Annotated in this window: 37 protein-coding genes and 1 riboswitch; of the genes, 22 read left to right on the top strand and 15 right to left on the bottom strand. The window is 73.3% G+C overall.

Translation table 11 applies throughout. The features are described from left to right. Positions 1-509: 509 nt before the first annotated feature. Complete coding sequence (locus tag ACJOT3_RS12210) at positions 510-2201, top strand: serine/threonine-protein kinase (RefSeq protein ID WP_406972017.1); 1692 nt, start codon at positions 510-512, stop codon at positions 2199-2201. A gap of 68 nt (positions 2202-2269) precedes the next feature. Here ACJOT3_RS12210 and ACJOT3_RS12205 read toward each other — a convergent pair whose 3' ends face one another. Genes ACJOT3_RS12205 through ACJOT3_RS12195 form a run of 3 tightly spaced genes read right to left on the bottom strand, consistent with a single transcriptional unit; the run spans position 2270 to position 5117 of the window. Next, positions 2270-3229, bottom strand: coding sequence for a glutaminase (locus ACJOT3_RS12205; RefSeq protein WP_406972015.1), 960 nt, complete (start codon positions 3227-3229; stop codon positions 2270-2272). 23 nt (positions 3230-3252) lie between these two features. Continuing rightward, the gene (locus tag ACJOT3_RS12200; protein WP_406972013.1) at positions 3253-3939 is read right to left on the bottom strand and encodes a response regulator transcription factor; all 687 of its coding nucleotides are present in this window, start codon (positions 3937-3939) and stop codon (positions 3253-3255) included. Next, positions 3936-5117: a sensor histidine kinase gene (locus ACJOT3_RS12195; RefSeq protein WP_406972011.1), complete on the bottom strand. Its 1182-nt coding sequence runs from the start codon at positions 5115-5117 to the stop codon at positions 3936-3938. The genes ACJOT3_RS12200 and ACJOT3_RS12195 overlap by 4 nt, the downstream gene beginning before the upstream one ends. A gap of 144 nt (positions 5118-5261) precedes the next feature. Between ACJOT3_RS12195 and ACJOT3_RS12190 the strand changes: the two genes are divergently transcribed. Beyond that, entirely contained in the window at positions 5262-6074 is an 813-nt protein-coding gene (locus ACJOT3_RS12190; RefSeq protein WP_406972009.1) for an NAD(P)H-binding protein, read from the top strand. A gap of 81 nt (positions 6075-6155) precedes the next feature. On the opposite strand, the gene ACJOT3_RS12185 is transcribed toward ACJOT3_RS12190, so the two are convergent. Then, the gene (locus ACJOT3_RS12185; RefSeq protein WP_406972007.1) at positions 6156-7313 is read right to left on the bottom strand and encodes an acyl-CoA dehydrogenase family protein; all 1158 of its coding nucleotides are present in this window, start codon (positions 7311-7313) and stop codon (positions 6156-6158) included. A gap of 161 nt (positions 7314-7474) precedes the next feature. On the opposite strand from ACJOT3_RS12185, the gene ACJOT3_RS12180 reads away from it, so the two are divergent. From ACJOT3_RS12180 to ACJOT3_RS12165, 4 genes are all read left to right on the top strand, one after another. Continuing rightward, positions 7475-8206, top strand: a complete 732-nt coding sequence (locus ACJOT3_RS12180; protein WP_406972005.1) for a TetR/AcrR family transcriptional regulator — start codon at positions 7475-7477, stop codon at positions 8204-8206. A 76-nt stretch (positions 8207-8282) separates the two neighbouring features. Then, entirely contained in the window at positions 8283-9908 is a 1626-nt protein-coding gene (locus ACJOT3_RS12175; protein ID WP_406972003.1) for a peptide chain release factor 3, read from the top strand. Between the two features lie 703 nt (positions 9909-10611). Then, a complete protein-coding gene (locus tag ACJOT3_RS12170; protein ID WP_406972001.1) occupies positions 10612-11901 on the top strand; it encodes a citrate synthase in 1290 nt (429 codons plus the stop codon). A 207-nt stretch (positions 11902-12108) separates the two neighbouring features. Continuing rightward, on the top strand, positions 12109-12903 hold the full coding sequence (locus ACJOT3_RS12165) for an HdeD family acid-resistance protein (RefSeq protein WP_406971999.1): 795 nt from the start codon (positions 12109-12111) through the stop codon (positions 12901-12903). A 14-nt stretch (positions 12904-12917) separates the two neighbouring features. Here ACJOT3_RS12165 and ACJOT3_RS12160 read toward each other — a convergent pair whose 3' ends face one another. Next, entirely contained in the window at positions 12918-13232 is a 315-nt protein-coding gene (locus ACJOT3_RS12160) for a putative quinol monooxygenase (RefSeq protein ID WP_406971997.1), read from the bottom strand. Between the two features lie 243 nt (positions 13233-13475). Between ACJOT3_RS12160 and ACJOT3_RS12155 the strand changes: the two genes are divergently transcribed. From ACJOT3_RS12155 to ACJOT3_RS12110, 10 genes are all read left to right on the top strand, one after another. Further along, on the top strand, positions 13476-14618 hold the full coding sequence (locus tag ACJOT3_RS12155) for a macrolide family glycosyltransferase (RefSeq protein WP_406972021.1): 1143 nt from the start codon (positions 13476-13478) through the stop codon (positions 14616-14618). 116 nt (positions 14619-14734) lie between these two features. Continuing rightward, positions 14735-15298, top strand: coding sequence for an AAA family ATPase (locus tag ACJOT3_RS12150; protein ID WP_406971995.1), 564 nt, complete (start codon positions 14735-14737; stop codon positions 15296-15298). A 262-nt stretch (positions 15299-15560) separates the two neighbouring features. Beyond that, on the top strand, positions 15561-16853 hold the full coding sequence (locus tag ACJOT3_RS12145; RefSeq protein WP_406971993.1) for a coiled-coil domain-containing protein: 1293 nt from the start codon (positions 15561-15563) through the stop codon (positions 16851-16853). Then, positions 16850-19546: a serine/threonine-protein kinase gene (locus tag ACJOT3_RS12140; RefSeq protein WP_406971991.1), complete on the top strand. Its 2697-nt coding sequence runs from the start codon at positions 16850-16852 to the stop codon at positions 19544-19546. The genes ACJOT3_RS12145 and ACJOT3_RS12140 overlap by 4 nt, the downstream gene beginning before the upstream one ends. A gap of 17 nt (positions 19547-19563) precedes the next feature. After that, positions 19564-21330, top strand: coding sequence for a PP2C family protein-serine/threonine phosphatase (locus tag ACJOT3_RS12135; RefSeq protein ID WP_406971989.1), 1767 nt, complete (start codon positions 19564-19566; stop codon positions 21328-21330). After that, positions 21314-22660 (top strand): vWA domain-containing protein, encoded by a 1347-nt coding sequence (locus ACJOT3_RS12130; protein WP_406971987.1) that lies wholly within the window; start codon positions 21314-21316, stop codon positions 22658-22660. The genes ACJOT3_RS12135 and ACJOT3_RS12130 overlap by 17 nt, the downstream gene beginning before the upstream one ends. A 9-nt stretch (positions 22661-22669) precedes the next feature. After that, positions 22670-23407 (top strand): FHA domain-containing protein, encoded by a 738-nt coding sequence (locus ACJOT3_RS12125; RefSeq protein WP_406971985.1) that lies wholly within the window; start codon positions 22670-22672, stop codon positions 23405-23407. Continuing rightward, positions 23367-24950 carry a GlnX family signal transduction membrane protein gene (locus tag ACJOT3_RS12120; protein WP_406971983.1) on the top strand — a complete coding sequence of 528 codons (1584 nt, stop codon included), beginning with the start codon at positions 23367-23369 and terminating at the stop codon, positions 24948-24950. Before ACJOT3_RS12125 ends, ACJOT3_RS12120 begins: the two co-directional genes overlap by 41 nt. A 75-nt stretch (positions 24951-25025) precedes the next feature. Beyond that, on the top strand, positions 25026-25871 hold the full coding sequence (locus ACJOT3_RS12115; RefSeq protein ID WP_406971981.1) for a glutamate ABC transporter substrate-binding protein: 846 nt from the start codon (positions 25026-25028) through the stop codon (positions 25869-25871). Positions 25872-26071: 200 nt separating this feature from the next. Further along, a complete protein-coding gene (locus ACJOT3_RS12110) occupies positions 26072-26386 on the top strand; it encodes a DUF6221 family protein (protein WP_406971979.1) in 315 nt (104 codons plus the stop codon). Between the two features lie 151 nt (positions 26387-26537). Here ACJOT3_RS12110 and ACJOT3_RS12105 read toward each other — a convergent pair whose 3' ends face one another. Next, complete coding sequence (locus ACJOT3_RS12105) at positions 26538-27233, bottom strand: HAD family hydrolase (protein ID WP_406971977.1); 696 nt, start codon at positions 27231-27233, stop codon at positions 26538-26540. Between the two features lie 510 nt (positions 27234-27743). Beyond that, the gene (gene idi / locus ACJOT3_RS12100) at positions 27744-28268 is read right to left on the bottom strand and encodes an isopentenyl-diphosphate Delta-isomerase (RefSeq protein ID WP_406972019.1); all 525 of its coding nucleotides are present in this window, start codon (positions 28266-28268) and stop codon (positions 27744-27746) included. Between the two features lie 148 nt (positions 28269-28416). Between idi and ACJOT3_RS12095 the strand changes: the two genes are divergently transcribed. Next, positions 28417-29874 (top strand): SDR family NAD(P)-dependent oxidoreductase, encoded by a 1458-nt coding sequence (locus ACJOT3_RS12095; protein WP_406971975.1) that lies wholly within the window; start codon positions 28417-28419, stop codon positions 29872-29874. Positions 29875-30122: 248 nt separating this feature from the next. On the opposite strand, the gene ACJOT3_RS12090 is transcribed toward ACJOT3_RS12095, so the two are convergent. The 3 genes from ACJOT3_RS12090 to ACJOT3_RS12080 all read right to left on the bottom strand — a co-directional run bounded on the left by ACJOT3_RS12090 (position 30123) and on the right by ACJOT3_RS12080 (position 33147). Beyond that, positions 30123-31136: a zinc-binding dehydrogenase gene (locus tag ACJOT3_RS12090; RefSeq protein ID WP_406971973.1), complete on the bottom strand. Its 1014-nt coding sequence runs from the start codon at positions 31134-31136 to the stop codon at positions 30123-30125. Between the two features lie 141 nt (positions 31137-31277). Next, on the bottom strand, positions 31278-31916 hold the full coding sequence (locus ACJOT3_RS12085; protein WP_406971971.1) for a response regulator transcription factor: 639 nt from the start codon (positions 31914-31916) through the stop codon (positions 31278-31280). Positions 31917-31968: 52 nt separating this feature from the next. Beyond that, positions 31969-33147, bottom strand: coding sequence for a sensor histidine kinase (locus ACJOT3_RS12080; RefSeq protein ID WP_406971969.1), 1179 nt, complete (start codon positions 33145-33147; stop codon positions 31969-31971). Positions 33148-33599: 452 nt separating this feature from the next. Between ACJOT3_RS12080 and ACJOT3_RS12075 the strand changes: the two genes are divergently transcribed. After that, a complete protein-coding gene (locus ACJOT3_RS12075; RefSeq protein WP_406971967.1) occupies positions 33600-34790 on the top strand; it encodes a DUF418 domain-containing protein in 1191 nt (396 codons plus the stop codon). Between the two features lie 292 nt (positions 34791-35082). Here ACJOT3_RS12075 and ACJOT3_RS12070 read toward each other — a convergent pair whose 3' ends face one another. Beyond that, positions 35083-35367: a ubiquitin-like small modifier protein 1 gene (locus ACJOT3_RS12070; RefSeq protein ID WP_406971965.1), complete on the bottom strand. Its 285-nt coding sequence runs from the start codon at positions 35365-35367 to the stop codon at positions 35083-35085. Between the two features lies 1 nt (position 35368). After that, positions 35369-36469, bottom strand: a complete 1101-nt coding sequence (locus ACJOT3_RS12065; RefSeq protein ID WP_406971963.1) for a WD40/YVTN/BNR-like repeat-containing protein — start codon at positions 36467-36469, stop codon at positions 35369-35371. 454 nt (positions 36470-36923) lie between these two features. Here ACJOT3_RS12065 and ACJOT3_RS12060 point away from each other — a divergent pair, with 454 nt between their 5' ends. After that, positions 36924-37526: a TetR/AcrR family transcriptional regulator gene (locus ACJOT3_RS12060; protein ID WP_406971961.1), complete on the top strand. Its 603-nt coding sequence runs from the start codon at positions 36924-36926 to the stop codon at positions 37524-37526. A gap of 12 nt (positions 37527-37538) precedes the next feature. Here the strand turns inward: ACJOT3_RS12060 and ACJOT3_RS12055 are convergent, their stop codons facing one another. Next, positions 37539-38906, bottom strand: coding sequence for an MFS transporter (locus ACJOT3_RS12055; protein ID WP_406971959.1), 1368 nt, complete (start codon positions 38904-38906; stop codon positions 37539-37541). A gap of 279 nt (positions 38907-39185) precedes the next feature. Here ACJOT3_RS12055 and ACJOT3_RS12050 point away from each other — a divergent pair, with 279 nt between their 5' ends. Next, the gene (locus ACJOT3_RS12050; protein WP_406971957.1) at positions 39186-41315 is read left to right on the top strand and encodes an AAA family ATPase; all 2130 of its coding nucleotides are present in this window, start codon (positions 39186-39188) and stop codon (positions 41313-41315) included. Here ACJOT3_RS12050 and ACJOT3_RS12045 read toward each other — a convergent pair. Continuing rightward, positions 41312-41686: a nuclear transport factor 2 family protein gene (locus ACJOT3_RS12045; protein ID WP_406971955.1), complete on the bottom strand. Its 375-nt coding sequence runs from the start codon at positions 41684-41686 to the stop codon at positions 41312-41314. The genes ACJOT3_RS12050 and ACJOT3_RS12045 overlap by 4 nt on opposite strands. 45 nt (positions 41687-41731) lie before the next feature. Here ACJOT3_RS12045 and ACJOT3_RS12040 point away from each other — a divergent pair, with 45 nt between their 5' ends. Further along, positions 41732-42208, top strand: coding sequence for a MarR family winged helix-turn-helix transcriptional regulator (locus tag ACJOT3_RS12040; RefSeq protein ID WP_406971953.1), 477 nt, complete (start codon positions 41732-41734; stop codon positions 42206-42208). On the opposite strand, the gene ACJOT3_RS12035 is transcribed toward ACJOT3_RS12040, so the two are convergent. Beyond that, positions 42165-43949, bottom strand: a complete 1785-nt coding sequence (locus tag ACJOT3_RS12035) for a hypothetical protein (RefSeq protein WP_406971951.1) — start codon at positions 43947-43949, stop codon at positions 42165-42167. The two genes, ACJOT3_RS12040 and ACJOT3_RS12035, sit on opposite strands and share 44 nt — an antisense overlap. A 117-nt stretch (positions 43950-44066) precedes the next feature. Next, positions 44067-44251: riboswitch (cobalamin riboswitch) on the top strand. A gap of 216 nt (positions 44252-44467) precedes the next feature. Here ACJOT3_RS12035 and ACJOT3_RS12030 point away from each other — a divergent pair. Next, on the top strand, positions 44468-44917 hold a 450-nt coding region (locus tag ACJOT3_RS12030), incomplete at its 3' end, for an aldehyde dehydrogenase family protein (protein WP_406971949.1).

Raw genomic sequence — 44917 nt, 5'->3', positions numbered from 1 at the left:
CAACGCCCTCCGGCCGGGGCCGGGGCCTCCGGGTAGATGGGCAACCCCCTGGGGCGGAGGCGATGCCTTCGCCGACCCCCTGGAGCCGGAGGAACCGTTCCCCGCATACCCGTCAGGGCCGCGGCCCCGAACAGACCACCCCCGCACCCCACAGCGTTGACGCCACACACGCACTTGCCCACCGGCGGGGGCCTGGGACCCCAAACAGGCGGCAACCCCCGGAACCGGAACCAGGGCCGGAAGCCTCCTGTCGGTGCGACCGGGCTGACACGCCCGGGCCGTGGTCCCGCCGAACCGGTGCCCGGAGGGGCGCCGCGGCGGGGTCGCCGCATGTCAGGGGTGTTTTGCGGGGTTATGTCACCTCGGGGGGAGGAGACCGCTACCCCGGGGAGGAGGGTCGTGCACCCCCGGGGGAACCTAGAATTCTCTCTCGGTCCCCCACAGCCGCCACACCTTCGTTCCGACGTCTCCCCCTGTACGCCCTTCCCCCGTAGAGGAACAGCGCGCCCATGAACAGTTCGGAAGCCGACTCCGGTCGACTCCTGGCCAACCGATACCGCCTGGACGAGGTCATCGGCGCGGGCGGCATGGGCCGGGTCTGGAAGGGGGTCGACACCCTCCTGGACCGGCCGGTCGCCGTCAAGGAGCTGACCACCCCGCCGAACCTGCCCGCGCACGAGGTGGAGGTCCTGCGCACCCGCATGCTCCGCGAGGCGCGCAGCGCCGCCCAGCTCAGCCACCCGTCGATCATCACCGTGTTCGACGTGGCCGAGGAGGACGGCCGCCCCTGGATCGTCATGGAACTGGTCAGCGGCTCCTCCCTGGGCGACCTCATCCGCGAGGGCGGGGTGCTGCCGGTGGCCCGGGTCGCCGACATCGGCGAGCAGATGTGCGCCGGGCTGTCGGAGGCGCACGCCAGCGGCATCGTCCACCGCGACATCAAGCCCGGCAACGTGCTCATCGACGGCAAGGGCCGGTCGGTGCTCACCGACTTCGGCATCGCCCACCTGGACGGCGCCACCCACCTGACCAGCACCGGGCTGCTCATCGGCTCGCCCAGCTACCTGGCGCCGGAGATCGCCCACGGGCACTCCGCCACCCCCGCCTCGGACGTGTGGTCCCTGGGCATCACCCTGTACCAGGCGCTGGAGGGCACCCTGCCCTTCGACCGGCCCACCCCGGTGGCCACGCTGACCGCGATCGTCACCCAGGAGCTCCCGGCCCCCGTCAACGCCGGGCCGCTGGCCCCGCTGCTGCGGGAGCTGTGCGCCAAGAAGCCCGAGGACCGGCCCGACGTCGACACGGTCCGGGCCCGGCTGCGGGAGATCCGGGACCGGGCCGAGGCGGCCGAGGCAGCCGCCCCGGTGGCGCCGACCCTCACCACGACGGTGCCGACCGAGGAGCCGGAGGTGGAGGAGGCGGCCATGGCGTCCGGCCCGCCGCCCGCCCCCGAGCCGGCTCCGGAGCCCGCGGCCGCCGCGCCCCGGACGGCCGGGCGGGACCGGTCCCGGCGGCGCAACCTGCTGGTGGTCGCCGCGGCCTTCGTCGTCCTGGTGGTCGCCGCCGGCACCACGGTCTTCATCAGCATGAACCGGGACGGCGAACCCGACGCCGGGCTGGTCTCCCAGCAGGAGGCCGGGGCGGCCCCGTCGCAGGAGGAGTCGGAGCCGCCGGCCGAGGAGGGCGGCGAGGACGACGACTCCGAGGAGGCCGCGGAGGAGGCCGCGGAGCAGGAGCAGGCCGAGGAGGAGGACCCCTGGGCCGGCGAGATGGCGGTGCACGAGGACTCCAGCGGTTTCGCCGTGGAGTACCCGGCCGACTGGACCCTGCGCAGGCAGGGCCACATGGTCTACTTCGACAACCCCGACGGCGGCTACCTGCTGGTCGACCAGACCGATTCCCCCGGCCCGGACGCAGCCCGGGACTGGCGCGAGTTCGAGCCGCAGGCGCGGGGCGGCTTCCCCGGCTACTCCATGACCGGCATCGAGGAGGTCGAGGGCGGCTGGGCCGACTCCTACCTCACCGCCGCCGACTGGGAGTTCACCTACGACGGCCGGGGCGGGCGCATGCACGCCATCAACCGCGGCTTCCACACCGAGGAGAAGGGCTACGCGCTCTTCCTGGTGGCCAGCAACGAGCACCCCGACCTGAACCGGCAGCTGCTGGACCGGCTCTCGGAGACCTTCGTCCCCGCGGCCTGAGGGCACGGGACGCGCGGGGCCCCGGGGGACGTCCCCCGGGGCCCCGCGCGCGTTCGGCCGGACCCCGGTCAGAACACCGAGCAGTTCGTCGCCTGCGTGAACGTGTCCAGGGCCAGGGCACCCGTCACCGAGTTCCCCTTGGCGTCCAGCCCCGGACCCCAGGCGGCGATCGAGTACCGGCCCGGCACGACCGCCAGGATGCCGCCGCCCACCCCGCTCTTGCAGGGCAGGCCAACCCTGTACGCGAACTCGCCCGCCGCGTCGTAGGTGCCGCAGGTGAGCATGATCGCCAGGATGCGCCGGGCGGCGCCCCGGTCGAGCATCCTGCTCCCGTCCGCCCGCACCCCGTGCCGGGCCAGCAGCAGCCCGGCCCGGGCCAGCTCCGTGGCGGTGATGGTGATGGAGCACTGCCGGAAGTAGTGGTCCAGCGTTTCCGGGACGGGGTTGCGCATGTTCCCGAACCCCGCCATCAGGTGGGCCAGCGCCCGGTTGCGCTCACCCGTCGCCTGCTCCGAGTGCGCCGTCACCCCGTCGGTGTCCAGGTCGGGGTTGCCGGTCTCGGCGCGCAGCAGCTCGCGCAGGGTCGCGAAGGCGTCCCCGGTCTCGGCCAGCAGCTCGTCGGTGACCACGATCGCGCCCGGGTTGATGAACGGGTTGCGCGGGATGCCGTTCTCGAACTCCAGCTGGTAGAGCGAGTTGAACGCGCTGCCGGAGGGCTCCCGGTGCACCCGCTCCCAGATGTGCGTGTCGCCCTTCCGCGTGTCGCCCTTCTGTGTGACCAGCGCCAGCGTGAACACCTTGGTGATGCTCTGCATGGAGAAGCGGAGGTCGGTGTCGCCGACGGTGTGCACCCGCCCGTCCACGGTCGCCACCGCGAACCCGAAGCGGGCCGGGTCCACCCGCCCCAGCTCCGGGATGTAGTCCGCCACCCTCCCCTCGCCGATGTGCGGGCGGACCCGCGCCATCACGACGGTGAGTGCGTCGTCCAGGTCGATCTCGTCATCGTGCGCGCTCGTGGAACCGCTCACCGGATCCCCCTTCGGTCCTCGGGTCAACCGTCCTGGACGAGGCGGGCGTCGTGCACCAGCAGCGCCACCTGCACCCGGTTGTTCAGCCCCAGCTTGGTGAGGATGCTCGACACGTGCGTCTTGACCGTCGGCACGCTCAGGAACAGCGACGCCGCGATGTCGGCGTTGGACCGGCCCTGGCCCACCGCCACCGCCACCTCCAGCTCCCGGGCGTTGAGGGCGGCCAGCCGGCCCCGCGCCCGGTCGGCCCGCGCGTCCGCGTCGTTGTCGCCGACCCGCTCCACCAGCCGCTTCGTCACCGTGGGGGACAGCACCGACATGCCCCGCGCCACCTGGCGCACCGACTCCACGATCTCCGCCGGCGGCGTGTCCTTGAGCAGGAACCCCGCGGCGCCCGCCCGCAGCGCCCGCAGCACGTGCTCGTCGGCGTCGAACGTGGTCAGCACCAGCACCTCCGGCGGGTCCTCCAGCGCCCGCAGCCGCTCCGTGGCGGTCAGCCCGTCCACCGTCGGCATCCGGATGTCCATCAGGACCACGTCCGGGGAGTACCGCTCCACCAGGTCCAGGACCTTGCCGCCGTCCTCCGCCTCGGCCAGGACCTTGATGTCGGGGGCCCCGCCCATCATCATCACCAGCCCCACCCGGACCAGTGCGTCGTCGTCGACGATGACCACGCCGATGTCCCGGGGGTCGCGCTGCGCCTCGCTCATGCGGGCCACGGTAGCCAAGCGGACAGGCACCAGCCACCTTCGGGCGTGCGGCCGTGTTCCAGCCGGCCCGACAGCAGCGACACCCGCTCGGTCAGGCCCACCAGCCCCTGGCCGTCGGAACCGCTCCGCGGACCCGGCGCCGGGGCGCGGCCGTTGCGCACCTCCACGGTCAGGCCCTCCCCGGGGGCGCCCCGCACCGACACGCGGGTGTCCGCGCCCGGGGCGTGCTTGCGCACGTTCGTCAGCCCCTCCTGCACGATCCGGTAGGCGGTGCGGCCCGTCCGGTCCGGGACCGTCCCCTCGTAGTCCTCGGTGAACGCCACCCGCGCCCCGGCCTCGTCGGCCTCCTCCACCAGCTGGCGCAGGTCCGCCATGGTCGGCTGGGGCAGCTCGCCCACCGGGGCGCGCAGCACCCCGATCACCTCCCGCAGGTCCTGGAGGGCCTGGTGGGCGCTCTCCCGGATCACCTTCGCCGAACGCGCGATCTCCCGCGGCGGCGCGTCCGGCCGGTACTCCAGGGCGCCCGCGTGCACGCTCAGCAGCGACAGCCGGTGCCCGAGCACGTCGTGGATCTCCCGGGCCATGGCCTCGCGCACCTGGTGCTGGGCGTGCTCGGCGCGCAGCTGCGCCTCCGTCTCGGCGTGCACCGCCCGCTCGCGCAGCGAGTCCACCAGCTCCCGCCGGTGGTGGACGGTCAGGCCCCAGCCGATGACCGCGCCCTGGATCGCCACCCCCAGCAGGAAGGCGACCAGGGGCGGCAGGTGGGGGTCGGGCAGCAGGAGGGTCTTGAGGCCCACCGAGGCGATGGCCAGGCCGAAGACCACCAGGCTCACCTTGGGCGGCCGGTGCAGGGCCAGCGAGAACAGGGCGATGAGCAGGGCGCCCGAGGTCAGCTCCGTGACGACCGAGACCGCGACCAGCGCCACGGCGATCTGGACCGGCCAGCGCCGCCGCCACCACAGGGACGTGCAGGCCGCCAGGGCCACCAGCCGCTCGGAGGCCTCCCACCAGGTGGGGGGATCGGGCACGGTGATCACGGGGACCTCGCCGCCGGGCGGGCCCGGCGGCGGGAAGTTCAGCACCGTCATGGCCGCGAAGACGAGGGCGAGCAGGAACATGGACAGGTCCACGATCCAGTCGCGCACATCTCTTCTGTACGGCCCGGTGACGGTGTTCATAACGACGCGAGTCTACGTTCCGGCAGGCCGCGGCGGTCCCCCCGCGCACGCGGACGATACCGATGGCGGTGGGCTTACCTACTTCGGTCACCGCCCGCGCGGTTCTCGTCCACTTCCGTCGCGGCGGTGGGTACCGTGGAGTCGATGAGCACTCTGGTGACCGGAGCCACCGGCATGGTGGGCCGACGCGTCCTGACCGAGTTGAAGCGGCGCGGTCTGCCCGCCACCGGTGCCTCGCGCACCGCCGAGAGGCGGCTGGACTGGACCGACACCTCGAACTGGACGGAGGTGCTCGAAGGGGCCTCGCGGGTCTTCGTGGTGACCCCGGTGGGCATGGCCCTGGGGCACCGGGTGGCGGCCTTCCTGGAGCGCGCCGCCGAGGCGGGCGTTGAGCGGGCCGTGGTGATGTCGGCGATGGGCACCGAGCACGCGCCCTCCGACTCCGACCAGCGGGCCGCCGAGTTCAAGGCCAAGGAGCTGTTCGGCCGGGTGACGGTGCTGCGCCCCAACTGGCTGTTCCAGGACTTCACCGAGGGCGTCTTCGCCAACCTGGCCCGCGCCCGCAACGGGCGCCTGGAGCTGCCGGTCAAGCGGCGCACCGAGATCAGCTTCGTGGACGCCCGCGACGTGGCGGCCGCCGCGGTGGAGTCGCTCGTGGGCGACCACGGCGGCAAGGAGTACACCCTCACCGGCCCGCAGCCGCTGACCGTCGGCGGCGTCGTGCGCTGGACCAAGGGCACCGACAGCCCGGTGTGGCGGTTCAAGCCGGTCGACGAGTCCCGCTTCTACTACCGCGCCGCCGACCGCGGCTGGGGCGAGCGCTACATCGACACCCTCAACGAGCGCTTCGCCGCCGCCGTCCGCGGCCGCGCCGCCGACGTCACCGACGACGTCCGCGCCGCCCTGGGCCGCGAGCCCATCCCCCTGGGCCGCTTCGCCCGCGAGTCCACCCTCTGACCGGCCTCTGACCGGCCGCGGACACGGGGACGCCCGGCCCCCCACTGTTGCGGAGCGGGGGCCGGGCGTCCGGTCAGGCGGCTACTTCTTGAGCAGCTGGCGGGCCATCACCAGGCGCTGGATCTGGTTGGTGCCCTCGTAGATCTGGGTGATCTTGGCGTCGCGCATCATGCGCTCCAGCGGGAAGTCCTTGACGTAGCCCGCGCCGCCCAGCAGCTGCACGGCGTCGGTGGTGATCTCCATGGCGGCGTCGGAGGCGTAGCACTTGGCCGCGGCGCCGAAGAAGGCCAGGTCGTTGTCGCCGCGCTCGGACTTGGCGGCGGCCGCGTAGACCATCTGGCGGGCGGTCTCCAGCTTCATCGCCATCTCGGCCAGCATGAACTGGACGCCCTGGAAGTCGGCGATGGCCTTGCCGAACTGCTTGCGCTCCTTGACGTAGGCGACCGCGTGGTCCAGGGCGCCCTGGGCGATGCCGACGGCCTGCGCGCCGATGGTGACGCGGGTGTGGTCCAGGGTGCGCAGCGCGATCTTGAGGCCCTCGCCCGGCTCGCCGACGATCCGGTCGCCCGGGATGCGGACGTTGTCGAAGAACAGCTCGCGGGTGGGGGAGCCCTTGATGCCGAGCTTGCGCTCGGGCTCGCCCAGGGTGAAGCCCGCGTCGTCGGCGTGCAGCACGAACGCGGTGATGTTGCGCCCGCGCGCTCCCTCGGGGTCGGTGACCGCCAGGACGGTGTAGTACTTGCTGACGCCCGCGTTGGTGATCCACGACTTCTGGCCGTTGATGACCCAGTCGTCGCCGTCGCGCACGGCCTGGGTGCGCATGCCCGCGGTGTCGGAGCCGGCCTCGCGCTCGGACAGGCCGTAGGAGAACATCGCCTCGCCGGAGGCGACCTCGGGCAGGTAGCGGCGCTTGACGTCCTCGGAGGCGCCCAGGATGACCGGCATCGTGCCGAGCTTGTTGACCGCTGGGATCAGCGAGGAGGACGCACAGACGCGGGCGACCTCTTCGATGACGATGCAGGTGGCCAGCGCGTCGGCGCCCACGCCGTCGTACTCCTCCGCGATGTGCGGGGCGTGGAAGTCGGTGGCGACCAGGGCGTCGAGGGCGTCCTGGGGGAAGGCGCTCTTCTCGTCGACCTCGGCCGCGTGCGGGGCGATCTTGTCCTCGGCGACGGCGCGCACGGCGGCGCGCAGCTCCTCGTGCTCCTCGGTGGTCTTGAACAGGTCGAAGTCGCTCATCTGCGTTCCTCCGTGGGAGGTGCGCCCTCCCCCGATCAGTGGCACTGGGTGCCTTGGTCTGGCATTCAGTGTCAGAATAGGGGGTGGAGGGTGCGAAGTACACCGCCGCGCGTCGGATACCTTTCGGTGACCGTGCCCGGGCGAGCAGAGGGAGGGGAACGATGGTCGGTGAGCGATCGGCCGCCAAGACGGCGCCCGCGCGCGTGCCCACCCGCGACGTGGTGCTGGCCGCCGTCCGCCTGTTCACCGAGAACGGCTTCGAGGCCACCACGATGGACGACATCGCGGCCGCCGGAGGGGTCAGCCGGCGCAGCCTGTTCCGCCGGTTCGGCACCAAGGAGGACATCCTCTTCGCCGAGCACGACGAGCTGTTCGCCGAGGTCTCCCGGCACCTGGAGACCGCCTCCGGTGACCCCCTGGACACGGTGTTCGCCGCCGCCCGCCTGGTGCTGCGCGACTACCTGCGCGACCCCGAGGTCACCGTCCCCCGGTACCGCCTGGTCCGCGTCCACCCCCGGCTGCGCGACCGCGAGGTGGCGATGACCGCCCGCTACCAGTCCGCGTTCAGCCGCTACCTGGCCGCCCGCGAGGGCGAGGGCGGCCCCGAGGAGCGGTCGCTGGCCGCCGGGGTGACCGCCGCCGCCCTCATCTCCGCGCACAACCACGTGCTCCGCGGCTGGCTGCGCGAACCGGAGCAGGACATCCGCGGGGTGTGGGAGCGCTACGACGCCGCCATGGAGTTCGTCCGCCGCGCCGTCGGCCCGATGCTCCACCCCGGCGGGGTGCCCGGCCGGGACCGGGTCATGGTCGCCGTCTACCCCGCCGACCTGGGCCGGGACGAACTGGTGCGCCGGCTGAGCGCCGCCGTCGACGAGGCCGGCCCCCGGGTCTGACCGGTGGTCCGGGCGCGCCCGGGGCCGCGTAGGCTGGAACGGTTGTCGGCGGGAGAGAACCAAGAGGCGAGCGCGCATGAGTGTGGACACGGCGGGTGCTACCCGGCACGAGGCAGAGGTCGCCGAAGAGGCCCGCCGCCGGCGGACCTTCGCGGTCATCTCCCACCCGGACGCCGGCAAGTCGACCCTCACCGAGGCGCTGGCGCTGCACTCGGCGGCGATCACGTCGGCCGGCGCCGTCCACGGCAAGGGCGACCGCAAGGGCGTGACCTCCGACTGGATGGAGATGGAGCAGGACCGCGGTATCTCCATCACCTCGGCCGCGCTGCGCATCGACTACGAGGGCCGCATCCTCAACCTGCTCGACACCCCCGGCCACGCCGACTTCTCCGAGGACACCTACCGCGTTCTCTCGGCGGTGGACTGCGCCGTCATGCTGCTGGACTCGGCCAAGGGCCTGGAGCCGCAGACCCTCAAGCTCTTCGACGTGTGCCGGGCGCGCCGCATGCCGGTCATCACGTTCGTCAACAAGTGGGACCGCCCCGGCCGCGAGCCGCTGGAGCTGCTGGACGAGATCGAGCAGCGCATCGGCCTGCGCCCCACCCCGCTCAACTGGCCGGTGGGCATCGCGGGCGACTTCCGCGGCCTGGTCGACCGCAGGACCGGTGAGTACACCAAGCTGACCCGTACCCCGGGCGGTGCGACCAAGGCCATCGAGGAGGCCGTGGACGCCGACCGGGCCGCCGAGGTCGAGGGCCAGGCGTGGGAGCAGGCCCAGGAGGAGCTGGAGCTGCTGGAGGCGCTGGGCGCCGACTTCGACCCCGAGTCGTTCCTGGCCGGGAAGTCGTCGCCGGTGCTGTTCGGCGCCGCGCTCACCAACTTCGGCGTCGGCCAGCTGCTGGAGGCCGTGGTGGGCCTGGCGCCCGCCCCGGCGGCCAAGGACGACGTCAACGAGCGGCCGCGCCGGGTCGAGGCCCCGTTCTCCGGCCAGGTCTTCAAGATGCAGGCCAACATGGACAAGAACCACCGGGACCGGATGGCGTTCGTCCGGGTCAGCTCGGGCCGGTTCGACCGGGGCATGGTGCTCACCCACGCGGCCACCGGCCGCCCGTTCGCCACCAAGTACACCCAGGCGGTGTTCGGCGCGGACCGCTCCACCATCGACACCGCCTTCCCCGGCGACGTGATCGCCCTGGTCAACGCGCAGGCGCTGAAGGTGGGCGACACCCTGTACGACGGCCCCAAGGTGGAGTTCCCGGCGATCCCGAGCTTCGCGCCGGAGCACTTCGTGGTGGCCCGGGCCAAGGACGCGGGCAAGTACAAGCAGTTCCAGAAGGGGATCGCCCAGCTCGACGCCGAGGGCGTGGTGCAGGTGCTGACCTCGGACGTGCGCGGTGAGCAAGCCCCGGTGCTGGCGGCGGTCGGCCCGCTGCAGTTCGACGTGGTCAAGCACCGCATGGAGCAGGAGTTCCGCAGCCCCATCGAGGTCTCGCCGCTGGAGTACTCGGTGGCGCGGCGCACCGACGAGGGGTCGGCGCCGACCCTGCACGGCCTTTCCGGGGCCGAGGTGCTGCGCCGCCGTTCCGACGGTGAACTGCTGGTGCTGGTGCACAACAAGTGGCGGCTGCGGGTCATTGAACGCGACCACCCGTCGCTGTTCATGGAACCGCTGCTGGCCGGCGGCGTCGTCGAGGACGACTGACGCCCTTTAGCAGACGGTGCGGGGGAGCGGAAAAGGACCCCCGGCCTTAACGGTCGGCGCTGCTCCCGGGGCTCCGGCGCACCCGGGGAACAGGGGCTCGGAAGACCCGTGGGCCGGAACAGGTGTGAACTCCCGTTCCGCGGGCACACTCTTTGCCCATCCGGGACGACCTCGCGCGCGTTCCGGGGGGCGGGGTGGTGTGCGGTGCCCGGGGCAGAGGTCAAGATCACCGCACCCGGGGTACCCCGCATCAACCCCCGTGATCAGGGCGAAGGTACTCTGATAGGTGGCCACTAGGGCGCGTTCGGACAGCTGATCGCATCCCGTCGTGTCCGGGTATGTCCATATCTGTGAAGGACACCCGGCAGGCGAGGTTCGTGAGGTGATCGGGGTGCTCAGGGGACCGGCGCAGGAGGTGCCGCGGCGTCGGGGGAGAACCCTCCGGGGCTCCGCGATGTCTCAGGGCGATCACGGAGTAAACGACATCTGGCAAAGATTGCAAATCTTCACCGCACGGTAATTCTTGTCACATCTGGGTATGTGTTGCATGTCACCTGTCCGTGAATCGGTGAAACTTATATGATTTTGCTTAATCGTCGTTTAACAAAACAGAACAATAACGAGTGAACAAGAACGTGGAGGCGGACCGCCCCGCGTCTGACGCACCTCACGTATCCCCCGCCTGGAAAGGTTGACCTCGGGCATGAGCGAAGACGACAAAGAGCGCACGGTAGAGCTCCACTACGAGGGCGGCGTGCTGAAGCTGCCGGTGTTCACCGGCACCGAGGGTGAGCAGACCATCGAGCTGAAGACCCTGCTGGGCTCGACGGGCATGACCACCCTGGACCCGGGGTTCGGCAACACCGCTTCGTGTAGCTCGAAGATCACCTATATCGACGGGGCCGCCGGGATCCTCCGCTACCGCGGGTACCCGATCCAGGACCTCGCCGTGGGCAGCACCTTCCTTGAGGTGGCCTACCTGGTGATCTACGGCGAGCTGCCGGAGCCCGGCCAGCTCAAGGAGTTCTCCGACAAGCTGCGCGAGAACGCCGACATCCCGGCCGAGATGGGCGCGTTCCTGGACGCGATGCCCCGCAACGGTCACCCGATGGCCCTGCTCGCCAGCGCCGTCAACACCCTGTCCGCGTACTACGCCGACAGCGTCGACCCGTCCGACGAGGCCCAGGTCGAGCTCGCCACGATCCGGCTGTTGGCCAAGCTGCCGACGATCGCGGCCCGCATCTACCGCAACTCCATCGGCGCCGAGCCGATCGGCCCGGACGACTCCCTCGACTACGTCGAGAACTTCGTCCGGATGACCTTCGGCGACAACGCCGCCACCGGTGAGCTGGGCGACCTCTTCGGCAAGGCCGTGGACCTGCTCCTCATCCTGCACGCCGACCACGAGCTCAACTGCTCCACCGCCACCGTGCGCACCGTCGGCTCCTCGCAGGCCGACATCTTCGCCAGCGTCGCCGCCGGCGTCAACGCCCTGTCCGGCCCGTCCCACGGCGGCGCCAACCAGGCCGTGCTGGAGATGCTCGACGAGATCCGCGACTCGGGCGTCACCATCGAGGAGTTCCTGGAGCGCGTCAAGGCCCGCGAGGTCCGCCTCATGGGCTTCGGCCACCGGGTCTACAAGAACTTCGACCCGCGCAGCAAGGAGATCAAGGGCCTCGCGACCCAGATCCTGGACCGCGACGAGAACCCCGACGAGCTGTTCGCGCTGGCCCTCAAGCTGGAGGCCGCCGCGCTCGCCGACTCCTACTTCACCGAGCGCAAGCTCTACCCGAACGTCGACTTCTACACCGGCGTGATCTACCGGGCCATGGGCTTCCCGACCAACATGTTCACCGTGCTGTTCGCGATCGGCCGCCTGCCCGGCTGGATCGCGCACTACCGCGAGCAGCTGCACGACCCGGCCTTCCGGATCGCGCGCCCGCGCCAGCACTACATCGGCTCCGCCGAGCGCCGCTACCCGGGTCTGGGCTAGTCCCCGGCAGGGAGCGTACGGAGCGCCCGCCTCGTCTTTTGACGGGGCGGGCGTCCTTTTTGTCCGGGTATTCGAGTCATCCATACCGGCACAGAACCGTCCCTTTCCGCGTATTTTGCGGACACCCTGCCGTCGACGTGCGACTTTGAGGGGAGATTGCAGGGTGCGCCCTCTCCGACGGGAGCGCACAAGGGAGGTGGGACGACCATGATGCGCAACATGCTGGCCGGGGAGATCCTCGGTGCCATGAGCAGGAACTGGTGGATGGTGGTCCTCCGCGGTGTCGCCGCGGTGCTCTTCGGTCTGATCGCGCTGATCTGGCCCGGCCTGACCACCGTCGCCCTGGCGATCGTGTTCGGTGCCTACGCCCTCGTCGACGCGATCCTGCTCGGATACGCGGCCTTCCGGGCCGCGGCGGGAACGCGCACCCCGCTCGTGGTCCAGGCGGTGCTCAGCGCCATCGTGGGTCTGATCGCCCTGATCTGGCCGGTCGCCGCAGTCCTCGCGCTGGTGTTCGTGATCGGTGCGTGGGCGATCATCACCGGTGTCTCCGAGATCGTCACCGCCGTCCGCCTGCGCGCCCACATCAGCTCCGAGTGGCTGCTGATCTTCGCCGGTGCGCTCTCGGTCGTGTTCGGCCTGCTGCTGTGGTTCTGGCCGCTGGCCGGGGCGCAGGCGATCGTGTTCGTGGTCGGTATCTACGCGCTGATCTTCGGTGTCGTCATGATCGTCTCCGGGGTCCGGCTGCGCGGTGCCGCCGATGCCATGGCCGACGCGGACGCCATGGCCTCCGCCGACATGTCCGAGATGCCGGAGAACCCGGTGAGCGCCTTCGACGACGGGTACGCGGAGGGCTACAGCGAGGGCTACCGGGGCGACCCGAACGCGCCCGGCCGGCCGACCGGCGAGGACACCGGCGACACCGGGGCGGTGCGCCGCAGCGGCGGCCGCCACCGCGCCCCGGGCGAGGGCGGCGACCCGGGCACCGAGGGCCCGGCCTAGCCGCACCGACCCGCCTAGGACTCGCTGACGAGAAGGGGGCCGCTGCGGTCGACCTGGCTTCCGGGGACGACCGAGGCGGCCTTCTCCCGCTGCCAGGCCGCGAAGTGCGGCGAGGCGCGGTGCGCCGCCAGGGCCGACTCGTCGGCGAACACCTCGCACACCCAGAACAGGTCGGGGTCGGCGGCGTCGGCCGTCACGTCGAAGCGCAGGCAGCCCGGCTCCTCGCGGACCGAGGTCGCGGCGTGCCGGGAGATCCCGCTGACGAACGCGTCGCGGCGGCCGGGCAGGGTCCGCACCGAGATGACCAGGGACAGCGGGCGGTCGGACACGGCGGCTCCTACGGGGGCGGGGGCGGGGACGGGTGCCCGATCCTAGCGCCCGTATCCGGGGTGCGCGGCGGCCGGGGCGCGGTTACCATGGCGGCGTGTACTTCCAGATGTACGGCTAGCGGCCCGGCGTCACCGACGCCCCGGCGCCCCGCCCCGTGAGCGGGCCGGGCGCCCCCGTGCCCTACCCGTAGCAGCCTTCGACATCTGGAGAGTCCCGACGTGACACGTCGTGCCCACATCGCCATGGTCGGCGTCCCGGCCGTCAGCCACACCCTGCCCAGCCTGGAGATCCTCCGCGAACTGGTCCGCAGGGGCCACCGCGTCACGGTCGCCAACGACACGCTCATGGCCGACCTCATCACCCCGACCGGGGCCGAGCTCGTCCCGTTCACCACCACCCTGCCCACCGGGGACGAGGAGTGGCCGGACGACCCCGTCGAGGGCATGGACGTGTTCCTCGACGACGCGGTCAACGCCCTGCCCGTCATCCGCGACTCCTACGACGCCGACCGGCCCGACGTGTTCCTGTACGACATCGGCGGGTACGCCGCCCGGGTGCTCGGTATCCGGTGGGGGATCCCCAGCGTGCAGCTGTCCCCGACCTACGTCGCCTGGGCCGACCACCAGGAGACGGTGATGTCCTGGCTGGCCGAGCAGCCCGGCGCCGCCGAGCACTTCGCCAAGTTCGACGCCTGGCTCGCCGAGAACGGCGTCGCCGGGCTGGACCACGCCGCCTTCGCCGGCCGCCCGGACCGGACGCTGGCGCTCATCCCGCGGGAGATGCAGCCGTTCGCCGACACCGTCGCCGACACGGTCACCTTCGTCGGACCCTGCCTGGGCGACCGGGCCGACCAGGGGGAGTGGACGCGCCCCGCCGGCGCGGAGCGGGTCGTCCTGGTGTCCCTGGGGTCGGCCTACACCAACCGGCCCGGGTTCTACCGGGCGTGCGTCGAGGCGTTCGCCGGGCTGCCCGGATGGCACGTGGTGCTCCAGGTCGGCAGGTACGTCGACCCGGCTGACCTGGGGGAGGTGCCCGCGAACGTCGAGGTGCACCCGTGGGTGCCGCAGCTGTCCGTGCTGCGGCAGGCCGACGCGTTCGTCACCCACGCGGGCATGGGCGGCGCCGGCGAAGGGCTGTACTGCGGCGTCCCGATGATCGCCGTGCCCCAGGCCGTGGACCAGTTCGACAACGCCGACCGCCTCCAGGAGCTGGGGGTGGCCCGGCGGCTCGACGACAGGGCCGAGGACCCGGCCGCCCTGCGGTCGGCGCTGCTGGAGCTGACCGCCGACCCGGGGGTGGCCGCCCGCCTGGCCGAGATCTCCGCCAGGCTGCGGAACCAGGGCACGGCGTACGCGGCAGACCTCATCGAGGCCGAGATCCCGTAGCCGGTCCCGGAGCCGGGGGTCCCGGGCCCCGGGGGCGCGTTCCGGCCGCGGGCCGGCGCGCGCCCCCTGCCGTACCCCCGCCCCCTCGTCCCCGTCCCCTCGCGGAAGGAACACCCGTGGACCACCTCGTCATCGTCACCGGAGGCCCCGGCTCCGGCAAGACCACCCTCATCGACCACCTGGCCGGGCTCGGGTACGCCCGCACCGAGGAGGCGGGCCGGGCCGTCATCCGCGACCAGCGCGCGATCGACGGGCCCGGCCTGGCCTGGCGCGACGACACCCTGTTCGCGGAGCTGATGCTGGCCTGGGACATCCGCTCGCACCGGGAGGCGGCGGCACTGCCCGGCCCGGTGTTCTGCGACCGCGGGGTGCCGGACATGGCCGGGTACTTCCTGCTGCGCGGGCTGCCGGTGCCCGCGCACGTGGACGCCGCCGCGCGCCGCTTCCGGTACCGGCGCACCGTCTTCCTCGCCCCGCCCTGGCCGGAGATCTTCACCGGGGACGCCGAGCGCCACCAGTCGTGGGAGGAGGCCCTGCGCACCGGCCGCGCCATGCGGGAGGCCTACCCGCGGTACGGCTACGACCCGGTGGAGCTGCCCCGGGTCCCGGTGGCCGAGCGGGCCCGGTTCGTGCTGGCGGCCCTGGCCGAGGAGGACCGGGGTCAGGGCCACGGAGAGTGAGAATTTCACTCATGCACTTTTGCGGCGGAAGGGGTGGATGAGCCCGGGAGGTGACGGGGCGGCCGGCGGTTCACGAACGTGCCGTAAGTGGCCGTTCACGGCCGTAAATCCGGCCCTCCCTTGTGATCGGCACAGCCCCCCGCCAGACTCTTCTAGGTAAAGGGAGCATTGACCGTGCGCGTCCACCCGGTGGGCGCGGGGCGGACGGACGCGGGGAGTGGTACGGAAGGTGGCGAGCGCGTCGGAGGCGAATACGCCGCCCATGAGCTGGGAGGGCATCGAACACGCGCTCAACCGGGTGCGCGGGGAGCTGAAGCGGATCACGCTCAACCTGGCCGACCTGGACGACCACGTCGGCCACCGGATGCTCAAGGGCGCCGACCTGCGCGGCCGCACCCGGGAGCGGTGGGAGCACGCCGACCGCCATATCCACCGCCTGTGGTCGACCTTCGACGCCTTCCGCCGCACGGTGGAGCAGGCCACCGACCACCACGGGCTGGGCAGCAGGCGCGCCTCCGACCAGACCCGGCTGACCTTCCTGCTCACCGGCCCCTGCCTGGAGCTGCCGCTGGAGAAGGCCCCGCTGCACGAACGCGGGCTGCTGGACACCGACACCGAGCACATCACCCTGGCCGAGGCCGTCGCCCGGATGACCGCCGACTACGAGGAGATCACCGAGGTCGTCTCGGCCGCCGAGACCGCCTGGAACACCCTGCACCCCCGCCTGGCCGAGCTCGATTCGCTGTGGCGGGAGGTCGGCACCCTCGGCGACATGATCGAGGAGGCGGGCGACGGGACCGGCGATGAGGAGGGCGAGGAGCGCGAGGAGGCGCTGCGCTCGGAGCTGTCCCGGGTCGGCGACACCGTCCGCCGCGACCCCCTCTCCCTGCTGGGAGCCGACCGGCAGGTCGACACCACGGATCTGCACCGCCTGCGCAAGCGGCTGGAGGCGGTGCGCGGCGAGCTGCGCGACGCCCTGCGCATGCGCGACTCCTACCGCGAGAGCACCGGCCGCCTCGTCTCCGCCGTCGACGACCTGGAGGCGACCCTGGCCTCCCTGCGCGAGCGGCGCGCCCACGTCGTCAGCCGCATCCGCGAACCGGAGGCGATCGAGGTCCCCGACCCGGTGCCCGCGCTGCGCGCCCGCATCGAGGCGATGGACGCCCTGCGCGCCCGCGGCCGCTGGCGCGAGCTGGGCGTGCTGCTCGGCGAGGTGCAGGCGGCCGTCCACACCGCCGCCGACGACGCCCGCGAGCGCGGGGAGAACCTGGAGGGCCTGCTGGCCCGGCGGGACGAGCTGCGCGGCCGGCTGGAGGCCTACCGCGTCCGCTCGGTCCGGCTGGGCCTGGCCGAGGACCCGCGGGTCGGGGAACTCCACGCCCGCGCGCACCGGGAGCTGTGGACCGCGCCCGGCGACCTGCGGGCCGCCACGGTCGCCCTGGCCGCCTACCGCAGGTCGATGGAGGAACCCGGGGTGACCGAAACCACCCAGGGCAGAACCACACCGGGTGCAGGCGCGTCAGACGGCGAGAGCGATGGTGGTGTGAGCAGATGACGAAGTGCACGAAGCCCGGGTGCGGCGGTGCGATCGAGGACGGTTTCTGTGTCGTGTGCGGGCTGGAGCCCGCGCCCGGCGCAGCGTCCCCGGTGCCCCCTGCGCCCGGACCCACGCAGAACCCCTCCTTCCCGCCCGCCGCGTCCTGGGGCACCGGGCCGCAACCGGGTTATGCGGCGTCCCAGAACCCCTCCGGGGCGCAGCCGGGGTACGCGGCGCCCGGACGGCCCCCGGGGCCGCCGGCCCCGCACCCGTCGGCGCCCCAGCAGTCGGCGGCACAGCAGCCGCCGGCACCGCAGGCGGCCCCGCGGCCGCCGCAGTACCCGCCCCCGGCGCAGTTCCACCCCTCGGGCCCGCAGGGGTCCTTCGGCGCGCCCCCGCCCGGCGGCCCGCCGCTCGGCCCGCCGCCGTCCGGTCCGCAGCACTCCTTCGCCGCGCCGAGCGGCCCGGGCACGCCCCCGGGCACGCCTCCCGGCGCGGCCTCCTCCGGCGGCAGCGGCCTCGACCAGTGGCCGGGTTCGTCCGACGGCGACGACATCGGCGACCCCATCCACTCCCACCCCATCTCGGGCAACATCCGCCTCTCGGGCCGCTCCGGACCCGGCAGCATCACCGGTGCCGTCGGCGGCGGCTCGGGCCCTGGCTCCGGCCGCACCCGGCGCTCCACCCGCGGCATGCTCGGCGCGGGCATGGTCGTCGTCCCCCCGGTGCCCTACCGGGACCCGGCCGAGGCGATCATGAAGAACCCGGTGGTCTCGGAGAAGAACCGGTTCTGCGGCAACTGCGGCGAGAAGGTCGGCCGCACCCGCGGCGACCACCAGGGCCGCACCGAGGGGTTCTGCCGCAAGTGCGGCACCCAGTACTCCTTCACCCCCAAGCTCAGCGCCGGGGACAAGGTCGGCGGCCAGTACGAGGTGCTGGGCTGCCTCGCCCACGGCGGCCTGGGCTGGATCTACCTGGCCCGCGACCGCAACGTCAACGACCGCTGGGTGGTGCTCAAGGGCCTGCTCAACGCCGGCGACGCCGAGGCGCACAAGGCCGCGGCCGCCGAGCGGGCCTTCCTCTCCGAGGTCGAGCACCCCAACATCGTCAAGATCATCAACTTCTCCCAGCACCCCGACGCGCGCACGGGCATCCCCGCCGGGCACATCGTCATGGAGTACGTCGGCGGCAAGTCGCTGCGCGAACTCCTGATGGAGCGCCGCGAGCAGGACCCCGACGCGGTGCTGCCGGTGGACCAGGTCATCGCGTACGGCCTGGAGGTCCTGCGGGCGCTCGGCTACCTGCACTCCAGGGGCCTGCTGTACTGCGACTTCAAGCCCGACAACGTCATCCAGAGCGAAGAGCAGATCAAGCTCATCGACCTGGGCGGCGTGCGCCGCATGGACGACGCCGTCAGCCCCGTCTACACCACCCCCGGCTACCGGGTCCCCGAGGACGAGCTGCGCGGCCCCGGCCCGACCGTCAGCGCCGACCTGTACTCGGTGGGGCGGGCGCTGGCCGTGCTGAGCTTCCGGTTCAGCTTCATGCGCGAATACCCGCACGAGCTGCCGCCGCGCGCGTCCATCCCGCTGCTGGAGCGCTACGAGTCCTACGACCGGCTGCTGCGCCGGTCCACCCACCCGGAGATGGAGCGCCGCTTCCACGACGCCTCCGACATGGCCGACCAGCTCACCGGCGTGCTGCGGGAGGTGCTCTCCGACATGGAGGGCGCGCCCCACCCGGCGCCCTCGACCCTGTTCGGCGGCGAGAACTTCACCATCGGTTCCGACGTGGGCCGGGCCGACCGCATGCTCGTCCCGCCCTCGCCCACCGAGGCGGCGACGCTGCTGCCCGCACCGCTGATCGACCCCACCGACCCGGCCTCCCAGCACCTGCGGGGTTTCCAGGCCCTGGCGCCGGAGGAGCTGGTCACGGCGCTGCGGGCCATGCCGGAGCCCACCCCCGAGACGCTGCTGATGCTGGCCCGGACGCTCATCACCCTGGGCAGGCACGGGCCGGCCATGGACGTGCTGCACCAGTTCAGCGAGCGCATCCCGGGCGACTGGCGCACCATGTGGTACCTGGCGGTCGCCGAGCTGAGCACCGGGCACTTCCAGGGTGCCCGCGAGCACTTCGACGAGCTGTACGGCCACCTGCCCGGGGAGAGCGCCCCCAAGCTCGGCCTGGCGCTGGCCTGCGAGCGCACCGGGGAGCACGCGATCGCCGCGCGGCACTACCAGAACGTGTGGAACACCGACCACTCCTTCGTCAGCGCCGCGTTCGGCCTGGCCCGCATCCGGCTGGCCCAGGGCGACCGCGACGGGGCCATCGCGGTCCTGGACACGGTGCCGGAGCTGTCCAGCCTGTACGTGCACGCCCAGACGGCGCTCATCTCCGTACTGGTGGCCCGCCACCCCGGCCGGGACGCCGACGACCTGGTGCGCGCCGGACAGCGCCTGGAGCGGCTGGGACTGGACAGCGAGTCCACCGACCGGCTGGCCGCGCGGGCCCTGGAGTCCGCGCTGGACTGGCTGGGGGCCGGCGGCCGGGCCGACGGGACGGTGCTGCTGGGCGGTCCGCTCACCGAGGAGGGCGTGCGCGCCAACCTGGAGCAGCGCTACCGCGACCTGGCGCACCGGTCCACCTCGGTCACGGAACGGTACGAGCTGATCGATAAGGCCAACTCCCTACGACCCGTGACGCTGCTGTGAGGATCGAAGGAACAGCGATGACGAAGGTGCGGACCTGCCCGGGGTGCGCCGACAAGGTGTCCGCAGGCGACGCCTTCTGCGAGCGTTGCGGCCACCCCCTGCCCGAGGACGTGCGGCAGGCCCCGGCGGAGAACCCGGACACGGTGCCGACCGGACCCAACCCGGCCGTGCCCGGCCTGGTCCCGGCGGACGGCGGGCCCACGGCGCCGCAGGTGAGCCTGTACGGCGCCGACCGGTACGAGGGCTCGGGGGCGACGTACCCGGGTCCGACGGGCTCGGGGGCGACCGCCTCGGGTTCGACGGGTCCGGGGTCGACGCACTCCGGGCCGACGTACCCGGGTCCGACGGCCTCCGGGGCGACCCCCTCGGGTTCGACGCGGCCGGGGTCCACCCCGTCGGGTTCCACTCCCTCGGGTTCCACGCGGCCGGGGTCCATCCCCTCGGCCCCGACGCCCTCGGGCTCCACGTACCCGGGTTCGACCCCGTCGGGTTCGACCGCCCGCGAGGAGCCCAACCCGCAGGGCGTCTACCGCACCGTCAACCCGGCCGACGTCACGGTCGCCGGGATCATCCCCTCGGACGCGACGCCCTCCGGGGGCACCCGGCCCGCCGGCACGCCCCCCGCGGGCCCCGCCGCGCCCGCCGGGCCCCCGTCCGGCGCCGCGGCGCCCTCGGGCGCCCCGGTGCCGGGCGCGCCCCCCACCGATTCCCCCCGGGGCCCCGGCCGCTCCCTCACCGACAGCCTCGCCGTGGACGACGACTGGGACGCCATCGACTCGCTGGCCACCCAGCCCGTCCGCCGCGACCCGCAACCCCCCGGACCGGCGCCCGAACGGGTCGCCCCCGACTGGCCCCCGCCCACCGGCTCCGAGCCCGTCCAGCCCACCAACCCCGACCTGTGCGTGTGGTGCCCCGGCCGGGTCGTCGACGGCTACTGCGAACAGTGCGGGTTCCTCCAGCCCACCGGCCGCGACCACGTCGAGGTGCGCACCCGCACCGTCGTCGGCGTCAGCGACCGCGGACTCAGACACCGGCGCAACGAGGACGCCATGGCCATCCGGGTCGTCCCCGACGACTCCCCGCACGCCGCCGGAGTGGTGTGCGCGGTGGTCTGCGACGGCGTCTCCAGCTCGCCCCGCTCCGACGAGGCGTCCCGGGTCACCGCCGAGACCGGCGTGACCGTCCTGGCCGAGCAGATGCGGCGGGGCGTCGACGCCCGCGAGGCCACCGGCGTGGCCATGACCCGGGCGGCCGACGCCGTCGCCGCCATCGCCGAATCCCCGAGTTCGGCACCGGCCTGCACCTTCGTCTCCGCCGTGGTGAACCCCGCCACGGGCACCGTCACCGTCGGCTGGGTCGGCGACAGCCGCGCCTACTGGCTCTCCGGCGACCCCGCCGCGACCGTCTCCGCCCTGCTCACCCGGGACGACTCCTGGAGCGAGGCCATGGTGCAGATGGGCGCGCTCTCCCGGGAGGAGGCGATGCGCTCGGCCAACGCGCACGCCCTCATCGCGTGGATGGGCGCCGACTCCGGCGAGATCGACGCGCACATCTCCACCGTCACACCCACCGGACCCGGGACCGTCCTGCTGTGCAGCGACGGCCTGTGGAACTACTACCCCGAGGCACGGGCCCTGACCGAAGCGGTGCCCGGGGCGGGGACCCGCCCCCTGGAGGCGGCCCGCACCTACGTCCGGCTCGCCCTCGAAGGGGGCGGCAAGGACAACATCACCGTCGTCGTCATTCCCGTACCCGCAGGGGGTCCCCGTGTCGAACAGGGCTGAACGCGCCGCCGAGCCGGAGTTCCGGGTGGAGATCGACCAGAACCGGTTCCTGCCCCTGGGCGGGCGGGAGGTGCACGCGGTCGTCAGCGTCACCTCCACCGGTCCGGTGCTCGTCGGCGCGGACATCCGGGCGGCGGAGCTGATCATCATCGACACCTCCGGCTCCATGTACGGGGAGAAGATCAACGCCGCCAAGCAGGCCGCCCGCGCCGCCATCGAGGCGCTGCGCGACGGAGTGCGCTTCGCGGTGATCGCCGGGCACCGCCAGGCCGAGATGATCTACCCCTCCGGGGACCGCCTGGCCACGGTCGACACCGCCACCCGGGCCGAGGCCATGGAGGCCGTCGGCCGCCTGCGCGCCGACGGGGGCACCCGGATGGGCGCCTGGCTCACCCGGGCCGCCGAGCTGTTCGCCACCGTCGACGGCGGGGTCAAGCACGCCATCCTGCTCACCGACGGCCAGAACAACGAGGTCCCGGACGACTTCGAACGGACCCTGCGGCGCATCGCCGGGAGCTTCGTCTGCGACTGCCGCGGCGTGGGCACCGACTGGAAGGTCGAGGAGCTCCGCAAGATCGACGCCGCCCTGCTCGGCGGCGGCCCCGGCATCATCGCCGACCCCGCCGACCTGGCCGCCGACTTCCGGGCGATGGCACAGGCCTCCATGGGCAAGGCCATCGCCGACGTGGCGCTGCGCCTGTGGACGCCCCGGGACGCCGTGGTGCGCTACGTGAAACAGGTCGCCCCCACCGTCCAGGACCTCGGCGACCGCGCCGTGGAGCGGGCCGCCCAGGCCAAGGACTACCCCACCGGTTCCTGGGGTACGGAGAACCGCGACTACCACATCTGCGTGGAGGTCCCCCCGGGCGACCCCGGGCGCCAGATGCGCGCCGGGTGGGTGCGCGTGGTCCTCCCCGGCCCCGACACCTCCCAGGACAGGGTCCTGGCCTCGGGGAACATCCTCGCGGAGTGGACGGCGGACGAGCACAGGGTCACCGAGATCAACCCCCGGGTGGCCCACTACACGGGCCAGGTCGAGCTGGCCCAGGCCATTCAGGACGGATTGGAGGCCCGCCGGGCAGGGGACGAGGACACCGCGACGACGCGGCTGGGCCGGGCCGTCGCGCTCGCCGACGAGACGGGCAACGAGGAGACCGCCAGGCTCCTCAAGAAGGTGGTCGATGTCCTGGACCCGGTCACCGGAACCGTTCGGCTCCGGCCTACCGTCGAAAAGATCGACGAGATGACACTGGACACCAACTCGACCCGGACCGTTCGGACCCGGCCCCGCCCCTCGGGACCGGACGACGGTGCCCCCGGACCCGGGTAGGAGGGACCCATGCCGAGCTGCCCATCCGGGCACCACTCCACGGCGACCGACTTCTGCGACATCTGCGGGCTGCGCCTCCAGGCGTACGAACCCGCACCACCCGCCTGGTCGCAGGGACCGTCGGCGCACACGCCGCCGACCGCCCACGTGCCCCAGCCGCACCGGGCACCGCAGGCCCCGCCGCCGCAGGCTCCACCGCCGCGGCGGTCCGCCGGCGCTCCCAGAGGCGGGCCCTGCCCGGAGTGCTCCACCCCCAGGACTGGGCGGTTCTGCGAGGAGTGCGGCTACGACTTCGCCTCCCACCAGCGCCGGGACCCCGGCAGCGGCTCCTCGGGGATCCGGGTGGGCTGGCGGGCCACCGTCACGGCCGACCCCGCCTACTACCAGTACATGGTGAACCAGGGCATGCTCGACCCCGCCCGCATCTCCTTCCCGGCCGCCATCCAGCCGCGCCGGGTGGACCTGACCGGGGAACGGGTGCACATCGGGCGGGCCAGCGCCAGCCGCGGGTTCACCCCGGAGATCGACCTGGGCGGCCCCGGCGGGGACCCCGCGATCTCCCACATCCACGCGATCCTGGTCGCCCGGCCCGGCGGGACCTGGTCACTGCTCGACCCGGGTTCCACCAACGGGACCACGATCAACGGGACCGACAACCCCGTCGCCCCCAACGTGGAGGTCCCCCTGAACGACAACGACCGGATCTATGTCGGCGCATGGACCGTCATCATCCTCCAGAAGGGGTGAACCCTCGTTGATTCCCTCCTCCACCGCCCCGCCGGAACCGGCCCGCCCCCACGGACCGGCGGAGTCCGACCGCTCCGGGACACGCGGCGGCCGCACCGGGACCTACGCCCGTGACGGGTGGTCCCGGTTCCGGCGGTGGCTGGCCACCACCCCCGCCCGGGTGTGGCTGCTGACCCTGCTGAGCGCCGCGGCGGTCACCGGGCTGTTCGCGTCCGCCGCCTACACCCTCGACCAGGCCCGCACCGGCCTGGACGTGCTCGGCCGCGGCGCCGGACCGCAGGCCATGGCCACCACCGACCTGTACCTGTCGCTGGCCGACATGGACGCCCGCATCGCGGACGTGCTGCTCATGGGCACCGACCACGGCCTCGGCTCCGGGCGCGAGGACGCCCTGGAGCAGTACGAGAGCAGCCGGGAGAAGGCCAACGAGTCGCTGCTCCAGGCGGCGTCGCTCACCGAGGGCGACACCGTGGAGGAGCGCAACGTCCAGGAGGTTCTGGACGGGCTGGGCGCCTACGAACGGCTCGTCACCGAGGCCCTGCTGCGCAACGACGAGGCCCGGGCCGCCCCCGGCGAGGTGGACGCCGCCGCCCTGGAGTCGTACCGGTCGGCGACCCGGCTGATGCACACCGAACTGCTGCCCAAGGCGTTCAACCTCGGACTCGACTCCTCGGCGATCGTGCGCGCCAACCACGAGGACGGCCAGGCCGCGGTCACCCTGGGCCTGCTGTGGGTCGGCGGCGTCGGCGCGGCCGTGCTGCTGTCCCTGCTCGGCCTCCAGGTGTACCTGCGGCTCAAGTTCCGCCGCCGGTTCAACCTGCCGCTGCTCGCCGCCTCCGTGCTCACCGTGGCCCTCACCGCCGGGGTGATCCAGGCCCTGGTCAGCAGCGGCGGACACCAGAGCGACGCCAAGGAGGAGGGCCTGGACGCGGCGATGTCGCTGGCCCGCGGCGGGGCGATCGCCACCGACATGCAGGCCGACCAGAGCCGCTACCTGCTGGACCCCGAGCAGGCCGACAACTACCAGCAGGTGTACCTGGAGCGGTCCCAGCAGGTGCTGTTCCGCCCCGTCAGCAACCTCGCCGACTACTACACCGCCATCGACGAGGTGGCCGACCGCTACCCCGAACTGCCCGGGGCGGACGGCGCCGACCCCGACGACCCCGGCACCCTCGGCTACCTGGGCCGGCGTGCGCACGACGCGCTCCTGCCCGGGCAGGAGGACCGGCTGGCCGACGTGCTCGGCGCCTACAACGAGATCCAGACGCAGGACCGGCTCATGCGCGAGGCGGTCCGCGACGAGGACCTCGAAGAGGCCATCGGCATCCGGATGGCCGTCGCCGACTCGGAGAACGGCACCTTCGCCACCTACGAGGAGGCGCTGGACGGGCTCACCGAGGTGCACCGGGAGGAGTTCTCCCGGGGCATCGACCAGGGCGACGCGGCGCTGGCCCCCTGGGTGTGGCTGCTCCCGGCCGGGTCCCTGCTGCTGCTCCTGCTCGTCGCCCTCGGCGTGCGGCCCCGCCTGGCCGAGTACCGGTGACCGGTGACCGGTGACCCACGGAGAGAAACCCGACCCCCGGATCCCGACCCCCCGAAAGAGACAAGGACAAGGCCGATGAGGTTTCGACACCGCCGCGTCGCCGCCGCGGCCGCACTGGCCGCCACGGCGGTGCTCGGGCTGCCCGCCTGCTCCGCGGTGCTGGGCGGGGAGGAGTCGCTGGTCGACGCGGACTCGCTCGTCGTGGGAGTCAAGTTCGACCAGCCCGGGCTGGGGCTGGAGACCGCGGAGGGCAGCGGCGAGTTCGAGGGCTTCGACGTCGACGTGGCCCTGTACATCGCCGAGCAGCTCGGGATCCCCGCGGAGAACGTGGAGTTCGTCGGGCTCAGCTCGGCCGAACGCGAGGACATGCTGATCGGCGGCGAGGTGGACATGGTCGTGGCGACCTACTCCATCACCCCCGCCCGCAAGACCCAGGTGACCTTCGGCGGCCCCTACTACGTGGCCAAACAGGACGTTCTGGTGAGCGCCGACGCCACCGACATCCAGGGCGCGCGCGACCTGGAGGGCCTGTCCGTGTGCCAGAGCGCGGGCTCCAACTCGGCGGCCCGCATCACCGAGGGCCTGGGGGTGCCGGTGGAGGGGACGGAGCAGGACACCTACAGCGACTGCATCGAGGAGCTGCGGGCGGGGCGGGTGGACGCGGTGTCCACCGACAACCTGATCCTGGCCGGATTCTTCGCCCAGACCCCCGACGCGTTCCGCTTCGTCAACAACCCGTTCACCGACGAGAAGTACGGTGTGGGGCTGCCGTACGGCGACATCGAGGCCTGCGAGGCCGTGAACAAGGCGATCAGCCGGATGTACCAGGAGGGCGACGCCGCCGAGATGCTGGACCGCTGGTTCGGGGAGACCGACCTGGAGATGGTGTACAGCGTTCCCCAGTTCGAGGGCTGCGACTGACCTGCGGTGGTGGCGGTGGGAGCGGCGGGGCCGCTCCCACCGGTGTGTTCGGGGAGGCCGTGGGCCGTGGCGTGCGGTCGCTGGTGGTGGCAGGCGGTCGCAGGTGGTCGCTGGCGGTGGCGGGCAGTGGCCCGCCCGGGGGATATGGCAGATACTGACCCTTATGTAAGGCATTGGGGGCCCAGGATAGGAGTTGTCCGTTGACCATCGTCGAGTTCCTGACCGCGCGTTTGGACGAGGACGAACGCGCGTCGAAGGCCGTACCCGTGGGAGCACGCGGCCGGGACCGGGCGTTGGCCGAAGTCGCCGCCAAGCGCAAGATCGTCCAGGGGTACACGCGCGCGCACCACGCCAGCATGCGCAGCCTCCAGCCGACCATGGCCGGGGCGCCCCCCGTGCCCGCGCGGCAGGGCGAGGACCCCTGGTCCGAGCTGCTGGCCTGGCGGCTGGCGGTGAAGTACCTGGCCGCCGTCTACCGGGCCCATCCGCAGTACGACACCTCCTGGGAGGACTGAACCTCCCTGGGAGGACCGGCCGGCCGGCGGTGCGCCGGAGCCGCTCAGGGCGCCGGAAGCGGCCGGGGTGCTGGAACCGGTCAGGGGCCTGGAGCCGCTCAGGGTGATGGAGCCGGACAGAGGCCTGAGCCTCTCAGGGGGCTGGGACCGCTCAGGGAGCGGCCAGGCCGGGCAGGGCCCGGACCGTCTCCACCAGGTCGGCCCCCGTCGCGTCCGGGGCGCCGAAGACCGCTGGGAACCTGCGCTCCAGATGCGCCGACCAGCCCGTGACCAGCCCCGCGCGGGCCGCTCCCGCCACGTCCCAGCCGTGCGCCGTCACCAGCGCCAGCCGCCCCGGCGCCACGCCCAGGGAGCGCGCCGCCGCCCGGTAGGCCTCCGGGGACGGCTTCCACGCCCGGCCCGGGCCGCCGCCCATGACCCCCTCCACCAGCCCCTCCAGACCGGCCCGCTCCACCAGTTCCAGGGTCGTCGCCGGGCCAGCGTTGCCGAACACCACCGCCCGCAGGTCCGCCTCGCGCACAGCCCTCAGGGCCGCGGCCGCCTCCCGGCGCGGCTCCAGCTCCGACAGCCCGTCCACGATCGTGTCCTCGGCGGCCGGGGCGATCTGGTGGCCGGTGACGTCGCGCAGCGCCGTGCGCACCACGTCCTCGAAGGACCGCCCGCCGCCGACCAGCGCCAGGGCGAACACGTCCCGCGCCAGGTGGTCGGCCCAGCGGGCCATCAGGACCCGGGGGATGCCCGCCTCCCGGAACCGCCACTCCAGCGGAGCCAGGGGGAAGAGGGTGTCGAGGACGTCGAAGGCGACCACGGCCGGGCGTGCGGCCCGGCCCGGGGGGACAGGGGACATCGGTGAGACTCCAGGGGGGAGGAGGGACGTGCCGACCGGAGTCCTACCCCGATCCCCGGGCCCTGTCGCGGTGGTCGCGGTGCTCACGGAGGTGGGCGGCGTTGGTGGGCGGCGTCGTCCGCGCCGCGGACGGCCACGGCGGCATGCGGTAGCCGCTCCGGAGGCGTGCGGTGGCCGCGGCGATCGCTCCGGTAGCGGTCGCGGCGGCGGGGCCATCACCTGCGCCGCGGGTGGGCCCGGCGGCGGCGCGGTGGCCGCTCTGGCGGCGTGGGGTGGCAAAGGCGGTCGCTCCGGTAGCGGTCGCGGCGGTGGGGGTGACGGCCCGTGGCGGGACCGTCGCCTGCGTCGCGGGTGGGCCCGGCGGCGGCGCGGTGGCCGTTCCCGGGTGTCGACGGTGTTCGCGGCGATGCCCCGCGGTGGTCGCTCCGGCGGCGGCCATGGTGGTGGTCGCTCCGGCGGTGGCGGCTCCGGCAGCGGTCACGGCGGCGGGGGTTGTTCGCGGGCGGGGGCTCAGAGGCGTTTCAGGAGGGGGATCTGCTCCACCGCCCACGGGCTGAGCAGCCACGGGGTGCGCTCGGCCACCGCCACCAGGTCCTCCCAGCGGGTCCAGGCGAACTCGGCGACCTCGGCCGGGTCCGGGTCCGGGACGTCGTCGGCCAGCGCCCAGAACACCGGGCAGAACTCGTTCTCCACGATCCCCTCCGCCGACACCGCCCGGTACCGGAAGTCCGGCAGCGCCGGGCGCACCTCGGACAGGGACAGCCCCAGTTCCTGGCCCGCCCGGCGGCGCACCGCCGCCTCCAGGTCCTCGCCCGGCGCCGGGTGGCCGCAGCAGCTGTTCGTCCACACACCCGGCCAGGTGGTCTTGCCCAGGGCGCGGCGGGTCAGCAGGATCCGCCCGGAGGAGTTCCGGACATAGCAGGAGAACGCCAGGTGCAGCGGGGTGTCGGCGGTGTGCACCGTCGCCTTGTCCGCCGTCCCCACCCGCTGGTGGTCGTCGTCGAGCAGCACCACGAGCTCGCGCTCGGCGGCCATCGGTCGGATCACTGGACTCCCCCCGTCCGCGGTGTACCCGCGTCACCTGTGTCCCTCCATGGTCACCCGTCCCGGACACCGTTTCGTGCGCATAAGGTTCCTCTGGGCGAAGAGTCACGCCCGGCAGGACGTCCAGTGGAGTGAGCGGATGACGGAGACGAACACGGTGGCCGCCCAGGAGGCAGGGTCCATCGACCCCGAGCAGATGCGGGTGTGCCTGGACGTGATCGCCCGGGTCGGCGCGCTGCCCAGCGACCACCCCGACTCCCTCACCCTCCAGCGGGCCAGTGCCAAGCTGTTCAAGGCGGTCAAGGAGACCCGCCGCAGGGAGCGCCGCGACGCGCGCAAGGCCCACGACGACGCGGTGCTCGCCGCGACCGCCACCGCCGCCCCCGACCGCATCGACGACGAGACCAACGGGCGGGCCCTCAGCAGCGGCAGCACCGGGGAGCTCGCCGGGGTGCTGCGCAAGGCGCGCGGGTGCTACATCTGCAAGCAGAAGTACCGCGAGGTCGACGCGTTCTACCACCAGCTGTGCCCGGACTGCGCCGCGTTCAACAGGGAGCGCCGCCACGCCCGCACCGACCTGACCGGGCGGCGGGCCCTGCTCACCGGCGGCCGCGCCAAGATCGGCATGTACATCGCGCTGCGGCTGCTGCGCGACGGGGCGCACACCACCGTCACCACACGGTTCCCCAACGACGCCGTCCGCCGGTTCGCCGCCATGCCCGACAGCGACCGGTGGCTGCACCGGCTGAACGTCGTCGGCATCGATCTGCGCGACCCCGCCCAGGTGCTGCGCCTGGCCGACGAGGTGGCCGCCCAGGGCCCGCTCGACATCCTCATCAACAACGCCGCCCAGACGGTGCGCCGCTCCCCGGCCTCCTACGGGCCGCTCATCGAGGCCGAGGCCCACCCCCTCACCGGCGGCCACCTGCCGCGCCCGCTCGTGCTGGGCGGGGTGGGTCAGTTTGCCCTGGAGTCCTCCGACGCCCTGGACCGCAACGCGCTCACCCCCGAGATGCTCACCTCGCTGGCGCTCACCACCGGGTCGGCGTCGCTGGAGCGGGTGCGCGCGGGCACCGCCGTCGACGCCGGGGGGCTGCTGCCCGACCTGGCCGCCGACAACAGCTGGACCGACCGGATCGGCGACATCGAGCCCGTCGAGATGCTCGAAGTCCAGCTGTGCAACGTCACCGCGCCGTTCCTGCTGGTGGACCGGCTGCGCCCGGCGCTGGCCGCCTCGACCGCGCGGCGCACCTACATCGTCAACGTGTCCGCCATGGAGGGGGTGTTCGGCCGCGGCTACAAGGGTCCGGGCCACCCGCACACCAACATGGCCAAGGCGGCGCTCAACATGCTCACCCGCACCAGCGCCCAGGAGATGCTGGAGGCCGACGGCATCCTCATGACCAGCGTCGACACCGGGTGGATCACCGACGAGCGGCCCCACCCCGACAAGGAGCGGATGGCCGAGGAGGGGTTCCACGCGCCCCTGGACCTGGAGGACGGGGCCGCGCGTGTGTACGACCCCATCGTCCGGGGCGAGCTCGGCGAGGACCTGCACGGCTGCTTCCTCAAGGACTACGCGCCCGCCGCCTGGTGACCCCCACCCGCTGACCGTGACCCCACCCGGTGACCGCGGCCTGGTGCCCGAGGCTTGCCCGAGTGGCCCCGGCGCTCCGGCCGCTGGAGCTTGGCCCCGGCGGCGGTCGACTGCCCCGGCGGCGCGGTGGTCCGGCCGCTCGGGCACCCGGCGGCCCGGCCGACGGAGCCCGGGTCCGGCGGCGGCCGGTGGCTGCGCCCGGCGGCCCCGGGCCCAGAGGGGCCGGGACGGCCGGGTCCGGCGTCGGCTCATGGCTGGAGGATGAGGCGGACCGGTGAGCCGATCCGCTTCTCCAGACGTTCCACCGCCGCTGGTGCCTCCTCCAGGGGGAAGGTGCCGCTGATCGAGGTGGAGAAGTCCAGGCGGCCCGCCCGGACCAGCTGCACGAGCTGGATCACGTGTTCGGCCTCCGAGCCGTAGTGGCCCAGGATCTGCTGCTTGAGGTAGCTGAACCGGGTGCCGTCCTTGACCTCCAGGGGTTCGTCGGTGAGGCCCACCAGGACCAGGCGGCCGTGCTCGCCGAGCACCTGGAGCGCCTGCTCGCGCACCACCGGCACCCCCGCGAAGTCGAACGCCACCGCCAGCCCGTGGCCGTCGGTCAGCTCGCCGACCTTCGCCAGGAAGTCCGGGGCGGTGGAGTCCAGGGCCACGTCCGCGCCGAAGTCCAGGGCCCGTTCCCGGGCCTGCGGGTCGGGGTCGGCGGCGATGATCGGCGCCGCGCCCACCAGGCGCAGCAGTTTCACCGCGTGGGCGCCCAGACCGCCCACACCCCACACGGCCACCGCCTCGGCCGGGCCGACGTCACCGGTGGTGGTGACCGCGGCCCACGGGGTGGACACCGCGTCCGGGATGATCGCCGCCTGTTCGAAGGGCAGGTCGTCCGGGAGGGGGACCAGGGTCTCCTCGTCGGCGAGCGCGTACTCCGCCCAGCCGCCGTCGTAGTCCACACCCCGGGTGAGCACCCGGCCGTGGTGGTCGACCTGGCCCGCCTGGAGCGCCACACGTTCGCCCACCTCGGTGTCGACGACCTCCGGGCCGAGCTCCTCGACCACCCCCGCCACCTCGTGCCCCAGGGTGACCTCGTCGCCCTCCAGGTAGAGCGGTTCGAGCGTGCCGTCGATGAGGTGCACGTCGGACAGGCACACCCCGGCGGCCTTCACCCGCACCAGGACCTGCCCGCGCCCGGGGACCGGCCGGGGCACCTCCTTGACCTCCAGGGTGTTGGTCCGCACGTTGAGCCGGGCAGCGCGCATCGTCGCCATGGCAGAGCCTCGCAGAAGTCGTGATCGTCCTTTTTCCCCCGGTTCCGGGGGTGTGCCACCACGATCCTGCGCGGTGGGTCGAACGGGATCCAGGGGGGATCGTGTGGCGGGTCAGGGTTTCGTCAAAGGCCGGGCCCGCGCTCACTCGACGTGCCCGTTGCGGAAGGCCCAGGCGACCAGCTCGGTGCGGTTGCGGGTGCCCAGCTTGGTCTGGATGCTGGTCAGGTGGGACTTGACCGTGCTCAGCGTGACGTGCAGCTGCGCGGCGATCTCGGTGTTGGTGCGGCCCAGCGCCACCGTCCGGGTGATCTCCAGCTCCCGTGCGGTGAGCCCGCCGTCGTCGCGTACCCGCACCGGCCCGCCGCCGGTGGCGAAGTGCCGGATCAGCCGGACGGTGATCGCCGGTGAGATGAGCGCGTCGCCCCGCATCGCGGCCCGCACCGCCTCCACCAGCAGCCCGGCCCCGGCGTCCTTGAGCAGGAAGCCGACGGCGCCCGCGGACAGCGCCTCGTTGACGTACTCGTCGAGGTCGAACGTGGTCACCACGACCACCTTGACCGGGTCGGCCGCCAGCCGCCGGGTGGCCTCCAGGCCGTCGATACCCGGCATGCGGATGTCCATGAGGACCACGTCGGGGCGCCGCTCCCGGGCGAGCCGGACGGCCTCCAGGCCGTCCCCGGTCTCGCCGACCACCTCGATGTCGTCCTCGGCCTCCAACATGTAGCGGAATCCCGTCCGCACCATCTGCTGGTCGTCCGCCAGCAGGACCCTGATCGCCATCCGGCACCCCCGTTCCACCTTCACTGTGCCCGGTCCGGAGCCGTCCCGGCGGTTATCCACAGGGTCTTTCCGGGAGGTGGACGTGCACCTCCCAGCCGCCGCCGCCCGGACCGGCGGTCAGCCCACCGCCCAGCAGCCGCGCCCGCTCCGCCATGCCCACCAGCCCGAAGCCGCCTCCGCCGCCCGACCCGCGGCCGTTGTCGCGCACCGCCATGCGCACCCCGTCCCCGGTCCCGGCCTCCACCTCGACCGACACCAGCGAGGCGCCGCGCGCGTGGCGTCTGGCGTTGGTGACCGCCTCCTCGGCGATCCGCACCAGCGCGGTGCCCACCTCGGGCGCCAGTCCGGTCAGGGAGCCGTCGACCCGCACCTCCACCTCCAGGCCGCCCACGGTGCCCGCCAGCCGGGCCAGGCCCTGCGCCGCGTCCGGCACCGGTGGCGCCTCATCGGGTTCGCGCAGCCGCGACACCAGGGAGCGCATCGCCTCCAGGGCACGCGCCCCGGCCGCCTCGATCTCGGGCAGCGCCCGCACCGCGGCCTCGGGTCTGGTGTCGGCGATCCGGCGCAGCGCCTGCGCCTGGACGACGATCCCGGTGACCTCGTGGGCCACCACGTCGTGCAGGTCGCGGGCGACCGCCAGCCGCTCCTGGGTCCGCGCCCGCTCCACGTGGTACTCCCGCTGGTACCGGCGCCACCGCAGGTACAGCCCCGGTGCCAGGCCCACCGCGACCAGCAGCAGGGCCGAGGTGAGGGAGTCGCCCGAGCCCTCCCGGAGCCGGTCGGAGGCCGCCGCCAGGAAGGCCGCGGCCGACACCGCGCCGATCCACCGGGCGTCGCAGCGCAGCGCCGTGACGGCCAGGGCCAGCAGCAGGGCGAACGCCTCGGAGACCGCGATGGGGTACCCGAACATCCCCTTGGGCTGTGGCCACAGCGCCAGCGAGGCGGCCGCCACCACCAGCGGCACGGCCAGCGCCGCCCAGCCGGTGGCCGCCGCCCCGGCCCGTGGCCGCAGCGCGAGCAGCACCAGCCCCCCGGCCACCGCGCCCGAGGTCGCGGGCAGCCAGTCCCACGGCCCGTGCGGCGGCCCCGGCCACGTGTCCGCCGCCAGCCCGCTGCGCACGGTCAGCAGGTCCGCGACGACGGCCAGCGCGAGCACGACGCCCGCGCCACCCCAGAGGATCCGCTCCCCCAGAGGGCCGCCGAGCACCTCGACGATCCTGTTCAGCCCCATGTCCTTCAGCCTAGGGCGCGGCCCTTTTCCCGCCCTCGGCCGAAAGTACGAGATCCGGGACCGCACTTTCGGCCGATGCGGCCCCCCGGGCCCGCCCACCACCCTTGAAAAGGTCGGCGCATCCCGCACCGACACCACTACCGACACCCACCGCCGACACCCACGCGGGCCGTCGCCCGGGAGAGGTGCCCCACCAGTGGGTCCTCCCGCAACGGGCGCGGTCGCCCCGTGGACGGCCTCCCGGAGCGGCCGCCCACGCCGGCGCGGAGCAGCCCGTACGGGCCCCGGCCGCGGAGTCCCCGTACGGGCCGTCCCGTTGCGCGGCGGCCCCGGGGGGCGCGGCATGGGCGTTCGCACGGGTGGAGGCGGCGGGGCGCGGCAGGACCAAGGCATCCGGCGGGGCATGGCGGGCCGGGGAGACGACGAAGGGGAGTCCGATGGCAGGAGAGCAGATGACGGAGACGGCCGGGACCGGGGAGGTGCGACCGCCGGCGGCCGGGGCGGCACGGCCGCCCGCGGCGCGGCGACGGGTGGAGTTCCTCGACGTCGCGCGGGCGCTGGCCATGATCGGCGTGGTCATGATGAACGTGACCGTCGTCGTCTTCTCCGCGGAGAGCGCGGGGGAACGGCCCCTGGGCACCGCCGCCTCGGCGGTGGACGGGGTGCTGTCGCTGCTCATGTCGGGCAAGGCCCGGGCCATGCTCATGGTGCTGCTCGGCATCGGCGCTGTCCTGGCCTGGAAGGCCGCGGACGGGCGCGGCGAACGGCCGCTCGCGCTGATGCTGCGCCGCTACGTCGCGCTCGGCCTGCTGTTCGGCCTGCCGCACCTGCTGGTGTTCTCCGGCGACATCCTCACCCACTACTCCATCACCGCACTGGTGCTGGCGCCGCTGATGCCGGTCCTGCTGGCCGGCGGCCGGGGACGGCCGCTGATCGCCGCGGCGATCGCCTTCGCGGCGGCGCCCTTCGTCGAGAACCTCGTACCGCTCCCGGGCGAGTGGTCGGTGCTGTTCCTGATGGTCCCGCAGACCCTCGGGTTCTTCTGCGTCGGGGTCTGGCTGGCCCGGCGCCCCGAGCTGGACCCCGCGCGGTCGGGGGAGCCCTCCCGGCTGCCCGCGGCCATGGTGTGGGTCGGCCTGGCCGGGCAGATCCTGGGCATCGGCCTGATGTTCGGCTCCGACCTGCTGTTCCCCATGGAGTTCGGCGCCGACGGGGTGCCGGTGCTCGGCCCGGAGGGGATGCCGGTGGTGCACCCGGCCGCGCACCTGCTCACCTCGTTCGCCGGCACCCTGATGGGGCTGGGCGGCGCCCTGTTCTACCTGGGGCTGGTGTGGTGGCTGATGCGCAGACGGCGCGGTGCGGCACGCGCCCTGGGTGCGCTCGCCCCGCTGGGACGCATGACGCTCACCGTCTACCTGGGCAGCACGGCGGTGTTCCTGCTGGTGATGGGCCCCTGGGAGACACAGATCCCGATGCTCGCCCAGCACGCGCTGGCCGCCGGGTACTTCGCGGTGATGCTGGTGTTCGCCCGCCTGTGGTCGGCCCGCTTCCGCTACGGACCGCTGGAGTGGCTGTGGCGCATGCTCACCCACCTGCGCGTCCTGCCACTCCGCCGCAGACCGAGCCCCGCCCAGGCCTCCTAGCCCTCCCGGCCCACCGCCGTTCGCCCCGCCGGAAGATCTCGCCCGCCCATCTAGGCAGCCGACCGGTATCGGCCCGCCCGCTCCGCCGCCGGGCAGCAGAGATCGGTTCCCCCGGGGGCGGATCCCGCCGACCGGCTCGCTCGGGCCACCGGCCGGCGACGGGCGAGGTCGCCTCGGCGGTCGGGCACCGGTGGGCGGAGCGCGGCGCGGGACTCGCGGGCGACCGGCGCTCCCCTCGGGGGCGGGGCGCCGGTCACGGGAGGTGCCGGGTGGGCAGCCGGTGCGGGCGGGGTCAGCCGCCGGCGACGGAGGGGAGGATGCGGATGTCGGTGCCCTCGGGCACCGGGGTGTCCAGGCCGTCGAGGGCCCGGCACTCCTCGGCGTCCACGAACACGTTGACGTACCGGCGCAGGCGGCCCTGCTCGTCGCGGATGCGCCGGTCCAGGCCGGGATGCTCGGACACCAGGCCGTCCAGCACGTCGCGCAGCACCGCCGCCGGGCCGACGTCCACGGGCAGGTGGGCGGCGCCCCCGGCGTCCGCCCGCAGCAGACCGGGAAGGTGGACCGTCACGCTCACCTCACACCTCCGTCGCACGCACGCACAGGACATCGGGCAGGTGCGCGGCCACCCGGTGCCAGGGGCCGCCATCGTCGGCCGCGTACACGTCGCCGCCCCGGGTACCGAAGTAGAAGCCCGGGGAGTCGGCCCCGTCCGTACAGGCGGCGTCGCGCAGCACGATGCCGAAGTACGGCTCCTCCGGGAGCCCCTCGACGGCCGGGATCCACCGCCCGCCGCCGTCGTCGGTCCGGTACACGCCCAGCCGGTGTTCCGGCGGCAGGTGCACCTCCTGGCTGACCACCGGGAAGTTCAGCGCCGTGCCCGGCAGGTGGGGGTGCGCCACCACCGCGAACCCGAAGTCGGTGGGCAGCCCCTCCTCGACCGCCCGCCAGCCCTCCCGGGCGGGGTGCTCGGACCGGTAGACGCCGTGGTGGTTCTGGGCGTACATCGACCCGTCGGGGGCCAGCGCCACCTTGTGCACGCACTGGCCGTACTCGGGCTCGTCCTCGGGCAGGAAGACCGCGGAGATGCCCCGGTTGGCCGGTGCCCAGCTCGATCCGTCGTCCCGGGTCTGGTAGACCCCGCCGGTGGACATGGCCACGGTCATCGCCTCGGGCGAGCGCTCGCCGCTGCCCAGCACCCCGGGCAGGATCGTGTGCACCGCCCCGCCGCCCGCGCCGGGGAACCAGTCGGCCCGGTGCGGGTGGTCCCACAGGGCGCGGACCAGATCGAAGCTCTGCCCGCCGTCGGCGGACCGGAACAGCGCGTGCGGCTCCACCCCGGCGTGGACGACACCGGGCGTGTCCCCGAACGCGAACTGCCAGACCCGCGTGAGCGAGGCGTCGGTGTCCTCGGGAAAGACCAGCGGGGCGGCCGCGGGTTCCCGCCAACTCTCCCCGGCGTCGTCGCTGTACCAGACACTCGGGCCGAAATGCGAGCTTTCCGCACCGGCCAGGATGCGCCCGCTGTGCGGGTCGATCCCGACCGCGTACACGGCGCTCATACTCGCGTAGTCGGCGCTGTCGAGCCGGTGCGGGCCGCGCACCTCCCAGGTGCGCCGGTCCTCGCCGGTGGCGGTGAAGAGGCCTTTGCGTGTGCCGATGACCAGTAAATACGTCATGCTCGGCTCCGTATCGTGAAGCGGATCACCCCACTCTTGCACGGTGCGGCGACAAACGGGGAGACAGACCGAGGGAGGTTCGGGGTTCCGGTCATCTATGAGCCTTCAATAGTTAGGAACCCGAACGATTTACCGTGGGTGGCGAATTGGTGTCGCCGGGAAATGTCGTCCCGCGGAGGCCATAACCTCCACATGGTCGGAAACCTTATGGGCAAGGGGATTCGTCTATCGAGGGTACGGCGGTTGTCAGACCAGGGTCGCTCTGCAATAAAATTCCGGCCCAACCGGCGTCACCGTACGGGACGGGGCCTGAGCCCGTGCGGATGCGTTCCAAAACCCCACTCAGGCTCAGACGACTTCCCGCTCTCCCGGCCCTCAGGGGGCGTTTCGGGACTACCGTCCCAATGGTCCCACGCCCCAGGTGGAACCGGGTCCACTCGATAGGGTCCGCCTCATGCATCACCCCCCCGACACACTTCACGCCCGCAAACGCCGCAAGGCCCGGGCCATGATCGTGTCAGCCGCCTTCCAGCTCTTCGCCGAGCACGGATTCGACAACGTCACGGTCGCCGCCATCGCCGAGCGCGCCGAGGTGGGTCGCACGACCTTCTTCCGCTACTTCGGCGACAAACAGCAGGTGCTGTTCGCCGACGAGGGCGCGGAGGTCGAGCGCCTGTGCACCTACGTGCGCGACAAGGCTCCCAGGCCACTGGGAGACGACCTCGGAGCCGCCGTCGAGCTGCTGAGGGAGGCCTGCGTCGCCGCCCGTCCGCACGCCGCACTCTCCCCGGCGCACTCGGTCGTCCTGGTGCGGCTGCTGCGGGAGAGCACCGACCTGCGCTCCCGCTACCTGCTCACCCGCCAACAGCGGGCGACCCGACTCTCCGGAGCGCTGATGGAGGTCGGCGCCCCGGAGAACGTGGCCGTCCTGGCCTCGCACATCGCCATGGCCTGCGAGCTGACGGCCATGCGCCTGGCCCAGAGTCCGGACGTCTTCCCGGACCGCATGGACGAGGCCTACACGCTGCTGGGCTCGCTGAGCGGCGGTTCCGGCTGAGGGAAAGGGGACTCAGACGTCGTATTCGCGGACCAGGCGTGTGAGCCTGCGGCCGAAGAACACGACGACGACCAGTCCGACCGCACCGATGAGGGCATAGGGGGCGCGCAAAGCGCCCTCATGCCCCGTCAGCGGGGTGAGGGCGGCGATCATCACCCCGCCCGCCGCCATGCCCAGTGCACTGACACCCCAGCTCACTGTGCGCATGGCGGCGTTGACCCGGCCCAGCAGCCGGTCGGGTGTGATGCGCTGGCGGATGGAGGTCATCGCCACCGCGTAGCCGAGGATCAGCCCGCTGGCCAGCAGGTATCCACCGGCGACCACGGGGGTGGCCGGCAGCGCCGCGATCACGCAGTAGACCAGGCTGGTGGCGGCCAGGCAGACCACCGGCAGCGTGCCGTGCGGGAGCACCGACCGCAGCCGGGCCACCGACTGGCCGCCGACGACCCCGCCGACCGCGGCGAACGCCATCATCAGGCCGAACCCGACCGGCCCCAGGCCGAGCACGTTTTGCATGAACAGCACCTGGGTGGACAGGGCGGTGGCGTAGCACCCGTTGACGAACAGGGCGATGCCCGCGACCAGCCGCAGCAGCGGCTGCCGCCGGATCGCCCGCACCCCCTCGGCCAGGTCCGCGCCGACACCCCGCAGCCCCCGCCGCCGCGGAACGGCCGCGCCCTGCCCGGTGCCCGGCGCGCCCCCGGCCGGTTCGCCGCGCCCTGCGGCGTGTGCGCGCCCCGCCCTGCCGCCGCCCCCGGCCGGGTCCACCGCACGCACCCGCAACAGCGCCAGGACCGACACCACCAGCGCCACGGCGTTGACCACGAACGGCGCGAACAGCCCGAGGGTCAGGAGCAGGCCGCCGATCGGCCGCCCGCCGAACTCCTGGACGACCAGCGCGCCGGTGCGCACGTGCCCGTTGGCGCGCTCCAGCCGCTCCCGGGGGACCAGCGAGGCGACGACCGTCTCCGCGGCGGTGTCGTAGCAGACCTCCAGCGCGCCGAAGCAGAACGCGAACACCACCAGCAGCGGTACCGACGCCGCCCCGGAGAACACCACGGCGGCCAGCGCCGCCCACAGGACCAGCCGGACGGTCCCGGCCCCGGCCATCACGGGGATGCGGGGCAGCCGGTCGATGAGCACCCCGGCGGGCAGCGCCAGCAGCAGCCAGGGCAGTCGCCCGGCGGTGGCCACCGCGGCGACCAGTACCGGGTCGGAGGTGAGGGAGGAGGCCAGCCACGGCATCGCGATCATGGCGACGCCGTCGCTCAGGTTCGCGGCCAGCGCGGCCGACCAGAACGCCCAGAAACGCCCGCCGAGCGAGCCTTCGGCGGTGGCCGACCGCGGACCGGGGGAGGACTCGGAGGGTTCGGAGGACACGGGAGGATCACCGGACCTTTCCGGCCCGGCTGCGGCGGGGGCGCCACGGGGGCGGGGAACCGGGCCTCGCAGCCACCCTAAGTCCCCGTCCGGAACACCCCGTGACCGGTACCGGCCCGTCCGGTTCCGCCGAAAGTCTGGTGCCCGCCACCGATCTCGGCCAGGATGGGCGCCGTGAGCGGCACGCACAACACCTCCCAAGGCACCATTCACGGCACTCTCATCCAGATCGGCACCGTGCACGGTGCCGTGGGGCTCGGGCAATCAGAGCGTCGAGCCGTGCGCATCCTGCCCCGGCGGACCTCCCGGTTCCAGAACCGGGAGGCGGAGCTTGCTCGGCTCGACGACTTCCTGGCCCAGGCAGGGGAGGAGGACGGCCGTCGCCTGTGCTGTGTGGTGGGGCCGCCCGGGGTGGGCAAGACCGCCACCGTTGTCACCTGGATCAACCAGAACCGCGAGCACTTCGGGCACGCCCAGATCGCAGTCCCCTGCGGGGGCGACCCGGGCGAGGGCGCCGGCCGGGGGATCGAGGAGGTCTGCGACCAGTACTTCCGGCAGATGGGCGTGGACACCGACGCCCCCGGGTTCGACACCCTGGAGGGTAAGCTGCACCGTTTCCGGCAGCACACCGAGGGCCGCCCGGTGGTCGTGCTGCTGGACGATGTCCGTTCGGCCGCGCAGGTGGAGCCGTTCCTGCCGGATCTGCCGGGCATGGTGGTCATCACCACCAGCCGCACCCCGATCAAGGGCCTGGGGCTGCACGCGCCCTTCTCCCTGCCGATCGAGCCTTTGGCCGATGAGGCGGTGGCGGCGCTGCTGCGCGACATCGTGGGGAACGAGGAGCGCCTCGTCGACGGGGCGGCGTTCGCCCGCCTGGTCGCGCTCTGCGAGGGTATCCCGCTGATCGCGGGGCACGCCGCCTCCCTGCTCCACGACCGCAGCACCCTGTCCGTCGCCGAGCTGGTGGCCCGGATGGAGGAGTCGGGGCGGCTCACCCTCCTGGAGGAGTCGGTGGAGAGCGTCCAGCGGCCCGCCGCGGTCTTCGACGTCTTCTACGACGAGCTGCCGCAGGACGCCGCGTACCTGTACCGGGCGCTGGGTTCGCACCCCACCAGGGACTTCGACCGCTGGCTGGTGCATGCCCTGTTCCCCGGTGCCGTGAAGGAGGCGGACGCCGCCTTGGACCTGCTGGCCGGGCGCAGCCTGGTGAAGCAGGCCCCGGGCGGGCGCCACATCATGGAGGACCTCACCTACGAGCACGCGGGGCTGACCGCCCGCGGGCGCGGCACCGCGCAGGAGCGGGCGCGGGTGCGGGACCTGGTCGCCTCCTATTACCTGCACGGTGCGGTCGCCGCCGACACCGCGGGACGCTGGAAGCTGGGACCGCTGTACACGAAGCCCTCCCCGGTGCCGCTGCCCGATTTCCGCGCGGCGAACAAGGTCCACCAGGACGCCGCGGCGACACCCGGGGACCTCGAACCCTGGCTGGGGCACCGCCGCCGGGTGCGCGACCGCAGCGCAGAGTGGGTCTCCGGCCCGGTGGATCGCGGTCCCACCTCCCACGAGTGGTTCGAGGCCAACCTCGACGCGATCATCGCCTGTACGAGCCGGTCCGGCAGGATCTGGGACGGGAGCCTCCCCGAGCCGGGGTACGCCTGGCAGGCCGCCGAGGCGACCAACGCCTTCTTCGCGGCCTACGGACACTGGGACGCACGGGCCACCGTCCTCGCCCTGGGCACAGAGGACGCCGAGGCCTGTGGGAACCAGGACGCGATCGCCCGCATGCACGCCCAGTGGGGTGAGGCCCTGCTGGGCCGGGGTCGCCTGGACGAGGCGGAGGAGCACCTGCGCCGCTCCCTGGAGGCCGCCTCCCACCGGGACGCGAAGAGGGTCCACGGCAAGGGCGCGGCCCTGGAGTGGCTGGGCATCCTGGAGCGCCGCCGCGGGAACCCCGACGCCGCCGACGCGCTCCTGGACGGGTCCCTGCCTTTCCTGGACCACTCCCGGGCCCGGCCCATCGCCCTGCACCACATGCACAAGGGCGACGTCGCGCTGCTGCGCGGCGACGAGGCGGCGGCGCTGGACCGGTACAGGAAGTCCGCGGAGTGGTTCCGCAAGCACGCGGACGAGAAGGGCCCGGACTTCGCCAACGAGGGCAAGGTCCTGTTCAACCAGGCCCGCCTTCTCGGAGACGCCGAACGGGCGCTCGCCCCGCTGGAGGCGGCCCTGGAGCGGTTCGTGAAGGCGGACCGCGCCCGTCAGGTGGGCAAGGCCCTGGAACTGCTGGGCGACCTGGCCTCTGGGGAACAGGCCCGTGGGCTCTGGGAGCACGCCCTGGAGGTCTACGGCCTCATCGCCGACACCGCCGCCGTCGAGCGGGTCGCCGCCAAACTCGCCGGGCTCCCCTAGAGTTCCCGGGCGGCCGCCAGCGCGGCCTCGACTCCTTCGTCGAAGCGCAGCACCCGGGTCACCCGGCCGCCGTGGACCTCGAAGAGGGTGGCGGTGGCGACCGGGGCCGTCCCGGGGACGTGGTCGGGGCGGCCGGGCCAGGTGGCGTCCTGGGCGACCACGGTCCGCCGACCGTCCACGGGGAACACCCCGGTCGGCTCCAACCGGATACCGGAGGCGCCGACCCAGTCCAGGAGGACTGCGATGCCCCGGGCCGAGCCCCGGGGGCCGCCGACCTCCACGTCCTCCGCGGTGAGGGCGCGGACCGCGTCGAGGTCACGGGTGTTGACCGCCGCGTGCCAGCGGTCGAGGGTTGCGGGCAGCGGGTCCATGTGCGCCTCCAGATGTATGCGATCCGCATGCTTCTCCACTAGTGTATGCGAAACGCATACAAGAAGGGTGGGGCGATGGCCGGGCACGAGGACGGTCCCGGGCGGCTGCTCTTCCGGTTCGTACGCCACTGGGCGCGCGGCTGGAACGGCACCGACGGGGACGACGCGAACGGCCGTGACGTGATGGTGGTCGAGGCGGTGGCCGACCTGGGGGACCGGGCGACGGTGAACGCGGTGGCCGGGGAGCTGGGCATCGACCAGTCGGGGGCGAGCCGCATGGTGGCGGGGGCCGTCGAACGCGGTCACCTCCGCAAGGAGGCCGCGCCCGGCGACCGCCGGGCGCGCGTCCTGGTGGTGACGGAACAGGGCGTGGAACTGCTCCGGTCCGCCCGGCGCTGGCAGGAGGCGGTCTTCGCCGAACTGGCCGAAGATTGGCCGCAGGAGGACGTGCGGACCTTTCAGCGGCTGATGGCCGCGCTCATGGAACGGGATCGTCACCGGCGGGACGTAGACCGACGGTGACGGTGCGCTCGGCGGACACGCGCAGCCGCAGCGACCCCAGGGCGGCGACCGACTCCCGGGTGGGCGGGGTGTCGGCGCAGACCATCCGCTCGGCCAGGACGCTCGCCGCGAGGTGGTGGTCGTCCGGCAGCGGCGGGTCGAAGCGCAGGGCGAACACATCGCCGCCGCGGGTGCGCAGCTCCACCCCGTCGGGTGCGTGGACGGCGGTGACCCGGGTGCCGGGCCGGTGCGCGAACACGGTGTCCGACCACCGCCCGGCCGCGGCGGGCAGGGTGTCGCGGGCGGCGGTGAACACGTCCGCCGCCGCGGCCAGCCGGTGGTCCGGCTCGTCGTCGGAGCAGACGAGGGCCGCGTCCCCGGGCCCCTGGGGCAGGACGGCCGCGGGGGTGCGGCGGACCCGCAGGACGCCGGGTTCACCGGGGGCGGGCTCGACGGCGGTCCACAGCGAGCCCGGTCCTCCGCGCCGGATCTCCGGTACCGGAACGGCGAGCCGGGGCGGGCGCCCGGGCGGCGGCGCGGCGCCCATCATCCGGTAGGCCCGGGCGCGGATGAGGTCGAGGGAGGCGCCGGGGGCGGAGCTGACCCAGGTCTCGGCGACGGCGCGGGTGCGCTCGCGCAGTTCGGCGGCCTTGGCGAGCTGGGGGCGCAGCGGGGCGTGCCGGTCGAGGGGGAGTGCGGTCGTGTAGAGGCGGCCGAGGCCGCTGCGCGGGTCGACGGCCGCGCGGCCCTCGGGTGCGAGGAGGACGGGTCTGCCCAGTGCGGCGGCGTAGACGCCGACGGAGCCGTGGTCGGAGATGACGTGGTCGGCGGCGACGACGGCGGCCCGCCAGCCCTCGTCGGGCGGGATCAGCAGCAGGCCGGAGCGCAGGGCTTCGGCGAGCCAGGATTCGATCTGGCGCCGTCCGTGTGCGGCCCACACGTTGGGGTGGAGGATGAGCGCGACCTGGAATTCGTCGTGGGGGAGTTCGGCGATGATCTCGGGAATGTAGGAGGGGTCGATGCCGAAAAGGGATTCGTGTTTCCAGGTGGAATTGATGGTGATGAGCGTGCGCTCGGGGTGGGGCAGGAGGGCGCGCCGGTAGTGGAGGATGCGGGGCAGGCTGGCGAGGAGGCGGTCGTGGCAGGGGTCGCCGGCGAGGAAGGCGAGGGGTAGGGCGTCGGGGCAGCCTTCACGGAGCCGGTCGAGTTGTTCGTGGTGGGAGAGGGCGATGGCGCCGGGGACGAGTCTGCCCTGGTGTTTGAGGGTGCCGTCGGACAGGCCGAAGACCTCCCGGCTCCCGGCTCCCGGCTCCCGGCTCCCGGCTCCCGGCTCCCGGCTCCCGGCTCCCGGCTCCCGGCTCCCGGTGCTATTCCAGTGTTTATTGTATCCGTTTCCGTGGGGCAGCCGCAGGATTTTGGAATGGATTTCGTGGAGGTCGTCGCCGAGGCTCGCGGCGACGACGAGGTCGAATTCCATTTCCCGCGCGGTCTCCCAGGGCAGTGGTTCGAGTCCGTTGGCGCGCAGGTGTTCGTCGACTCCGGCGGCGAAGACGCCGCCGGTGGTGCGGGCGCAGTGGAGCTGGACGCGGGGGTCGTCGAAGGCGGGCAGCACGTCGGCGATGCGGGTGGCGCAGGTGAGGCTGTGGACGACGAGCAGCACGTCGAGGCGGGTGTGCACGGTGCCCCAGTCGGGGGTCAGGGCGAGGGGGCGGGCCGCCTCGCGGCGTCCCGGTCCGGGATCCCGTTCCACGTTGTCGCTCACAAGCCGGTGAGCCTATCGATACCGGAGTCGCCGCGACAAAGCCCCTGTTCGCGGCCCCTGTTCACAAGGTTCCGCCGAACCGGGCACGAACTCGCGGGGCGCACCCCCTGGATTTACTTGGACGTCCAACTATATGGTGGGGCGCACAGGCCCGCGGTGTCAGGGAAGCCGGTGAGAATCCGGCACGGTCCCGCCACTGTGACCGGGGAGCGTCCCCCACGAAGCCACTGGTGAGAACCGGGAAGGCGGGGGAGTCGCGCAGAACCGGGAGTCAGGATACCGGCCGTGGGTTTTCGAGTACGTGCGGTCCACGAGGATGGAGCGAACACGCATGACGACGCAGCGCGCCCACGGCACCCGTCCACGGCGAGCGACCACAGCGACCCCGCGGCATCACTGAACCCACCGCCCCGCCACCCCGGGGCGGCGGTCGGCCGTGCCACCGCACACGGCCCCCGTTCCGCATGCCGCTTCTCATGCCTCGCCTCCGTGACCTCCACAAGAGAGACGGATGACCCATGGTCCAAGTCCTGACGCACTTCGTCCACGGCGAACGCGTCCCCGGCCGCTCGGCGGCGCTGGGCGACGTCTTCGACCCCAACACCGGCACGGTCCAGGCCCGCGTGCCGCTGGCCGACCGGGCCGAGACCGAGTCGGTCATCGCCGACGCGGTCGCCGCCCAGGCCGAGTGGGCCTCCTGGAACCCGCAGCGCCGGGCCCGGGTGTTCCTGAGGTTCCTCCAGCTGGTCGAGCCCGAGCGCGAGGCGATCGCGCGCCTGCTCTCGGCCGAGCACGGCAAGACCGTCCCCGACGCCCACGGCGACCTCCAGCGCGGACTGGAGGTGGTCGAGTTCGCGGCGGGCATCCCGCACCTGATCAAGGGCGAGTTCACCGACAACGCCGGAACCGGCATCGACGTCCACTCGCTGCGCCAGCCGTTGGGCGTGGTCGCAGGCATCACCCCGTTC

The sequence above is a fragment of the Nocardiopsis protaetiae genome, from assembly GCF_045446735.1.
Taxonomy (GTDB): Bacteria; Actinomycetota; Actinomycetes; order Streptosporangiales; family Streptosporangiaceae; genus Nocardiopsis; species Nocardiopsis protaetiae.
The sequence above is the reverse complement of the archived record's forward strand: the minus strand, read 5'-3'. Positions and strand labels throughout refer to the sequence as shown.

What these genes read in the sequence shown, in the direction of transcription:
- ACJOT3_RS12210 (WP_406972017.1), top strand. Translation starts at nt 510, where the DNA reads ATGAACAGTTCGGAAGCCGACTCCGGTCGACTCCTGGCCAACCGATAC.
- ACJOT3_RS12200 (WP_406972013.1), bottom strand. Translation starts at nt 3,939, where the DNA reads ATGAGCGAGGCGCAGCGCGACCCCCGGGACATCGGCGTGGTCATCGTC.
- ACJOT3_RS12195 (WP_406972011.1), bottom strand. Translation starts at nt 5,117, where the DNA reads ATGAACACCGTCACCGGGCCGTACAGAAGAGATGTGCGCGACTGGATC.
- ACJOT3_RS12190 (WP_406972009.1), top strand. Translation starts at nt 5,262, where the DNA reads ATGAGCACTCTGGTGACCGGAGCCACCGGCATGGTGGGCCGACGCGTC.
- ACJOT3_RS12185 (WP_406972007.1), bottom strand. Translation starts at nt 7,313, where the DNA reads ATGAGCGACTTCGACCTGTTCAAGACCACCGAGGAGCACGAGGAGCTG.
- ACJOT3_RS12180 (WP_406972005.1), top strand. Translation starts at nt 7,475, where the DNA reads ATGGTCGGTGAGCGATCGGCCGCCAAGACGGCGCCCGCGCGCGTGCCC.
- ACJOT3_RS12175 (WP_406972003.1), top strand. Translation starts at nt 8,283, where the DNA reads ATGAGTGTGGACACGGCGGGTGCTACCCGGCACGAGGCAGAGGTCGCC.
- ACJOT3_RS12170 (WP_406972001.1), top strand. Translation starts at nt 10,612, where the DNA reads ATGAGCGAAGACGACAAAGAGCGCACGGTAGAGCTCCACTACGAGGGC.
- ACJOT3_RS12165 (WP_406971999.1), top strand. Translation starts at nt 12,109, where the DNA reads ATGATGCGCAACATGCTGGCCGGGGAGATCCTCGGTGCCATGAGCAGG.
- ACJOT3_RS12155 (WP_406972021.1), top strand. Translation starts at nt 13,476, where the DNA reads ATGGTCGGCGTCCCGGCCGTCAGCCACACCCTGCCCAGCCTGGAGATC.
- ACJOT3_RS12145 (WP_406971993.1), top strand. Translation starts at nt 15,561, where the DNA reads ATGAGCTGGGAGGGCATCGAACACGCGCTCAACCGGGTGCGCGGGGAG.
- ACJOT3_RS12140 (WP_406971991.1), top strand. Translation starts at nt 16,850, where the DNA reads ATGACGAAGTGCACGAAGCCCGGGTGCGGCGGTGCGATCGAGGACGGT.
- ACJOT3_RS12135 (WP_406971989.1), top strand. Translation starts at nt 19,564, where the DNA reads ATGACGAAGGTGCGGACCTGCCCGGGGTGCGCCGACAAGGTGTCCGCA.
- ACJOT3_RS12125 (WP_406971985.1), top strand. Translation starts at nt 22,670, where the DNA reads ATGCCGAGCTGCCCATCCGGGCACCACTCCACGGCGACCGACTTCTGC.
- ACJOT3_RS12120 (WP_406971983.1), top strand. Translation starts at nt 23,367, where the DNA reads ATGTCGGCGCATGGACCGTCATCATCCTCCAGAAGGGGTGAACCCTCG.
- ACJOT3_RS12115 (WP_406971981.1), top strand. Translation starts at nt 25,026, where the DNA reads ATGAGGTTTCGACACCGCCGCGTCGCCGCCGCGGCCGCACTGGCCGCC.
- ACJOT3_RS12105 (WP_406971977.1), bottom strand. Translation starts at nt 27,233, where the DNA reads ATGTCCCCTGTCCCCCCGGGCCGGGCCGCACGCCCGGCCGTGGTCGCC.
- idi (WP_406972019.1), bottom strand. Translation starts at nt 28,268, where the DNA reads ATGGCCGCCGAGCGCGAGCTCGTGGTGCTGCTCGACGACGACCACCAG.
- ACJOT3_RS12095 (WP_406971975.1), top strand. Translation starts at nt 28,417, where the DNA reads ATGACGGAGACGAACACGGTGGCCGCCCAGGAGGCAGGGTCCATCGAC.
- ACJOT3_RS12090 (WP_406971973.1), bottom strand. Translation starts at nt 31,136, where the DNA reads ATGGCGACGATGCGCGCTGCCCGGCTCAACGTGCGGACCAACACCCTG.
- ACJOT3_RS12085 (WP_406971971.1), bottom strand. Translation starts at nt 31,916, where the DNA reads ATGGCGATCAGGGTCCTGCTGGCGGACGACCAGCAGATGGTGCGGACG.
- ACJOT3_RS12080 (WP_406971969.1), bottom strand. Translation starts at nt 33,147, where the DNA reads ATGGGGCTGAACAGGATCGTCGAGGTGCTCGGCGGCCCTCTGGGGGAG.
- ACJOT3_RS12075 (WP_406971967.1), top strand. Translation starts at nt 33,600, where the DNA reads ATGACGGAGACGGCCGGGACCGGGGAGGTGCGACCGCCGGCGGCCGGG.
- ACJOT3_RS12065 (WP_406971963.1), bottom strand. Translation starts at nt 36,469, where the DNA reads ATGACGTATTTACTGGTCATCGGCACACGCAAAGGCCTCTTCACCGCC.
- ACJOT3_RS12060 (WP_406971961.1), top strand. Translation starts at nt 36,924, where the DNA reads ATGCATCACCCCCCCGACACACTTCACGCCCGCAAACGCCGCAAGGCC.
- ACJOT3_RS12045 (WP_406971955.1), bottom strand. Translation starts at nt 41,686, where the DNA reads ATGGACCCGCTGCCCGCAACCCTCGACCGCTGGCACGCGGCGGTCAAC.
- ACJOT3_RS12040 (WP_406971953.1), top strand. Translation starts at nt 41,732, where the DNA reads ATGCGAAACGCATACAAGAAGGGTGGGGCGATGGCCGGGCACGAGGAC.